This window comes from Enterobacter cloacae complex sp. 6730903, from assembly GCF_048283985.1.
GTDB classification, from domain to species: domain Bacteria; phylum Pseudomonadota; class Gammaproteobacteria; order Enterobacterales; family Enterobacteriaceae; genus Enterobacter; species Enterobacter hormaechei_C.
The window spans coordinates 1-55840 of sequence record NZ_JBLVXX010000036.1 but is presented as its reverse complement, the minus strand read 5'-3'; the positions used below and the strand labels follow the sequence as shown (position 1 = coordinate 55840).

The following is a 55840-nucleotide window of genomic DNA, read 5'->3' as shown; positions in this document are numbered from 1 at the left end:
AAAAAGATTTTAGTTGCCACCGCCGTTGCTATGGCGCTTTCCGCAACCGCTGCTAACGCTGCGTCCACCGCCGTGCTGAAAGTTACCGGCATGCTCTCTGTTGCCGCCTGTACTCCGCAGTTAAGCGGCGGCGGCGAAGTAGATTATGGCCGTATTCACCTGGCCGATCTCTCCGCAACCAGCATAAACCAGCTGGGGCAGAAGGATATCTCCCTGACCATCACCTGCCCGGAAGCCACCAAAGCTGGCTGGACCATCAGCGATGACCGCGCAGACACCCACCCGGGCGCCTCTGTGATCACCATTAATGCCGCAGACGCGGCGGGCGGCACCGTTTCCGACACCACCCAGTCCTACGGCGTGGGCAAAACCGCAGGCGGCGTGAAAATTGGCGCTTACTCCATCTTCGCTGATGTGGCGAACGTCACCGCTGATGGCGTGAAATCAGACGTTATCTCCGGCACCGTGGACAGCCCGACCTGGCAGAAATCCGCTACCGGTATCATCAAAAACGCCAACATGGAAATGATGACCGTGGCCGCCTCCGGCACCTCTGAGCCGCTGCCTTTCACCACCGCAGTATTTCCGCTGAAAACCTCTCTGGCTATTCAGAACACCGCGACCCTTGCGATTACGGATGATACCAACCTGGACGGCCAGGCCACCATTACCGTGAAATATCTCTGATTATCAGCCCGATATAGTGTGAAACGTACCTCCTCTTAACAGAGGAGGTGTTTGTCAGGTTAAAGGATTAATCTCGATGTCAGTCAAAACCACGATCGCGCAGTGCGCCATTGCCGCACCGTTATTATTCTCTGCTCTCTTTTCTCAGGCGTATGCCGCCGGCATGGTGCCGGAAACTACGCTGCTGGTTATTGAAGAGTCGACCCACAGTGGCGTAATGAACGTTAAAAATACCGATAATTTTCCGGCCTTACTCTATACCACAATTGTCGATCTGCCTGACGACACGGGCGTGACGCTGAACGTCACCCAGCCGGTGGTTCGCGTGGAGCCGGATCAGCAGCAACAGCTTCGTTTTATTATGGAAAGCGCGCAGCCCCTCACCGTTGAACACCTTAAACGCGTGACCTTCGAGGGTATTCCGCCGAAATCCAATGATAAAAAGATCAAAATCGGCTTTAACCTGCGCCAGGATCTGCCGGTTTTAATTCGCCCAAAAAATCTGCCCGTCGTTACCGATGCCTGGAAGCTGCTTGAATGGTCCGGCAGCGGGGAACACTTTACCGTGAAAAACCCGTCCGCTTACGTGGTCCGCATGGCGCAGAACGTCACCTTTCTGCCCTCAAACGCCGAAGGCAAACTGAAGAAAACCTACATTCTGCCCGGCGAAACCCTGGAGGTTCAGGTGCCAAAAAGCCTGGCGGGTGAAAAGTCGGTACGCTTTTATCCGGCAAGCCGCTACGGCATTGAGGTTCCCAGCTTTACCGCCTCTTTAGCGCCATGATCTTTCTTCAGATAAGAGAATTAATCGGTGAACCGTCTTAATCTTTCCTCTTGTGTTCGGGCCGCACTCTATTGCTCGCTGACAGCCTGTATTCTCCCCGGCGCATTTGTCCATGCCAGGGAAGTGACGTTTGATACCGATATTCTGCAATCAAGGGGGATCAGTAAGAACCTGGCTGACTATTTTGCCGACTCTCCCCGTTTTCTGCCAGGAAGACATACGGTCTCCGTCACCATTAACGGCGTTGAGAAAGGCTCGATTGCCGTGCTTTTTGGCCCGCAGGGCGAACTCTGCGTTGACGACGATTTTCTCAGTGCCACGGGTTTAATGCCGGTGCGGATCGCCAGCAATGAAACGTGTCATGATTTACACAGTGACTACCCGTCAGCGGTGATCAACCCTGTACCGGGTAATGAGTCGCTTGCGCTTTTCGTTCCGGCAGAGGCGCTGGACAGCGTTTTTTTGACTCCGCAAAACTTTGCTAAAGGGGGGACCGCCGGGCTGTTTAACTACAACCTGTTCACCAGTCGCAACGACAGTTCAGGCTCCGACAGCACCAATTATTCGCAGGCCAACCTTGAGGCGGGTTTGAATATTGCACAGTGGACGGTACGCAGCCGCTATATGCTGACCGATGACGATGGTGATTTTAATTCGGACAGTCTCTACACCTATGCGGAACACGTTTTTCAGAATCAGAAGGTTCGCGCTCAGGTAGGTCAGATTAATGTGCATTCGTCACTGTTTAGTGGCGCGCCCATTGACGGCATCCAGTTTATCCCGGAACAGGGACTGGCGCAGGATACTCCCGGCGTCACCGTTAATGGCATTGCCCGCACCCACCAGGCGCGCGTCGAAGTTCGCCAGTCAGGACAGCTCATCTACTCCTCGCTGGTTAATGCCGGGCCATTTACGCTGGAAAGTGTACCGGTGATACGCGGTAACGCCGACCTTAACGTCAGCGTCGTTGAAACCGATGGTTCCACCACGCGATTTACCGTGCCCGCCTCCTCTTTTAATTTTCATGTGCTAAAACCTATCGGCCTCTCCATGTCGGTCGGGCGGGTGCGTGATATCGATACCGATTACGATCGCCCCTGGGTGTATAACATCTCTGATGGCTGGCTGCTCCACCCCGACTGGACGGCGACCGCCTCCGGCGTGCTGGCGCAGGATTACCAGGCAACGGGAGGCATGTTGCAGTGGCTGCCAGCGGAAAGAGTGTCAATTTCCGGCTCGCTGCTGGGAAGCCGGGAGTCTTTTGGCGAGTCACAGCAGGGCGCAAAGGGTGAAATCATCACCAGCATGGCGCTACCCGGCGATCTGAGTCTCGACTTAAGCGCTGCCAAATACAGCGGAGGCTATCGCGAACTGACAGAAGCGATGGACGATGATTTTCACGGTTATCAAAGCAGCTATAGCGCCAATATCAGCTGGGGCAACAACCTGTTCGGTACTTTCTCGCTGGGCTATTACGGCTATCAGGCGACAAATGATTATGATGATACGCGCAATGTGATGGTGTCATGGGGCAAAACGTTCAAATATGCCTCCATCTCCGTCAACTGGCAGCATGCGGTCAATCAGCATGAAGACGAGGATACAGACAGTAGCAGTAATGATGACGACATGTTTTATGTCAACGTCAGTATTCCGTTCGGCGCGCAGCGTGTCGGCGCCTATATGCGCAGCCAGGGCGATAAAACCTCCTACGGTCTGCAAAATAATGGCTCTTTGGGTGAAGATACCAGTTACTACATTTCGGCGGATCGTGATAACGAAAACAACGAAAATAGCTTTAATGGCAATATCAACACCAACCTGCATTACACGCAGCTCAGCGTGGGTGGCGGCTCCAGCGGCGACAATCAGCGCAACTATAACGCCACCCTCAGCGGCGGCGTGGCGCTGCATGAGCATGGTGTCACGTTCTCGCCTTACAGCGTTAAGGATACCTTTGCCATCGCCCGCCTGAGCGAGCCTGAAAGCGGTATTGAAATCGCTACGCCGCAGGGCCGCGTCTGGACCGATCGCTGGGGGCAAGCCGTTGTCCCGGGGCTGACGGAATGGCGCAAATCAAGAGTTGAAGTGAACGCTAACACGCTACCGAAAAGCATGGATCTGGCCAACGGCATTAAGAACATTTCCGTCGCCCATGCAGCTTTCAGGGAGCTGGATTTCAAAGTGCTGAATACCCGTCGCGTGATGCTCGAAGTGAAACGTGCAGACGGCTCGTGGCTGCCAAAAGGGACCAGCATCGTGGATGAGAAAAACAACTACCTGGTCAGCGCGGTGGACAGCGGGCGCGTTTTTGTCACCGATATGTCCAACAGCCCGGCGCTCTATGCCGTTGACGATAACATGCAGCGCGTCTGCCGCATCGATTACACCCTGAGCGAGACTCAGGACAAAGAATCGTTTTATGAAACCGCTAAAGGAGTCTGTAAATGAAACACCAGGGTAAACATTTACTGATGACTTTTTCGATAATGGCTGCGCTTTTTGCGCCCGCCGCCTGGTCCGCCGACGAGTGCCAGCTAACCCTCTCCTCGCCTGACGTCCGCTTCGGGCGGTTTAAACAGGACGAGGAGGTCAGCACTCAGCAGGGCTGGCATCAGATGCCTTCCCAGGAGGTTAACGTCAGCATTAGCTGCCCGGAAAACCAGACTATCGCGCTTTTTGTTCAGGCGACAGCGGGCGAAAAAGGACGCTTTTACTTTGGCGACAGCAGCGGCCTGGCGTTGCGCGCCAGCCATATGGTGATAGATGGTAAACCCTATGCGATTGGCAGAACCGTTGACAGAACGCAGTTTACTGCCGACGGCGATGCGCAGGAGAGCCAGTTGCTGAAGAATAATAACGGCATTATTGCAATGGAAAATCATCAGCCGGTAGAAGGTAAACAGATGAATGTTGTCCTGACTCTCACGCCAGTGCTGAGCGACCGTCAGTTTAATCACGTGGGTGATACGGTGACGCTGGAAAGTAATCTGATGTGGGAAGTGTTGACGAAGTAAAACAGGGGGCAAGTCCGCCCCCTCGAAAACGGGATTACTCTTTATCGCCCAACAGAACGGATTCCAGCGCGATTTTGATCATGTCGTTGAAGGTGGTCTGACGCTCGGCAGCGGTAGTCTGCTCGTGGGTACGGATGTGGTCAGACACGGTGCAGATGGTCAGCGCTTTCGCACCGAATTCAGCCGCCACGCCATAGATACCGGCCGCTTCCATTTCCACGCCCAGAATGCCGTATTTTTCCATCACGTCGAACATGTCGCCTTCTGGCGAGTAGAACAGATCGGCAGAGAACAGGTTGCCCACGCGCGCGTCAACGCCCAGCGCTTTTGCCGCGTCAACCGCGTTACGCACCATGTCAAAGTCAGCGATGGCCGCAAAGTCATGATCTTTAAAGCGGATGCGGTTGACTTTAGAGTCGGTGCACGCGCCCATGCCGATCACCACGTCACGCAGCTTAACGTCCATGCGCACTGCGCCGCAGGAGCCGACACGGATGATTTTCTTCACGCCGAAATCGGTGATCAGCTCTTTGGTGTAGATGGAACAGGATGGGATACCCATGCCGTGACCCATCACGGAGATTTTGCGGCCTTTATAGGTGCCGGTGAAGCCCAGCATGCCGCGCACGTTGTTCACTTCACGCACGTCTTCGAGGAAGGTTTCTGCAATGTGCTTCGCGCGCAGCGGGTCGCCCGGCATCAATACGACGTCAGCGAAATCACCCATTTCTGCATTAATGTGAGGAGTTGCCATCTTCAGTTCCTTTTACATTGTTGTTTTTGCCGGGTGGCGGCTACGCCTTACCCGGCCTACATTCTGTTCTCCCTCTCCCACAGGGAGAGGGCCGGGGTGAGGGCATCAGGCCGCACCCAATCCGTTTAGAACATAGCCTTGCCATATTCCATGTCAGACGTACCAAAGTATTTCGCAATCGTCTGGCCGATGTCCGCGAAGGTTTCACGGTGACCCAGCGAGCCCGGTTTGACTTTCGGGCCGTACACCAGCACCGGAATGTGCTCACGGGTGTGGTCGGTACCGGTCCAGGTCGGGTCACAGCCATGGTCTGCGGTCAGGATCAGGATGTCATCTTCCCCCACCAGCTCCATCAACTCTGGCAGACGGCGGTCAAACAGCTCCAGACCCGCAGCATATCCGGCGACGTCGCGACGGTGGCCCCAGGAGGAGTCGAAGTCCACGAAGTTGGTGAAGACAATGGTCTTATCGCCCGCTTCTTTCATCTCTTTGATGGTGGCGTCGAACAGCGCATCCAGACCGGTCGCTTTAACCTTTTTGGTAATGCCGCAGTTGGCGTAAATGTCCGCGATTTTACCCACGGAAACTACGTGACCGTCTTTCTCGTCGACGAGTTTTTGCAGCACGGTCGGCGCCGGTGGCTCCACGGCCAGATCGTGACGGTTGCCGGTACGCTGGAAGTTACCCGCTTTGTCGCCGATAAACGGACGCGCGATAACGCGGCCAATGTTGTAGCCGCCTTCGGTCAGCTCTTCACGGGCGATTTCGCACAGCTCGTACAGTTTATCCAGGCCAAACGTCTCTTCATGGCAGGCAATCTGGAACACGGAGTCAGCAGAGGTGTAGAAAATCGGCTTGCCGGTTTTCATGTGCTCTTCGCCGAGCTGATCCAGAATCACGGTACCGGAAGAGTGGCAGTTGCCGAGGTAGCCCGGCAGGTTGGCGCGCTTCACCAGCTTATCAAGCAGCTCCTGCGGGAAGCTGTTCTCGTGATCGGAGAAGTAACCCCAGTCAAACAGCACCGGCACGCCGGCAATTTCCCAGTGACCGGACGGAGTATCTTTCCCGGAAGAGAGCTCGTGCGCCCACGCGTAGGCGCCCACGACTTCCGCGTTACCGTCCATACCGGCTGCGATCTTACCGGTAGAGCCTTCATGCGCTTTTACCAGCCCCAGACGGGTCAGGTTTGGCAGGTTCAGAGGGCCTTTACGACCGTTGTCCGCTTCGCCTTTTGCACAGGCTTCCGCGATGTGACCCAGGGTATCGGAACCCACGTCACCAAATCGTTCTGCATCTTCGGTTGCGCCGATGCCGAATGAGTCCAGCACCATAATAAATGCACGTTTCATAATTGTTCTCCGTACTTAGTGCTTCATAAAAATGCGATCAGATCAGTATACCGCTATTCAGTGATACGACGATAGACCGTCGGTGTGGTTTCCGGTGCTTTATCGTCAAGAGATATTGCCGCCTTCACCGCTTTCGCCGCGTCCTGCCAGCTGGCTTCGTCTTTCGCGTGGATCACCGCCAGCGGACGTTGGCCGTCAACGCTGTCGCCCAGACGGGCCATATCGGTAAAGCCGACGCTGTAATCAATGGTGTCCGATGCCTGACGACGACCGCCGCCCATAGACACGACAGCCATGCCGAGCGCGCGGGTATCCATAGCCGAGACAAAGCCTTCGCTGTCCGCATAGACCGCTTTGCTGAGCATCGCGGTGGGCAGGTATTTCGCGTAGTTTTCCACGAAGTCGGTCGGGCCTTTCTGCGCCGCCACCATCCGACCAAAGATCTCCGCCGCTTTGCCGTTGTCCAGCACCGCCTGAAGCTTCGCGCGGGCTTCCGCATCGTCTTTGGCAAGCTTGCCGGAGATAAGCATCTCAACGCACAGCGCCATGGTGACGTCGAACAGACGCGGGTTACGGTATTCGCCTGTTAAGAACTGCACGGCCTCGCGGACTTCAACCGCGTTACCGGCGCTGGAGGCCAGCACCTGGTTCATATCCGTCAGCAGTGCGGTGGTGCGCACGCCCGCGCCGTTGGAAACGCCAACAATCGCTTCAGCCAGCGCCTCAGAGAGTTCATAGGTCGGCATAAACGCGCCGCTGCCCACTTTCACATCCATCACCAGCGCATCCAGACCTTCCGCCAGTTTTTTGGCAAGGATAGAGGCGGTGATCAGCGGGATGGAGTCTACGGTCGCGGTAATGTCACGCGTCGCGTAGAAACGCTTGTCTGCCGGAGCAAGAGAGCTGGTCTGGCCGATAATCGCCACGCCAACGTCTTTAATAATGTCGCGGAAGCGGTTGTCATCCGGGAAGATATCGAAGCCCGGAATGGCTTCCAGTTTGTCGAGCGTACCGCCGGTATGACCCAGGCCGCGCCCGGAAATCATCGGGATGTAACCGCCGCAGGCCGCCACCATCGGGCCAAGCATCAGGGAAGTCACGTCGCCCACGCCGCCGGTGGAGTGTTTGTCCACAATCGGGCCGTTGAGGTTGAGGCTTTTCCAGTCCAGAACGGTTCCTGAATCTCGCATCGCCATGGTCAGCGACACGCGCTCAGGCATCGACATATCGTGGAAGAAAATGGTCATCGCCAGAGCCGCAATCTGCCCTTCAGAGATGGTGTTATCACGAATGCCGTTGATAAAGAAGCGGATTTCTTCGTCGCTTAATGCATGACCATCACGTTTTTTACGAATAATTTCTTGTGCGAGAAACACGGTAACCTCCATGCGGAATCGGGTGAATGGCGGCGGGTATGTTGACCCGCCCCACGATCCTGTAGGCCGGGTTAGCGTAGCGCCACCCGGCAATTCAACTTAGTAGCTGCTTGCGCTCTTACCGTCACCGTGACCCAGCGCTTTCAACAGGCTGGCCAGCAGGCTGGACGCGCCGAAGCGGTAGTGGCGGGAGTCCGCCCAGTCGGCGCCGAACAGCTCGTCGGCAATCGCCAGGAACTGCTGCGCGTCTTCCGCGGTACGCACGCCGCCCGCCGGTTTGAAGCCAACGGTTTTGGACACGCCCATATCACGGATGACTTCCATCATGATGCGTGCACTTTCCGGGGTAGCGTTGACCGGCACTTTACCGGTAGAGGTTTTAATGAAGTCTGCGCCCGCTTTGATAGAGATTTCAGACGCTTTACGAATCAGCGCCTCTTCTTTCAGCTCGCCGGTTTCGATGATCACTTTAAGCAGCACATTTGCCGCCGCACACGCGTCTTTACAGGCTTTCACCAGGTCAAAACCGACCTGCTCGTTGCCGGCGATCAGCGCGCGGTACGGGAATACCACGTCAACTTCGTCTGCGCCGTACGCAATCGCCGCGCGGGTTTCTGCCAGCGCGATGTCGATATCGTCATTGCCGTGCGGGAAGTTGGTTACGGTGGCAATGCGCACGTCCGGCGTGCCCTGCTCTTTCAGCGTTTTGCGGGCAATCGGGATAAAGCGCGGGTAGATACAGACGGCGGCGGTGTTACCCACTGGCGTTTTCGCCTGATGGCACAGGGCGATGACTTTTTCATTGGTGTCGTCATCGTTCAGGGTGGTCAGGTCCATCAGTTTCAACGCGCGCAGGCTGCTTGCAGTTAAATCGGTCATAACAATCTCCAACGGCAGTGCCGTATAAATTTTACCTTGCGGGTCTGTGAGTATTCTAACATTCACCCGCATCCACACTTCGACATTCATCACAGTTAATGAAAACTGTGTGCAAATTTGCATTACTGTAATGAGATCTTCTTCAAACTTTAGCGCGTTAATTGCTGACTAAATCGGCGATATCCCCTGTCTGATCAAAAGCGCCACCAGGCTGGCTTCCTACAATTCGTTCACCATCCGCAGAACAACCAAGGAAGTGAACATGCCCGACGCCCTGCAACAACGTTGCCAGCACATTGTGACCAGCCCGGTGTTAACCCCGGAACAAAAACGTCATTTTCTGGCGCTGGAAGCGGAGAACAATCTGCCCTATCCCGCTCTGCCAGAGGCGGCCCGCGCCGCGCTGGACGAGGGATTCATCTGCGACATGTTCGAAGGCCATGCGCCTTACAAACCGCGCTACGTGCTGCCGGACTACGCTAAATTTCTGGCTAACGGCTCAGAATGGCTGGAGCTGGAAGGGGCGAAAGATCTGGATGATGCCCTCTCGCTGCTCACTATCCTTTATCATCATGTTCCGTCCGTCACATCGATGCCGGTCTATCTGGGCCAGCTCGATGAGATACTCTGTCCTTATGTTAAAATTCTAACACAGGATGAAATCGATAGCCGAATAAAACGTTTCTGGCGTTACCTGGACAGAACCCTGCCTGATGCGTTTATGCATGCCAATATCGGCCCGGCGGATACGCCTGTCACCCGAGCCATCCTTCGTGCAGATGCCGAACTGAAGCAGGTTGCGCCGAACCTGACCTTTATCTACGACCCGGATGTTACCCCCGGCGATCTGCTGCTGAGCGTGGCGAAAAACATTTGTGAATGTAGTAAGCCGCATATTTCCAATGGCCCGGTGAATGATAAAATTTTCACAAAAGGTCGCTATGGCGTGGTAAGCTGTTACAACTCCCTGCCGCTGGCGGGCGGCGGCAGCACGCTGGTGCGCCTTAACCTGAAAGCGATTGCGGAACACAGCCGCTCACCGGAAGACTTTTTCACCCGTACCCTTCCCCACTACTGCCAGCAACAAATCGCGATCATCAATGCGCGCTGCGATTTTTTATATGAACAATCCGGCTTCTTTGAGAATAGCTTCCTGGTGAAAGAGGGGCTGATTGATGCCGATCGTTTTGTGCCGATGTTTGGCATGTACGGTCTGGCTGAAGCGGTGAACGTACTGTGCGAGAAAGCAGGCATTACGGGTCGTTACGGTAAGAACGAACAGGCCAATGCGCTGGGCTACCGCATCAGTGAACAGCTTGCGGCGTTTGTTGAAAACACGCCGGTGAAACACGGCTGGCAGCACCGCGCGATGCTGCATGCCCAGTCTGGGATCAGTTCCGATTCTGGCACCACGCCGGGCGCGCGTCTGCCGTACGGCGACGAACCGGACCCTGTCAGCCACCTGTTGGCCGTGGCGCCGCATCATAAACACTATCATTCGGGGATCAGCGATATTCTCACCCTGGAGGAAACGGTTAAACGCAATCCTCAGGCTGTGGTGCAGCTGTGCCTGGGGGCGTTCAACGCCGGTATGCGTGAGTTCACCGCGAATGTAGCCGGAAACGACCTGGTACGCGTCACCGGGTATATGGTGCGGCTCTCCGATCTGGAGAAATACCGGGAGGCCGGCTCGCGCACCAACACCACCTGGCTCGGCGAGGAGGCCGCGCGCAATACCCGTATTCTGGAACGTCAGCCGCGCGTGATAAGCCATGAACAGCAGATGCGCTTTAGTTAGTCAGGTCATCCCCTTCTCCTGCGTGGACGGGCCGGGCAGCCGCCTGGCGCTGTTCCTCCAGGGCTGTAACCTGCGCTGCAAAACCTGCCATAACCCGTGGACGATAGGGCGCTGCAACGACTGCGGCGACTGCGTGCCCCACTGTCCGCATGATGCGCTGACGATTCAGGCCGGGCGCGTCTGGTGGCAGGAGAGTCACTGTCAGCAGTGCGACACCTGTCTGCACCTGTGTCAGCAGCAGGCGACGCCGATGGCGCAGCGCTATAGCGTCGAGGAGATCCTTTCCCGGGTTCGCACGTCCGCGCCGTTTATTGAGGGCGTGACCGTCAGCGGGGGTGAGGCCACCACGCAGCTGCCGTTTGTGGTTGCGCTGTTCACCGCGATCAAAGCCGATCCGTCCCTGCGCCATCTGACGTGTCTGGTGGACAGTAACGGCCTGTTAAGCGAAACCGGCTGGCAAAAGCTGTTGCCGGTGTTTGACGGCGCGATGGTGGATCTGAAAGCCTGGGACAATGAACATCACCGTTTTCTGACCGGGCGCGAAAACACGCTGATCAAGCAGAGCATCCGCTGGCTGGCCGATCGTCATCGCCTGACGGAGCTACGCCTGCTGGTGATCCCCGATCGGTGTGATTATCTGCACCATCTGCCATCGCTGACCGCTTTGATCCACGCGTTGGGGAACGTTCCGGTGCGGATCAATGCGTTTCATGCCCATGGGGTTTACGGGGAGGCGGCGCGATGGCGGAGCGCCACGCCGGAGGACATCGAGCCGCTGGCGCAGGCCCTGGAACGGCAGCAGATCACGGTGATCCGCCCGGCCCTTTATCTATAGCGTGATGCCGAAGACCGCGCGGGTGTTTTCCAGCAGCGCGCTGGCAATCACATCTTCAGGCTCCTGACGCAGCTCACACAGCACATCAAAAACGCGCGCCGCCTGCTCCGGGCGGTTGGGCTGGCCCTGAAAACCATTCAGCGGCATGTCAGGCGCATCCGTTTCCAGCAGGAGCGAGGTCAGCGGAAGCTGCGCCATCACATCACGGGTTTTGCTGGCACGCGGATAGGTGATGGTGCCGCCGACGCCAATTTTATAGCCCAGCTCGATAAAACGCTGCGCCTGCTGAAGGCTTCCAGCGAAACCGTGGACCACGCCCCTGCGCGGCACGTCGATGCGCTTCAGGTGCATCGCCAGTTTGTCATGGGTACGTCTGGAGTGGAGGATCACCGGCAGATCGTGGCGCTTCGCCAGCCGGAGCTGCGCGTCCAGGATCGTCTGCTGGCGTTCAAACTGCGGATCTTCACGATAGAGATCGAGGCCGATCTCACCGATGGCGACCAGCTTCGTATCCGTGTTTTGCAACGTGGCATCCAGCCTGTCGAGATGCTCATCAAGATGGTGCTCAATAACGATCGGATGCAGACCCAGCGCGGCATACAGCGCATCGTGCTCCCGGGCAAGCGCCAGAACTTTGTCGAATCTCGCCGCTTCAATAGCGGGCACAATAATGGCCCTCACACCGGCCTCAGCCGCGCGCGCAATACTGGATGTTTCCTCCCCGCTAAACGGCGGGAAATCAAAGTGGCAATGGGTATCGATAAAGCAGTGCGTCACGCCAGATCCTCGTTATCGAGTAAGCCATCGTTGGCCTGCGGCGCGTCCACCAGCGGCATCGCCACCGCGTCATTGGCCACAACGGCAGGCGGCAAAATGATGCTTTTATGCCGATGAAGAGGCGGTTGCTCCGCCAGCATTTTCCCGACGGTCGCCAGGAAGTACCGCCCGCACAGCCGCCCCGTTTTGTAATCCATACGCAACGCAGGCAGCCGACTGCCCAGCGCCATGCTCAGTAGCGGCTTAGGCGGATAAATTTCAAAAATGCGCAGCTTGCCCGGTGGTTTTTCAATAAAACGCTGCATCGCGCCGTAGGTGGTTTCATGCTGCTTCGCGATATTCACCAGCGGTTGCAGGCTGCTGTCGCCCAGCCAGCGTTCCATCCGCTTAAACCACTGTGGGGTGTAATACATCTGCGAAGGCACCGTGCGGATCACCACAATGGTTTTTGCCCCGCGCCGCGCCGCCTCCTGTACCGGCACCGCGTCGCTGATACCGCCGTCAAGATAGCTTATCCCCTCCAGCAGCGCGCCGGTGCGGTAGAATCCCGGGATCGCGCTGGACGCGCGGATGATATCCAGCCAGTTCTCTTTCTGCGGCGAAAAGTAACCCGGCGAATAGTCATCGCCACGGCTGGCGCACATCCAGAACTCTTTGCCGGTATCGAACAGTCGTGACGCGGTATCCATGGCCAGCGGCATCTGGCTGGAGGTGGCATCCAGTAACCAGTCGAGATCGATCAAGTTCCCGCCGCGCACGAAGCGTACCGGATTGAAGAATTCTTTCGAGGTGGTGTAGCGCATAATCACTTTGCGCGCATAGCCGGGCTGGTTGCAGACATAGGCGGAGAGGTTCTGCGCCCCGGCAGAGGTGCCGAAATAGAGATCGAACGGGTTGAATTGCGCGCGCATAAATTCGTCGAGCACGCCAGCGGTAAAAATACCGCGCTGCCCGCCCCCTTCACAGACCAGCGCCAGCTGGCCTGCATGAAACGGTTTTAACGTCAGCGGCGCAATATTGCCGAGCGTAACGGGAATTCGTTGCCCCACCTCTGCCTTCCTGTTTTCATTATTTTGATGAGACACAGTAACGCACTTTCCCGGTGGTTCTCAAACGAGAAAAAGCCAGTCACGAGGACTGGCTTGAGTTTGTTTAGTAAATATTGCGTTTGCTACGGGCGACGTCGACCCGTAAACAGGCTGACCAGGAACAGAATAATACCGACGACGAAGACAATTTTCGCTGCCCATGCCGCGGTACCCGCCAGTCCACCAAAGCCCAATGCGGCGGCAATTAACGCGATAACCAGAAATATAATGCCCCAACGAAACATAAGCCTCTCCTTTACCATAGTTAATGTCGGCCGCTAAACGTGAGCGCTCAGGTCACTCACCGGCTTTTCCAGAATCGTTTTTATTTCGCCCGCGGTTTTCAGCCAGACGGGCGAGTGGTACTGCTTTACTTCGTTTTCAGATCGTTTTTGACGCTTTTCACACCATCAATAGCTTTCGCAATTGACTCGGCACGATCGCTTTGTGCCTGATTCTCAACCGTACCGGACAGCTGGACCACACCATCGGTGGTTTCAACTTTCACCATACGGGATGGCACGATGTCGTCAGCTAACAGTTTAGCTTTGATTTCGCTGGTAGTTGCTGCATCTCCGGCATAGCCCTTCACCGACGATTCTTTGCTGTCACGTACGTGCAGTTTGTCGCTGACGGAGCTTACGCCCTCAACGCCTTTCGCCACTTTAACGGCTTCTTCAGCCTGGGTCTGGCTTTCAACGAAACCGCTCAGGGTGACAACCTTGTTGTCGGTTTTAACAGAAATATCGGTGCTCTTAATGGATTCGTGATCCACCAGTGCGGCTTTCACTTTTGCTGTGATTGAGCTGTCATCCATGAAATTACCGACTTTATTCATAGAGCTATCGATTTTTTCCCCTGCGGTATTGGCGGAACTTTGCGCTTTATCCATGGTGCTGGATTCCGCCAGAGCAGAACCGCTTACCAGGACACTACCCAACGTTACAGCCAGCAGAGTTTTAGAAATCTTCAGTCTTGTCATATTCATCGATTTATTCCTGTGTTTTGCCCGTTATTTGGGCGACATACTTCCCTAAATCTTGGTTTTATATATTGCGAATTAACACCGGGGCAAAATGGAGAACCAGTGGACATGCATTGAACAGTTAATTCATCCACGCCCGGTGCTAAACACTGAGTTAAATATAGATCACAATCAGAGGGGTGCATTCAGAATTGGGGAAAAAACGAACGAATAGCGAAAAATTGCGGTGAATTAAGAACATTCCGCAAGGGTTTAATAACACAGGAATTAAAGAAGAGCACGGCGGCAGCCGTGCTCTGAGAGGGAATTAATGCTCGCGCGTTTTGCGGAACTGAACATCAGGATAACGTTCCTGCGTCAGGTTCAGGTTAACCATAGTCGGGGCGATATAGGTCAGGTTATCGCCACCGTCCAGCGCCAGCTGAACTTCGTTCTTACGTTTAAATTCTTCGAATTTCTTCACGTCTGAACATTCAACCCAGCGGGCGGTCGCCACGTTTACCGATTCGTAAATCGCTTCCACGTTGTACTCGCTCTTAAGACGGGCAACCACCACGTCGAACTGGAGCACACCCACCGCGCCTACGATCAGATCGTTGTTGGCGATGGGGCGGAACACCTGTACCGCGCCCTCTTCGGAAAGCTGGACCAGGCCTTTCAGCAGCTGCTTCTGCTTCAGCGGATCGCGCAGGCGAATGCGGCGGAACAGTTCCGGCGCGAAGTTCGGGATACCGGTGAACTTCATCATCTCGCCCTGCGTGAAGGTATCGCCAATCTGAATGGTGCCGTGGTTGTGTAAACCAATGATGTCACCCGGATAGGCCTCTTCTACATGCGAACGGTCGCCCGCCATGAAGGTCAGCGCGTCGGAGATCACCACGTCTTTACCGATACGGACCTGACGCAGCTTCATGCCCTTCTCGTACTTACCGGAGACCACGCGCATAAAGGCGACGCGGTCGCGGTGTTTCGGATCCATGTTGGCCTGAATTTTAAAGACGAAGCCGGAGAACTTCTCTTCCTTCGCTTCTACTTCGCGGGTGTCGGTTTTACGCGGCATCGGCTGCGGGGCCCACTCCACCAGACCGTCGAGCATATGGTCAACGCCGAAGTTGCCGAGTGCGGTACCGAAGAAGACCGGGGTAATTTCACCGCTCAGGAACAGCTCTCTGTCGAACTCGTGCGACGCGCCTTTAACCAGCTCCAGCTCATCGCGCAGCTGGGCGGCCAGCTCTTCACCGACAGCGGCGTCCAGCTCCGGGTTGTCCAGACCTTTCACAATGCGGACTTCCTGAATGGTGTGGCCCTTGCCGGTCTGGTACAGGTAGGTTTCGTCTTTATAGAGGTGGTAAACCCCTTTGAACAGCTTGCCGCAGCCAATCGGCCAGGTGATTGGCGCGCAGGCAATCTTCAGCTCGTTTTCCACTTCATCCATCAGCTCCATCGGGTCACGGATGTCACGGTCGAGTTTGTTCATAAAGGTGAGGATTGGCGTATCGCGCAGACGGGTGACTTCCATCAGCTTGCGGGTACGATCTTCAACACCTTTCGCGGCGTCGATCACCATCAGGCAGCAGTCCACCGCCGTCAGCGTACGGTAGGTATCTTCGGAGAAGTCTTCGTGCCCCGGGGTGTCCAGCAGGTTCACCAGGCAGTCGTGATACGGGAACTGCATCACGGAGGTGGTAATCGAAATACCACGCTGCTTTTCCATCTCCATCCAGTCGGATTTCGCATGCTGGCTGGAGCCACGGCCTTTAACGGTACCCGCGGTCTGGATCGCCTGTCCGAACAGCAACACCTTCTCAGTGATGGTCGTTTTACCGGCATCCGGGTGCGAGATAATGGCAAAAGTGCGGCGTTTGGCCACCTCTTGCAGATAAGGAGACAACGTCATAATCAATTCTTCTTAGGTAAGCGCGGCAGCAGGCCGCGCATCATGGAATACGAAAAATGCGGCTATTTTACCCATCAACAGGGGGCAGGCAATCATTGTTTACACAGGAGCTGCTCCAGTTCGTTCAATGACGTTACGGTCCAGGTCGGCTCGATGCCTTCCGGCAGCGTGCGGCCATGCGCATTAAGCCAGACGGTCGACAGGCCCGATCTCATACCTCCCAGAATATCAGATTCTGCCGTATCCCCCACCATCAGCACGCGATCGCGGTCAGGATTGCCCGCTTGCGCCAGCGCATAATCGAAAATACGCGGATCCGGCTTCGGCACGCCCACCTCTTCGGAGATCACCAGCGCGTCGAAATGATCGCGCAGGCCGGTGCGTTCAAGGCGGATCTGCTGAAGCGCGGTAAAGCCGTTGGTGATGATCCCAAGCTTCACCTTCCCTTTCAGCGAATCCAGCAGAGAAACGGCGCCAGGCAGCGGCGCGCAGATATCTGCCATGGCATTCAGGAAGGCCTCATTCAGCACCCCAGGACTGACGTTTAACCGTTCAGCCCACACGTCAAACCGCTGATGCTGAAGCTGTAACGCGGTGATGGCTCCGTTCTGGTAATCCACCCACAGCGGTTTGTTCACCGCCTGATAGTCCTGAAAATCTTCCGCGGTGAACGTCACGCTATAGTCGAGAAACATCCGCTGTAGGCCGCCGAACGAGTCAAACGTAAACAGCGTTTCGTCGGCATCAAAGAAAATCCAGTCCCATTTCATCGTTACAACCTTATTTTCGTTATCCAATCGGCAGAGCCATGATAATGGCGTCTTCACGTCCCTCTGCGGTGGGGTAGTAGTTACGGCGGATAGTCGCCTCGTTGAAGCCTAAGCTTTCATAGAGCGCGATGGCGGCGACATTGGACGCGCGCACCTCCAGCCACAGGGTGAAAACGTCACGGGTTTCCAGTTCACGAATGAGGTGCTCAAGCAGTTCCCTGCCCAGCCCGCGGCGCTGGTAAGCGGGATCGACCGCAATATTAAACAGCGTCGCCTCGTCCAGAACGACCTGCGTGATGGCGAACGCAGCCATCGCGCCGTCAACGTCCAGGCGGAGATTTAAATAGCGTTCGCCCTGATTGCTGGCAAACGTCTTTTCGCTCCACGGAAAAGCATGGGCGCGGGTTTCAATCGCGAACGCGGTGGTCAGGTCAGCCGTCGTGAGGGAAGAAATCGTGTTCATATTCGCAAATTTGTTGCCATAGCACGCTGCGCGCTTTTGGGTTGGCTTTCAGTTCGTCCAGCGCTGGCGAACTGATCTGGCTTCCTTCAAGAGGTAGCTCATCCACTGCCCCGATTCGCCAGCTGTTACAGCGGCTGTCAGGGGGAAGCATCGCGACGCTTTCGGGCGCCAGCTGTAATACCTGATCGTGGGTCACCTTCAGGCTGCGAAGGACATCCTCAATCAGGGGCTCGTTCAGGGCAGGCGGCGCTTCTGCCACCATCACCAGGCGGACATGCGCAGGGATGGAGATGGCTATTTCGCCCCGCAACGCCGTCGGGCGACGCAAAGCCCACTGGGTGATGCCCAGCTGCTGCAACTGCCAGTCTCGTCGGGATGTCATAGCGAAAACTCCTGTCTCTCAGGCGCGCAAATATAGCAAATGTGTCGAAACTGCGCCATCTACCTACTATAATCCCCGCCTGAGTTTATTGAGGAACAATTCATGTCTGCATTTACCCCGGCAAGTGAAGTCTTGCTGCGTCACAGTGATGATTTCGAAGAAAGCCGTATTCTGTTTGCCGGAGATATGCAGGATGACCTGCCCGCGCGTTTCGACTGTGCTGAAAGCCGTGCCCACACCCAGTACTATCACCACTGGCAGGTGCTGAGCCGCCAGATGGGCGAGCGCGCGCGCTTTAGCCTGGCGGCGGAGCAGAGCGATATTGCTGACTGCGATACGCTCATTTACTACTGGCCGAAAAACAAACCGGAAGCCCAGTTCCAGCTGATGAACCTGCTTTCTCTGCTGCCGGTCGGCTGCGATATTTTTGTTGTCGGTGAGAACCGCAGCGGGGTGCGTAGCGCAGAGCAGATGCTCGAAGCCTGGGCGCCGCTGACGAAAATCGACAGCGCCCGTCGCTGCGGCCTGTACCATGGTCGTCTGGAAAAACAGACCACCTTCGATGCCGACGCCTTCTGGGACGAGTACCAGCTTGATGGCCTGACCATTAAAACCCTGCCGGGTGTGTTCAGCCGTGACGCGCTCGATACGGGCAGTAAGCTGCTGCTGTCCACCCTGACGCCTCACACCAAGGGCAAGGTGCTGGACGTCGGCTGTGGCGCGGGCGTGCTGTCCACGGTTCTCGCCAGCCACTCACCAAAAGTGCGTTTAACCCTGTGTGACGTGAGCGCCCCGGCGGTAGAAGCCAGCCGCGCCACGCTTGCGGCGAATGGCATTGAAGGCGACGTGTTTGCCAGCAACGTCTTCTCCGACGTGACCGGTCGCTTTGACATGATCATCTCTAACCCGCCGTTCCACGACGGAATGGAGACCAGCCTTGAAGCGGCGCAAACGCTGATCCGTGGCGCAACCCGTCACCTCAACAGCGGCGGTGAGCTGCGTATCGTGGCGAACGCCTTCCTCGCGTACCCGAAAGTGCTGGATGAAACCTTTGGTTTCCACGAAGTGATCGCCCAGACGGGCCGCTTTAAGGTCTATCGCACCGTGATGACGCGCCAGGCGAAAAAGTAATCCCCCCTGTCCGGCGATGGCTGACGCTGCCATCGCCCATTTTTGCAGCAATCAAAACAACGTGCGCAATTTTCTGTTGACGTAAAGCTGAAAACATCTAGAATGCGCCTCCGTGGTTACGATACTTTTACAGTGTCGATGGTATGCGAAGGTGGCGGAATTGGTAGACGCGCTAGCTTCAGGTGTTAGTGTCCTTACGGACGTGGGGGTTCAAGTCCCCCCCCTCGCACCATAAATCACGTTGATATTGCTCGCACTGGGCGAAGGTGGCGGAATTGGTAGACGCGCTAGCTTCAGGTGTTAGTGTCCTTAGGATGTGGGGGTTCGAGTCCCCCCCCTCGCACCAACGAGGCGATATCAAACCAGTAAGATGACTGTGCGAAGGTGGCGGAATTGGTAGACGCGCTAGCTTCAGGTGTTAGTGTCCTTACGGACGTGGGGGTTCAAGTCCCCCCCCTCGCACCAATTATCTTACATCCCCTCAGCAGTGCCTCTTCTTTTTCCCTTTTATTTCAAACTCATCATAATCACCAGCAGTCCACTGATTAGCGCAACGCATGATGGCAGCAGCACGTAATGCCGTAACTGTTTGTGCCAGATCATCGCGGATGTCACCAGCAAGCCTGAAACAATCATTGCTTTCCAGACGTCAATGGGGAGATCGGCAAACATCAGCCCACCGATAATGGAACCAGGCAGCAATATTCCCCACCCACTTCCCAGCGCTTTGCTCAACATGGTTTCACCTCTCGCACTGATAATGATAACCAGTATCATATGATAGTAATTATCACTTGTCAGCATACGAGGTAAGAAATTGCGCCAGCAATTGCTTTCCCATAATGACAGAGAATGTGTAAGGTGATAAATTGCCCACCTGTTAACTTCCGATAAAGTTTTTCTGATAATAAAAATTCAATTTTGTAGCGACCAATATTACATAACAACACCTTGCTCATTGTTTTAATTGAGTTTTAATAAAAACGCACGCATATGACATCACAATCCTGGCTGTCTTTAGTCAACAAGAAATATCAGCTATCTTTACGTTTGTTTTTATTTCTGAACGCCGCATCAGCATTGTTCTCGGTAACAAACCCTCTCTATTCCGTGCGTGTGTTATCAGTCCCGCTGTTTGCCGTACTGACTATCAGCACAGGCTTACTTATCTGGCACTGGAAAAACAGCACGCGAAAAATAAATATCCCTGTTGTTTCAGCTATTTTTGGTCTTTTATGGGCCTGGCAGATCGTCTCTAAATTTCTGTTAATCACGCACGATCACGCGACCTATTTAATGATGGCGCTATTAACAGTGCTTTTTATAGGGTCTCTGGCGTTCGCGAGTAATATTAAAGCCTTTACGTTACATTCATTTCCCGCTTTTATATCCTGCCTGTGGCTTAGCCCGTCCGAAAACTGGCTGAGAATGGCCTATTTTTTCGCGCTGCCGGTGGTCGCCATTGGTATCCATCATGTTCTTCAGCGGCGCAATGACCGATTCGCCCAGGAGCTGCTTTCCGAACTGCTGGAGGAGCGGGAAACCCTGACCGATCTCAGCATGATGGACCCGCTCACCGGCCTGTATAACCGTCGCGGGCTGCAAAGCCGGCTGGAGAATCTTCCCAGGCCTGACGCTGGCGAGCACTTCGTGCTGCTGATGGATATCGACCACTTCAAAGCCTACAACGACCATTATGGCCATATGATGGGCGATCAGGCCTTGATCAGGGTCTCGGCTGCGATCCGCGACGCCGTGCGCTCACGCGATGTTGTCGCCCGGTTTGGCGGGGAAGAATTTATGGTGCTGTTGAGTAATATCCGGCTGGAGCAAGCGCGCCAGACGGCAGAACGCATACGTCAGAAGGTATACGATCTTAAAATCCCCCATATGTTTAACGAAAGCGTCGCCACTAACGTGACCATCAGCATCGGCATCGCCATGTTCGAGGGTGAAGACGTTGAAGGCGCGCTGGCGAAAGCCGATAAAGCCCTCTATGAAGCCAAGCATATGGGACGCAACAGCATTCTGCTGAGCGACGAGCTTCATACCGCCTGAAACCGCCCTCACAGCGCCAGGATAAAACGCTTGCGCTCGGTTTTATCTATAGTTAGGATTGGCAATCATTATCATTTAGATTTGTAATCCACACTATGGCGACTCGTACCGCACACATCGTTGAGCCCCTGCTCTGGCGAGCTCCACTCTCCGCCGGGGAAACGACGCTTGCGGATGCCATTCGGGAAAAAATTGCCGTAACGCGCGCCCATCTGCTGGATTTCATCAAACTGGATGAAGCGCCTCCGCATCATGCTCAGACGCTGACTGAGTGGCAACGCCCTGCCGAGCTGCGGTCACTGCTGGCAACCTATTCCGACCATATTTATCGTAACCAACCGACGCTGACGCGGGAAAACAAACCGCTGTTATCCCTCTGGGCACAGTGGTATATCGGACTGATGGTGCCGCCTGTCATGCTGGCCCTGTTGACCCAGGAAACGATGCTCGATCTCTCGTCGGAACATTTCCACGTTGAATTTCATGAGACCGGCCGCGCTGCCTGTTTCTGGATTGATGTACACGAAGATCCGAGCGCGAGGCACCTGTCAGCGCAGGCGCGTATGGAACGGCTGATTACAAGAGCGCTGGTTCCGGTCATTGATGCGCTGGAAGCGACGGGAGAGATTAACGGCAAACTGATCTGGAGTAATACCGGGTATCTTATCCACTGGTATTTAACGGAGATGAAGCCGCTGCTCGGCGACGAGAAAGTGGATGCGCTGCGTCAGAGCTGTTTCTTTGCCAGACAGCTGTCGGATGGACGGGATAACCCTCTTTACCGCACCGTGGTTCCGCGTGAGGGACTTCTGGTGCGTCGTACCTGCTGTCAGCGCTACCGTTTGCCGGATGTCCAGCAGTGCGGCGATTGCACGCTTAAGTAGTCTGGCCCCCTCTCCCACAGGGCTAATGCCTGCACAGGAGGCCCACCTCTTCCTTGAGGGAGAGGGCTGGGGTGAGGGGGAACATACGGCTCTGGTGGTCATTAAACGGCAACTCGCGTTGCCGTTTTGCTTTTACCTAAGCGACCTGCTGATTTTCCTCTTCCTCATTACGCTGTGCTTCTTCCGCTTCCTGCTGAAGCAACTGTTTCTCGTACACCTTAAAGAACGGGAAATAGATAATGGCGGAAACGCAGGCCAAAACCAGCACCAGAATGGCTGCACGGAAATCCCAGCCCAGCGCCCAGGCGGCACCAACCGGAGCCGGTGCCGTCCACGGCACAACGGAAATCACGCGGCCAATCAGATCAAACTTCATCGCTGCCCATGCCAGCACGGCATTAACCATCGGCGCCAGCAGGAAAGGAATAAAGAACACCGGGTTCATCACAATCGGCGTACCGAAAATCACCGGTTCATTGATATTGAAAATGCTTGGCACCACGCTCAGGCGTCCAATGGAGCGCAGGTGCGCGGAGCGGCTACGCAGATAGCAGAACACCAGCCCCATCGTCGCCCCCGATCCGCCGATAACGATAAAGAACGTCCAGAAGGCTTCCATAAAGATGTGTGGCAAAGGCTGGCTCGCCGCTAGCGCGGTCTGGTTCGCCCCCAGGTTTGTCAGCCAGAACATTTGCAGCATCCCGGAGACAATCGCCGCGCCGTGGATCCCGGCAAACCACAGCAGGTGGCCAATCAGCACCGCCAGCAGGATCGCAGGCAGCGAGTCAGCCGCAGAGACCAGCGGTTTGAATATCGACATGATGGCCTGTGGGATCAGCATACCGAACTGCGACTGGATCAGCAGGCTCAGCGGGTAGAGCGTGAGCACCACTACCAGCACCGGGATCAGCAGGTCAAACGAGTTTTTGATCATCGGAGGAACCTGGTCTGGAAGGCGGATCCCGATATTGTGTGCTTTCAGGAAACGCATCATCTCAACGCAATAGATCGCCACCAGAATCGCGGTGAAAATACCGGTCCCTCCCAGGCTATCGACCGGCAAAGCGCCTTTGGTTTTAGGGGCGGCGACCAGCAGGAACGCCATCAGCGATAGCATCGCGCACATGAACGGATCCAGCTGATGGGTTTTAACGTAATGTTTGCCGAGGTTGTAGGCGATAGCCGCACAGATATAAAGGGACATCACCCCCATTGTCATATCAAACGGCGTCAGAATTTGACCTTCAAACTGCTTCGCCATATCCAGCCAGGCGCGAGCAAAACCCCAGGTGGTATCAGGCGAAAAAGGCGGGTAAGCGAATACTAATAAAAACGAGCCCACAATCATAAATGGCATCGCTGAGATAAACCCGTCACGAATAGCCATAACGTGACGCTGGGAAGAGATGCGCCCGGCAATAGGGCTGACATAATTTTCAACGAAGCGGAAAATCAGATTAAATGCAGCGTGGTTGGCAGACATAGCAGATCTCCTGTCAGACGTTCGTTTTGGACGCTCTCACGTCACACGTTGTTCCATACATCAGCGTCACAACCTTGCCGGATCGTGTACCTGCGGTACTGCTCAAACGGAATGGTTTCATAATTAGCTCTTATTATTAGATACAGGGGAAGTTACACACTTAGTATTAATCTCTGCATCACGCTCTGCAACCGGTTACTGTAACCGGTTTCTGTGAATGTGAAGGCGATCCAGAAATCGCCCCTGACGGATATTTGTTACTTAAGGGATATTTACAGCGACTAAATTCTTATGACAGATTACGCAGGATATTTGTCAGGAGGAATCAATGAGTTTGCAGTCTGTACAACAGTTTTTTGCCGAACACGCTCCGGATATAGAGATCATTGAGCTTAACCAAAGCACAGCGACTGTTGCCCTTGCTGCTGCCGCGCACAACGTTGAACCCGGCCAGATTGCCAAAACGCTATCACTGAAAATTAAAAATGACGTGATTCTGGTGGTTGCAAAAGGTGATGCGCGTCTGGATAACAAAAAGCTCAAAGAGACATTCGGCGCAAAAGCCCGCATGCTCAGCAGCGATGAGGTGGTCACCCTGACAGGTCATCCTGTTGGCGGCGTCTGCCCTTTCGGACTGGAAAATCCGCTCTCTGTTTACTGTGACATCACATTAAAACAATACGCGGAAGTGTTACCCGCAGCGGGTGCCATCCACAGTGCGGTGCGTATTTCGCCCGACAGAATGGCAGAACTGACCGCAGCAAAATGGGTGGATGTTTGCATTTGAACGGTGCGCCAGAAGAACGCTGGCGCACCCTTTAACGCTAAGAGAAAGAAGGAACGGTGAGAGCGGAACGACGAACTTCCCGGGCAGGGAGATGCGCCAGGATATCCGCCGCATCCAGTAATCCCACGTCAGAATTGACGCCCAGCTTTACCATGGCGTTAAACTTATGCGCCCGGATAGTTTTAATATTACGTTCAAGCTGCGCCGCAATTTCAGGGATTGAAAAACCCGATGACATATAACGCAGAATCGCCCTTTCGGTTGGGCTTAACATACGATTCTGGCTCACACACCAGTGATTGTACATGTTGTCATTCACCTGATGCGTTTCGCTGAGTAATGTCTCCAGCCCCTCCATGAGCTGCTTCAGCGGAACCGATTTACTGATTATCCCATGCAAGCGAGAAGGCGAAAGATGGCTGACCAGCCTCGCCTCCATTTCGTCTGAGGCCAGCACGATACGCTGGACGTCGCTATGGGTGAAGGTGAGATCCCGTAAACAGGCCAGACAGTTTCTCCGCTCTTCACGCTCATCAGACAATGAATAGATAACCGCATAAAATGAGATATCCGAGAGCGCGGCTTTAAAACTGGCGAATCTGCTAAACAGGTGCACCTGGTAATGGCTCAGGGCGGGCATCGCAAAGAGATGCTTTAGCCCCACAGCGCTCATTGAGCAGCTTTCGATGACGGCGATATGTCTTGTTGCAGTGGTCTTTTCCATTCCTCAAACTCTCCATAAGCCGACATTAAACTGAGTTCTCGCATTCCCTGGGTACTGCTTATCCACGCGTACATATCGGCATTACTGCGAAGTGATAAGCGACGCATTGCACTGTTTTTCTGTGCACTGATCGTTTTATTACTTTTATTCAGCAGCGTGGCAATTTGGTTGATTCCCCAACCTTTACCGAGTAAACGCAACACCTTGCGTTCAGAGTGAGTGAGTGCAATCATTTGCTCACTCTCCTCTTCAATATCGGGCGTTTCCGGTATTAATAACGTCTGGCTTATTCGCTCGGCACGTTCACTGCCCGCGCGAATAGCGTTTATGACGCCTTCAATAGGCTCCATATCTGAAAGCAGCGTGCTTTCCGGGCGCATAAGAAGTTCTACTGCAAGCGGATAAAGGGGACGCGAGACAAGGAATATCCAGTGAATATCCCGATACTGATTCATTAATCCATAATACTGCTCAAGCGTGCCGCGAGGATTGCGATACTCACCCGAAATATCGGCAATAACGACCCCGGCGCGACGCAACTGAAGTAGCGTCAACTCCTGCATCGAACGGCAGTACGTTATCTCAAAATCGGGAAAATGACGCGACATGACGCCACCTAACCCATTTTGCATAACCGGCACTCTACTAATCACCACTCCGTGTTTACCATTCAATGGCAACATAGACCCTCCCTGTCTTGAATTCATTATTTAAGAACGAACTAACCCTACGAGGTTAAACACGTTTGCATCCTTAAGTACAAAACGGCTTAATACTCGCAAACCAGAAGAAATGTCACATGGGTTAAGAAACGCCCAATACAGGCTTAATATCGCATAAAGACCACAAAAATTTAATTCAGGTTGCGTGAAAAGAACGAAAATATGAAATTAGAATTACTTAATATATTGTTTTTATAAATCCCCATCTCATATTCATTTAATAAATAAAAATGCGGTTTTTCGCCATGCTGGTCACGCGAACTGATCGCACAAATGTTGATCTGGCCCAGCGCAAAGGGTCCTGCACTTTGTGTTAAAAGTAAGCAATCTCTCTACTCTTCAGGGCGTTTCATGCAGGCAGATCGGTCTACGCAACGTGCTACCACGCGGCTATGTATTCAGTGCGGGCTTTTTCTCTTACAACACGGGGCAGAAAGCGCCCTCGTCGAAGAACTTTCCACACGCCTTGGGCTGGCGCTGGGGATGGACAGCGTCGAGAGCTCCATCTCGTCAAATGCCATTGTGCTGACCACCATTAAAGACGGACAGTGCCTGACCTCTACCCGTAAAAATCATGACCGCGGCATTAACATGCACGTCGTGACGGAAGTGCAGCACATCGTGATCCTTGCCGAACACAAGCTGCTCGATCTGCGGGAGATAGAGAAACGCTTCAACCAGATCAAACCTCTCCGGTATCCACGCTGGCTGGTTGTGCTGATGGTGGGACTCTCCTGCGCCTGCTTCTGCAAACTCAACGCGGGCGGCTGGGACGGCGCTGTCGTGACCTTCTTTGCCAGCAGCATCGCGATGTATGTCCGCCAGTTGTTGACGCACAGGCAACTGCATCCGCAAATTAACTTCTGCATCACGGCGTTCGTGGCGACAACCGTATCCGGCCTTCTTTTGCGCCAGCCTTACTTCGCCAGCACGCCTACTGTTGCGATGGCCGCCAGCGTATTGCTGCTGGTGCCGGGTTTTCCCTTAATCAATGCCGTTGCTGATATGTTCAAAGGCCACATCAACACCGGTCTGGCGCGCTGGGCGATAGCCAGCCTGCTGACGCTGGCGACCTGTATCGGGGTGGTAATGGCCATGACACTCTGGGGGTTACGCGGATGGGCGTGATGGATTTTCTGCTCGCACTGGCGCAGGACATGCTCCTGGCAGCCCTTCCTGCCGTTGGCTTTGCGATGGTGTTTAACGTCCCACAGCGTGCATTACCCTGGTGTGCGCTGCTGGGTGCCATTGGCCACGGCTCACGTATGATCATGATGACCGCAGGCTTTAATATCGAATGGTCGACGTTTATCGCCTCCATGCTGGTCGGCAGTATCGGTATTCAGTGGTCCCGCTGGTATCTGGCGCACCCGAAGGTGTTCACCGTGGCGGCGGTAATCCCTATGTTCCCGGGCATTTCAGCCTATACGGCAATGATCTCCGCCGTCAAAATCAGCCACTTTGGCTATAGCGAACCGCAGATGATCCTGCTTCTGAGCAACTTCCTTAAAGCCTCGTCAATTGTGGGCGCGCTCTCCATCGGCCTGTCGATCCCCGGATTATGGCTTTACCGCAAACGTCCACGCGTATAATAAAATCGCTTGCAATTGTATCGTGCGCTATCTATATTCATTTCATGGACGCAAAAACGAACGACACCACCAACGCGCTTCTGCTGGATAACCAGCTCTGTTTTGCCCTCTATTCGGCAAATCTGGCGCTTAACAAGCTGTACCGGCAACTGCTGGCGCCGCTTAACCTGACCTACCCGCAATACCTGGTGATGCTGGTGCTGTGGGAGCAGGATGATATTACGGTGTCAGACATTGGCGAGCGGCTGTTCCTGGATTCCGCCACGCTGACTCCCCTGCTGAAACGCCTGGAAAGCGCAGGATTGATCTTCCGCCAGCGCTCCCGTCAGGATGAGCGTCAGGTCGCCGTCACCCTGAGCGACGCGGGTCGGGCGCTGCAACAGCAGGCCGTGACGATACCCCATGCCGTGGGTTGTGCAGCGCAGTGTGATACCGACACCATGCTGGCGCTCAAGCAACAGCTCGAACTTTTGCGCCAACAGCTGCATCGCGCGTAAGGCTATACTTTACGCGTCTGATTTTAACTTAATACATCGTGCGCTATTTAATAGCGCATATAAACGTAAGGTGAGGAACCTGCCATGTCTTTAGAAAAAGTTGTCTACACTGCCAAAGCCAAAGCAACCGGAGGCCGTGATGGCCGCGCAACGTCTTCCGATGGCGTTCTGGATGTCAAACTGGGTGTGCCAAAAGAGATGGGCGGCATGGGGGGTGAAGTAACCAACCCTGAACAGCTGTTCGCTGCGGGCTACTCCGCCTGCTTCCTGGGCGCAATGAAGTTCGTTGCGGGACGCGACAAATTCGCTCTGCCAAAAGACGCCTTTATTGAAGGCGAAGTGGGGATTGGCCCGCTGCCAACCGGTTTTGGTATCGAAGCGAAGCTGAACATCCACGTTGAAGGGATGGACGCAGCGGAAGCCAAAAAACTGGTGGATGCGGCGCATATCGTCTGTCCGTACTCTAACGCGACGCGCGGTAATATCGACGTGACGCTGAACATCATCGCGTAACCAGCCCCTGAGATTTTAGCCCCGGTAAGCGTAACGCCGCCGGGGAAATCCTCTCCTTTCCTCTCCTCTCTCTGTGCTACCATAACCCTCAATCACGCCCGTAGTAATCAGTTGAGAAAGTGTTATGTCCTCCAGAATCCTGACCACCAGCATTGCTGGCATTGATGCCTTTATGCGCGATCCTCGCGGTGTGTTGACGCACGCCGAAGGCGGCACGCTCGCGGTATTTGCCGACAACGCCCCGGCGTTTTATGCGGTCACGCCGGAACGTCTGGCGCAGCTTCTGGACATTGAAGCGAAGCTGTCGCGCCCGGCGAGCGATGTCATGCTGGATAATCAGTTTTTTGACGAACCCACCAGCGCTCCGGTGGCCGTTCCAATGGGGAAATTTCCCATGTACGCCGGTTGGCAGCCGGACGCCGATTTTCAGCGGCAGGCGGCCTTATGGGGAATAGCCCTCTCGCAGCCCGCGACGCCGGAAGAGCTGGCGGCCTTTACCGCTTACTGGCAGGCTGAAGGAAAAATCTTCCACCATGTTCAGTGGCAGCAAAAGTTCGCGCGCAGTCTGCAAATTAACCGCGCCAGCAACAACGGCCAGCCAAAGCGTGATATCAATGCCTTTTCAGAACCGGACAAAAAAATCCCTGATGGATTCCGAGGTGCGAAATGAAAAACGTCGGCGACCTGATGAAACGTTTGCAGAAGATGATGCCCGCCAACGTGAAGCCCGCCTTCACCACCGGTGAAGAGCTGCTGGCATGGCAAAAAGAGCAGGGTAAAATTCGCGCGGCGGCCCTCGCCCGCGAAAACCGCGCGATGAAAATGCAGCGCACCTTTAACCGCTCGGGCATTCGCCCTCTGCACCAGAACTGCTCTTTCGAGAATTATAAGGTCGAGTCACAGGGGCAGATGAACGCCCTTAACCAGGCGCGCCAGTACGTGGATGAATTTGACGGCAACATTGCCAGCTTCATCTTTAGCGGAAAACCCGGCACGGGGAAAAATCACCTTGCGGCCGCTATCTGCAATGAGCTGCTGCTGCGCGGGAAGTCAGTGCTGATTATCACCGTGGCCGATATTATGTCCGCCATGAAGGACACCTTCAGCAACCGCGAAACCAGCGAAGAACAGCTGCTGAATGATTTGAGTAACGTGGATTTGCTGGTCATCGACGAGATCGGCGTCCAGACGGAGTCCCGCTACGAAAAAGTGATCATCAACCAGATTGTCGATCGCCGTTCGTCGTCAAAACGCCCAACCGGTATGCTGACGAACCACAATATCGACGAGATGACCCGACTTCTTGGCGAGCGGGTGATGGATCGCATGAAGCTGGGTAACAGCTTGTACGTCATCTTCGACTGGGACAGCTACCGCAGCCGCGTCACCGGCAAAGAGTATTAAGATATTTCCAGGGAGCGCCGGAAGAGCAGAGGTATATACTGAACCCACTTTTGGCCCAAAACGGACCTTGTTGAGTAAATCATTATGAAAAAACAGTTTCTTATCAGCATCCTTACTGGCGCCCTGCTGGTGACTGGCGCAGCGCAGGCCGCATCATGGCAGGAGTCGCTCTCCAGCGCAGCAAGTGAGTTAACCAAAGAGAGCGGCACTTCCCAGGGCGGGCTGTCAGCCTCGTCCCTCACCGGCCTGCTGAGTAACAGCTCCCAAAGCCTGAGCGCCGGAACGATGAATAACGCGGCGGGCATTCTGGAATACTGCGCGAAGCAGAAACTGGCTTCCGTCACCGATACCGAAAACATCAAAAACCAGGTGCTGGGTAAACTTGGTCTGGACACCCAGGAGCAGAAAGCGGACACCAACTATATGGACGGTATTCAGGGCCTGCTGAACGCGCAAAATGGCCAGCAGCTGAACCTCAGCACCCTTGGAAATTCATCTCTGGCGAAACAGGTGAAAACGAAAGCCTGCGATCTGGTGCTGAAACAAGGCGTTAATTTCCTCTCCTGATCGCCTCCCATTTTCTGCCACAACACGCCGGGTTTATTACGTTAGTCTTACACCGCGGCGTGAAGTGCGTTTTTTTACCCCCAGCCACCACCTCAGCCTCCGTATGCCACGATGCGACGGTATTCAAAAATCCGATTTTATAAACCAAATCCTAACAACAGCACACTTTCGTGACACTAAAATTGCAGCTAAGTGATATCGCAATTACATTGTATTACCCAAAAAATAAGCATTTAGCCGGCTAAGCGTCCGGCATGATGAGGATCTGCTGTTGTCAGAGTTAATGTCCCTTGTCCTTTTCCTGGCTTCCATCGGCGTTTATGCCTGGAAAGCCGGTCGTCACACCTGGTGGTTTGTGGCCACCCTGGTGGTGCTCGGCATTTTTATTGTTTTGAACATTACGTTATATGCCAGCGATTACTTTACCGGCGACGGTATTAACGACGCGGTGCTCTACACGTTGACCAACAGCCTGACCGGCGCTGGTGTGGGTAAGTACATCCTTCCGGGCCTGGGGCTGGTGGTCGCCCTGGTGGGTATCTTCGCCGCGCTGGCCTGGGTTCTGCGCCGTCGCCGTCACCGTCCGCATCATCATGGCTACAGCCTGCTGGCGCTGTGCCTGGCGCTGGCCTCCGTGGATGCCAGCCCGGCATTCCATCAAATTACCGAGCTGGTAAAATCCCAGTCGCGCGATGGCGACCCGGACTTTGCGGCCTATTACAAAGAACCCTCGAAGAAGATCGACAATCCCAGACTCAACCTGGTCTATATCTACGGCGAAAGTCTGGAACGCACCTATTTTGATAACGATGCTTTCCCGAACCTGACGCCAGAGCTTGGCGCGCTGAAAAACCAGGGCCTCGACTTCAGCCACACCATGCAACTGCCCGGCACGGATTACACCATCGCCGGGATGGTGGCCTCCCAGTGCGGCATTCCGCTGTTCGCTCCGTTTGAAGGCAACGCCTCCGCCTCGATGTCGAGCTTCTTCCCGCAGAACATTTGCCTTGGCGATATCCTGAAAAACTCGGGCTATGAAAACTACTTTATGCAGGGTGCAAACCTGCGCTTTGCCGGGAAAGATGTGTTCCTGAAATCCCACGGTTTCGATCACCTGTATGGTTCCGAAGAGCTGAAAACCACGGTGGCCGATCCGGCTTACCGCAACGACTGGGGCTTTTACGACGATACCGTTCTGGATGAAACCTGGAAGAAATTCGAGGAGCTTTCCCGCGCCGGTAAACGCTTCTCGCTGTTTGCGTTGACCGTTGACACGCATCATCCGGATGGTTTCGTCTCACGCACCTGTAAACGTCAGGGCTACGACATTGACGGTAAAAACAACAAGTCGTTCAGCGCCGTGACCTGTAGCCAGGAGCATATCGCGGCGTTAATCGAGAAAATCAAAGCGTCGCCGTATTTCAAAAATACGGTCATTGTCGTCTCATCTGACCATCTGGCGATGAAAAACAGCGCCTGGGATGAGCTGAATAAGCTTGATCGCAGCAACCTGTTCTTTGTGCTGCGCGGCGATAAACCGCAGCAGGAGATCATTGCCGCTAAACGTAACTCGATGGATAACGGCGCTACCGTGCTGGATATTCTGGGTGGCGATAACTTCATTGGCCTGGGCCGCAGTACGCTTTCGGGCCAGTCCCTGTCGGAAATCTTCCTCAACATGAAGGAAAAAATCCTCGCCTGGAAACCGGATATCATTCGTCTGTGGAACTTCCCGAAAGAGATAAAAGATTTCACCATCGATCAGGATAAAAAAATGATCGCGTTCTCCGGTAGCCATTTCCGTCTGCCGCTGCTGCTGCGCGTGTCGGATAACCGCGTCGAGCCACTGCCGGAAAGTGAATACTCCGCGCCACTGCGCTTCCAGCTGGCGGAATTTGCCCCGCGCGATAATTTCGTCTGGGTCGACAAATGCTACAAAATGGGCCAGCTCTGGTCGCAACAGCTGTCGCTATCCACCGACTGGTGCGTCTCTCAGGGGCAACTCGGCGGCGAGCAGACCGTGCAACACGTTGACAAACCGCAGTGGCAGGGAAAAACCGCGTTTAAAGATACGGTTATTGATACCGCACGCTATCAGCGCAACGTAGACCTGCTGAAAATCGTCGACAACGACATTCGTTATAAAGCAGACAGCTTCATCTTTTATGTTGCCGGCGCGCCGGAAGAGGTGAAGCAGTTCAGCGGTATTTCTCGGCCGGAATCCTGGGGGCGCTGGTCTAACGCGCAGTTAGGCGATGAGGTGAAAATTGAGTATACCCATCCACTGCCGGAGAAATTCGATCTGGTGATCACCGCCAGGGCATTTGGTCCCAACGCAAACCGTCCTATACCGGTGCGCGTCGGTGATAAAGAACAGACGCTGACGCTGAGCAATGATGTCACCACCAGCACGCTGCACTTCGATAACCCAACGCGCAGCAATACGCTGGTCATTGTGCCGCCCGATCCGCAGTCCACTAACGAAGGGAATATTCTCGGTCACGCTCCGCGCAAGCTGGGGATCGGCATGGTGGAGATTAAAATTGTGAGCAGCGCTGGCTGATGACGGCGTTCACCCTTCGCCCGACCCGCATCGACGATGTCGCTGCCCTGCCCGCCATCGAACGCGCGGCGGGGCAGCGGTTTCGCGACGTTCCTGAGCTGGCCTGGCTGGCAGACAATGAGGTTACTTCCGTTGAAGATCACCTCGGTTACGCCGGACGCGGATTAAGCTGGCTGGCGCTGGCTGACGACAGGCCCGTGGGCTTTATTCTCGCCGAAGCTCATCCATCGTCGCTGTTTATTGTGGAACTGTCGGTTCACCTGGACTGGCAGGGACGAGGTCTTGGACGCCAGTTAATCGCCCGTGCCGCCGCGCATGCCCGCAGTCTGGGGCTTAACTCGCTGACGTTAACGACGTTTCGTGATGTCCCGTGGAATGCGCCCTTCTACAGGCGATTAGGGTTTGAAATGATGACGACGCTGACGCCGGAACTGCGCCAGAAACGCGAGGAAGAGACGGCGCACGGTTTAGCGTATGGTTCCCGCTGCGCCATGCGCCTGCCTCTGTAAAATCGCCCGGTGGCGCTGCGCTTACCGGGCCTACAAAACCCCATTCCGCAGGCCAGGTCAGACGCAGCCGCCCCCGACAAAACCCACAATCCGTAGGCCGGGTAAGGCGTAGCCGCCACCCGGCGAAACGCACATCCCGTAGGCCTGGTCAGGCGCAGCCGCCATCCGGCAAAACGCACATCCCGTAGGCCGGGTAAGGCGTAGCCGCCACCCGGCAAAACCCACAATCCGTAGGCCGGGTCAGACGCAGCCGCCACCCGGCAAATTGCACATCCCGTAGGCCGGGTAAGGCGTAGCCGCCACCCGGCGAAACGCACAGCGTCAGAACGTTTCCCAGTTATCGCCCGCGTCTGCGGTCGCCGGTTTACGCGCCACTACCGGTGCGGCAACGCTTTTCGCCGAGGCGAACTCGCGCGCCTTCATCTGTTCCTGCTGAATACGGAACACCGCAACGGCCTGCGTCAGACGGCTCGCCTGCTCTTCCAGTGCCGCAGCCGCCGCCGCAGACTCTTCCACCAGCGAGGCGTTCTGCTGGGTCACGCGATCCATCTCAGCCACCGCGAGCCCAACCTGGTCGATACCGCGGCTCTGCTCGTCAGACGCAGACGCGATTTCGCCCATGATGTCCGTCACGCGCGTTACCGCATTCACGATCTCGCCCATGGTTTCACCCGCGCTTTCCACCAGCGTTGAACCAATTTCCACGCGCCCCACGGAATCTTCAATCAGGCTCTTGATCTCGCGAGCCGCCTGGGCGCTGCGCTGCGCCAGGTTTCGGACTTCACCTGCAACCACCGCAAAACCACGGCCCTGCTCGCCCGCACGTGCCGCTTCTACCGCCGCGTTCAGCGCCAGAATATTGGTCTGGAAGGCAATCCCGTCGATCACGCTAATAATGTCGGCGATTTTCTGCGAACTGCCGGCGATGTCGCGCATGGTCTGCACCACGTTATCCACCACCTTACCGCCTTTCTGCGCGGTTTCAGACGCGCTCAGGGCCAGGTTGCTCGCCTGACGGGCGTTCTCGGCGTTCTGCTTCACGGTGGCAGTCAGCTGTTCCATGCTGGCGGCGGTCTCTTCCAGAGAGGCAGCCTGCTGTTCGGTACGGGATGAGAGATCGTTATTGCCCATCGAGATTTCGCTCGCACCGCTGTAAATGGCGTTTGCGCCGTTACGCACGTCACCCACGGTACGCACCAGCTCGCCCTGCATGTGGCGCAGGGAGTCAGCCAGTTCCCCCATCTCGTTGGAGCCTTCCACGTCGATGCGCTTCACCAGGTCGCCGCTGGCGATATGTCGAATGCTGTCAATCAGACGGTTCAGCGGCGAAATCAGCGCCTGACGAATGCCCAGCCAGACGGCAACAATCACCACCAGCACCGCAGCCAGCACACTAATCAGCACCCAGATAGCCTGGCGGTAAGAACTGTTGCTGTCTTCAACCGCGGTCTGATACAGCGCGTCGTTCTGTTGCAGGTAGGTGACGTACTGCTTCTCAAAGCCATCCTGATAGCTCTGGGTCGGCTGGTCGAAGAACTCGTTGATCTTGCCCGCCCCCAGCAGCTGGATCAGCTCGGCCAGCGCGCCATGGTAGATATCGTAATTACGTTTGATTTCCAGTGCCGCAGCGTCGCTCTGACGCGGGTCGCGCGGCAGCGCTTCGTAATCCGCCCAGTTTTTTTCCGCCTGTTTCAGAGACGCAGAGGCAATCTGCATCAGCTCGGCGACGGTTGAGCCGCTGCCGATATTGTTCTGATCCATCATGTAGCGGATACCCGCGCGGTTCAGGGTGTTACGGGTTTGCAGCAGCGCCACCCAGCTACCGTTCAGGGTGGATTGTTGCTGGCGAATGGTTTGTAGAATGGTGAAATTCTCTTTGTCATGCTTCAGGGCATTGAAGAAAAGACCACCGGATGTGAGTTGTAAAAGGCCAAATATCGCTAAAACCAGCAGTAAGCTGGTGACAATCTTGATACGATTTAACATGTTTTCTCTTTCCTCAGACAGATACAGAATTTTCGGCCTGGAAAGGGAAAACTTTACGAAAATCATCCTGGAATTTAGGGTTTTTACTCTTCGTCCCGCGCGGCAATATGTCGGTTTCCGAGTTCAATAAACTCTTCCAGCAGCGCCGTGAGCTGCGTCATCTTCTCCGGAGTATATTCCGCCTCAATCTGCTGATACGCCTCTTCCACCTGAGCCTGCGCACGCTGGTACAGCGCGTTGCCTTCTTTCGTCAGCGACACGTATAGCTTGCGCTGGTCGTTCACCGGCTTTAAGCGCAGCACCAGACCGTCGCGCTCCATCCGCGTCAGAATGCCGGTCAGGCTTGGGCGCAAAATGCAGGTGCGGAACGCCAGATCGTGAAAATCCATGGAGGGATGCTCGGCCAGCACGCGGACGATACGCCACTGCTGCTCGGTCAGATTATGCCGCTTCACTATCGGGCGGAAGTAGCCCATCGCCGCTTCACGCGCCTGCAACAGTGCGATGGTTAATGAGTCATGCATCACCTTCCCCTTACATCATTAACAAGTAAACAATTTAAAACAGATGCTTTTATAGACAACACGTTGTAACCCAAAAAGTCTAACAGAAACAACGTCATTTTTTTAATGACTTGATTTAAATGATAATTCACCTTTTGATGTAAATTTATTGTTATTCATATCACAAATTATTCACTTCTGATTGCGAAACGAACAGCAAAAGCATAAAACCAGATCATTAACATATTAATGAAATCAAAACCGGACAACCGGTTTGAGGAGTATGGGAATGAAAGGTACTGTTTTTGCCGTAGCGCTAAACCACCAGAGCCAGCGTGCAGCCTGGGCTGAAGCGTTTGAAAAAGCCCCCTATAACGCGCCGCCAAAAACGGCGGTGTGGTTTATCAAGCCACATAACACCGTTATTCGCGCAGGCGAGCCGATTCCCTTCCCGCAGGGAGAAACCGTGTTAAGCGGCGCAACGGTGGCGCTGGTGGTGGGCAAAACCGCCAGCAAAGTACGCGTTGAAGAGGCGGCGGCGTACATCGCTGGCTACGCGCTGGCCAACGAAATCAGCCTGCCGGAAGAGAGCTTCTATCGCCCGGCGATTAAAGCCAAATGCCGGGATGGATTTTGCCCGCTCGGCGAACCTGTCGCCGTTGATAACGTGGACAACCTGACCATCATCACCGAGATCAACGGACGCGAAGCGGACCACTGGAACACGGCCGATCTGCACCGCAACGCCGCCGAACTGCTGAGCGCCCTGAGCGAATTTGCCACCCTGAACCCCGGCGATGCGATATTGCTCGGTACTCCGCAAAGCCGCGTCGAAATTCGCCCGGGCGATCGGGTACGCATTCTGGCAGAAGGATTTCCGCCACTGGAAAACCCGGTAGTGGCGGAACGCGATGTTACCATCGCTTCGCGCACGCCGCCGCACGCCACGCTGTTCGCCCTCGGCCTGAACTACGCCGACCACGCCAGCGAGCTGGACTTCAAGCCCCCCACCGAACCGCTGGTGTTTATCAAAGCGCCGAACACCTTTAACGGCGACAACCAGACCTCGGTGCGCCCAGACAACATTGAATACATGCATTACGAAGCCGAGCTGGTGGTGGTCATCGGCAAAACCGCGCGCAAGGTCAGCGAAGCCGAGGCGATGGAGTATGTTGCGGGCTACACGGTGTGCAACGACTACGCCATCCGCGATTATCTCGAAAACTACTATCGCCCGAACCTGCGGGTGAAAAGCCGCGACGGGCTGACCCCCATCAGCCCGAACGTGGTGCCAAAAGAAGCCATTCCTGACCCGCACAACCTTCGTCTTCGCACCTACGTCAACGGTGAACTGCGTCAGGAAGGCACCACGGCAGACCTGATCTTCAGCATCCCCTACTTGATTGCGTATCTGAGCGATTTTATGACCCTGCAACCGGGCGACATGATTGCCACCGGCACGCCGAAGGGGCTGTCCGACGTGGTGCCGGGCGATGAGGTGGTGGTGGAAGTGGAAGGCGTAGGCCGCCTGGTAAACCGAATTGTCAGTGAGGAGACTGCAAAATGAAAAAGATTAACCACTGGATCAACGGGAAAAACGTCGCCGGAAGTGAGTACTTCCACACCACTAACCCGGCCTCCGGCGAAGTGCTGGCAGAAGTGGCCTCCGGCGGCGAAGCCGAAATCCATCAGGCCGTTGCCGCCGCCAAAGAGGCGTTCCCAAAATGGGCCAACCTGCCGATGAAGGAGCGCGCGCGCCTGATGCGTCGCCTGGGGGAGCTGATCGACCAGAACGTGCCGGACATTGCCGCGATGGAAACCGCCGACACCGGCCTGCCGATCCACCAGACCAAAAACGTGCTCATTCCGCGCGCCTCGCACAACTTCGAGTTCTTCGCCGAGGTGTGCCAGCAGATGAACGGCAAAACCTACCCGGTCGACGACAAGATGCTCAACTACACCCTCGTGCAGCCGGTAGGCGTTTGCGCGCTGGTGTCGCCGTGGAACGTGCCGTTTATGACCGCCACCTGGAAAGTCGCGCCCTGCCTGGCGCTCGGAAACACCGCGGTGCTGAAGATGTCTGAACTCTCCCCGCTGACCGCCGACCGTCTGGGCGAGCTGGCCCTCGAAGCGGGCATTCCGGCGGGCGTGCTGAACGTGGTGCAGGGCTATGGCGCCACGGCGGGCGACGCGCTGGTGCGTCATCATGACGTGCGTGCCGTCTCCTTCACCGGCGGCACCGCCACCGGGCGCAACATCATGAAAAACGCCGGGCTGAAGAAGTATTCCATGGAGCTGGGCGGCAAATCGCCGGTATTGATTTTTGAAGACGCGGACATCGAGCGCGCGCTGGACGCCGCTCTGTTTACCATCTTCTCCATCAACGGCGAACGCTGCACCGCCGGCTCGCGCATCTTCATTCAGCAGAGCATCTACCCGGAGTTCGTCAAACGCTTTGCCGAGCGCGCCAATCGCCTGCGCGTGGGCGACCCGACCGATCCGAACACCCAGATTGGCGCGCTCATCAGCAAGCCACACTGGGAAAAAGTCTCCGGCTATATCCGCCTCGGTATTGAAGAGGGGGCAACCCTTCTGGCGGGCGGCCCGGACAAACCGACCGATCTGCCTGCGCACCTGAAAGGCGGCAACTTCCTGCGCCCGACCGTGCTGGCGGATGTCGATAACCGCATGCGCGTGGCGCAGGAAGAGATCTTCGGGCCGGTGGCCTGCCTGCTGCCGTTTAAGGACGAAGCGGAAGGGCTGCGCCTGGCGAACGACGTGGAGTATGGCCTGGCGTCGTACATCTGGACACAGGACGTCAGCAAAGTGCTGCGTCTGGCGCACAACATCGAAGCGGGCATGGTATTCGTTAACACCCAGAACGTGCGCGACCTGCGCCAGCCGTTTGGCGGCGTGAAGGCCTCCGGCACCGGACGTGAGGGCGGCGAGTACAGCTTCGAGGTCTTCGCGGAGATGAAGAACGTCTGCATCTCCATGGGCGACCATCCGATTCCAAAGTGGGGGATCTGATCATGGGAAAATTAGCGTTAGCGGCAAAAATCACCCACGTCCCGTCGATGTACCTCTCTGAGCTGCCGGGCAAAAACCACGGCTGCCGCCAGTCGGCCATCGACGGGCATAAAGAGATCAGCAAGCGCTGCCGCGAGCTGGGCGTGGACACCATTATCGTCTTCGACACCCACTGGCTGGTGAACAGCGCGTATCACATCAACTGCGCGGATCATTTCTCAGGCGTCTACACCAGCAACGAGCTGCCGCATTTTATTCGCGACATGACCTACGACTACGACGGCAACCCGGAACTCGGCCAGTTGATCGCCGACGAAGCGGTGAAGCTTGGCGTGCGCGCCAAGGCGCACAACATCCCGAGCCTGAAGCTGGAGTACGGCACGCTGGTGCCGATGCGCTACATGAACGCGGATAAGCACTTCAAAGTGGTCTCCATCTCGGCGTTCTGCACGGTTCACGACTTCGCCGACAGCCGCAGGCTGGGCGAGGCCATCGTCAGCGCCATCGAAAAATACGACGGCACCGTGGCGGTGCTCGCCAGCGGCTCGCTGTCGCACCGCTTTATCGACGACCAGCGCGCGGAGGAAGGGATGAACAGCTACACCCGCGAGTTTGATCGCCAGATGGACGAGCGGGTGGTCAAGCTGTGGCGCGAGGGTCAGTTCAAGGAATTTTGCAGCATGCTGCCGGAGTACGCCGACTACTGCTACGGCGAGGGCAACATGCACGACACGGTGATGCTGCTGGGAATGCTCGGCTGGGACAAATACGACGGTAAGGTGGAGTTTCTCACCGAGCTGTTCGCCAGCTCCGGCACCGGCCAGGTCAACGCCGTTTTCCCGCTGCCCGCGTAAGGAGCCACCATGCCGCATTTTATTGCTGAATGTACCGACAACATCCGCGAGCAGGCCGACCTGCCGGGGCTGTTCGCCAAAGTGAACGAGGCGCTCGCCGCCACGGGCATCTTCCCCATCGGCGGCATCCGCAGCCGCGCCCACTGGCTGGACACCTGGCAGATGGCCGACGGTAAGCACGATTACGCCTTTGTGCATATGACGCTGAAGATCGGCGCGGGGCGCAGCCTGGAGAGCCGGAAAGAGGTCGGTGAAATGCTGTTTGCGCTGATTAAAGATCATTTCGCAGCGCTGATGAACAGCCGGTATCTGGCGCTGTCGTTCGAGCTCGACGAGCTACACCCGACGCTCAATTACAAGCAGAACAACGTGCACGCGTTGTTTAAGTAGCCGTTTGCTCGCCCGGTGGCGCTGCGCTTACCGGGCCTACAACGACCCCAAACCGTAGGCCGGGTAAGCGCAGCGCCACCCGGCAACAGCAGCACCGAACCGTAGGCCGGGTAAGCGAAGCGCCACCCGGCAACAGCCGCACAAAGGATACGCCATGCTCGACAAAAACACCCATACCCTGATCGCCCACCGCCTGCATCAGGCGGAACAATCCCGGGAGCAGATCCGCGCGATCTCGCTGGAATACCCGGAGATCACCATTGAAGACGCCTACGCCGTTCAGCGCGAATGGGTCAGCCTGAAGATCGCCGAAGGCCGCGTGCTGAAGGGCCACAAGATCGGCCTCACCTCCAAAGCGATGCAGGCCAGCTCGCAGATCAGCGAGCCGGACTACGGCGCGCTGCTGGACGATATGTTCTTCCACGACGGCAGCGACATTCCCGTGGATCGCTTTATCGTCCCGCGCATCGAAGTAGAGCTGGCCTTCGTGCTGGCAAAACCGCTGCGCGGCCCGAACTGCACGATCTTCGACGTCTACAACGCCACGGATTACGTCATCCCCGCTCTGGAGCTGATCGACGCGCGCTGCCATAACATCGACCCGGAAACCCAGCGCCCACGCAAGGTGTTCGACACCATCTCCGATAACGCCGCCAACGCGGGTGTGATCCTCGGCGGCCGCCCGATTAAACCCGACGAGCTGGATCTGCGCTGGATCTCCGCCCTGCTCTACCGCAACGGCGTGATCGAAGAGACCGGGGTCGCCGCAGGCGTACTTAACCACCCGGCGAACGGCGTGGCGTGGCTGGCGAACAAACTCGCGCCGTACGACGTGCAGCTTGAGCCAGGCCAGATCATCCTCGGCGGCTCGTTTACCCGCCCGGTTGCCGCCAGCAGAGGCGACACCTTCCACGTCGACTACGGCAACATGGGCTCGATTAGCTGCCGCTTTGTGTAGGAGTGCACCATGGAAAACGCATTTAAGACCGCGCTGAAAGCCGGAAAGCCGCAAATCGGCCTGTGGCTGGGGCTGACCAGCAGCTACAGCGCTGAGCTACTTGCCGGGGCCGGTTTTGACTGGCTGCTGATCGACGGGGAGCACGCGCCGAACAGCGTGCAGACCGTCCTGACTCAGCTCCAGGCCATCGCCCCTTATCCCAGCCAGCCGGTGGTGCGCCCGTCGTGGAACGATCCGGTGCAGATCAAGCAGCTGCTGGACGTGGGGGCGCAAACCCTGCTGGTGCCGATGGTGCAAAACGCCGACGAAGCCCGTCTGGCGGTGAGCGCCACCCGTTATCCGCCTGCCGGCATTCGCGGCGTCGGCAGCGCGCTGGCGCGGGCGTCGCGCTGGAACCGCATCCCGGATTACCTGCAACAGGCTAACGACGCCATGTGCGTGCTGGTGCAGATCGAAACCCGCGAGGCGCTGAAAAACCTGCCGCAGATCCTGGACGTGGAAGGGGTAGACGGCGTGTTTATCGGCCCGGCGGATCTGAGCGCCGACATGGGCTTCGCCGGTAATCCGCAGCACCCGGAGGTGCAGGCCGCCATTGAACAGGCGATCGCGCAGATCCTCAGCGCGGGCAAAGCGCCCGGCATCCTGATGGCGAATGAACAGCTGGCAAAACGCTATCTCAGCCTCGGCGCGTTGTTTGTCGCGGTCGGCGTGGATACCACCCTGCTCGCCCGCAGCGCCGAAGCGCTGGCGGCCCGCTTTACCGACGTCACCACAGCAGTTGATAACAATAAATCCGTCTACTAAACGTACGATGTGGAGCGCAACATGACGACCTCAACCCTGCATACTAAAGCTGTTGAACATCGCGTTATTAATAAGCTGTTCCGTCGTTTGATCGTGTTTCTTTTTATCCTGTTTGTTTTCTCGTTTCTCGATCGCATCAACATCGGCTTTGCCGGGCTGACGATGGGCAAAGATCTGGGCCTCACGTCGACCATGTTTGGCCTGGCTGCGACCCTGTTTTATGTGACCTACGTGCTGTGCGGGATCCCCAGCAACATCATGCTGGCGAAGGTCGGCGCCCGCCGCTGGATCGCCGGGATCATGGTGGTGTGGGGCATCGCCTCTACCTGCACCATGTTCGCCACCAGCCCCGAAACGCTCTATGTCCTGCGCATGCTGGTGGGCATTGCCGAGGCTGGCTTCCTGCCGGGCATTCTGGTCTATCTCACCTGGTGGTTCCCGGCGTATCACCGCGCCCGCGCCAACTCGCTGTTTATGATCGCCATGCCGGTGACCATGATGCTCGGTTCGATCCTCTCCGGGTACATTCTGGCAATGGACGGGCTGTGGAACCTGAAGGGCTGGCAGTGGCTGTTCCTGCTGGAGGGGCTGCCGTCGGTGGTGCTCGGCGTGGTGACCTGGTTCTACCTTAACGACACGCCGGATCAGGCCACCTGGCTGGATGATGACGAAAAGCAGGCACTCAAAACGATGATCGCCCGCGAGCAGGAGCTGGCCATTGCGCACGTCGCCACGCCGCGCTCGACGCTGCGCGAGGTGCTGACGCCCGCCGTGCTGCTCTACACGCTGGCCTACTTCTGCCTGACGAATACGCTGAGCGCGATCAACATCTGGACGCCGCAGATCCTGCAAAGCTTCAACACCGGCAGCAGCAATATCGTCATCGGCCTGCTGGCGGCGATCCCGCAGTTTTGCACCATCCTCGGGATGATCTGGTGGAGCCGCCGCTCCGACAGGCTGAAAGAGCGAAAAAAGCACACCATCCTGCCGTATCTGTTTGCCGCGGCGGGATGGATGCTGGCCTCGGCGACCGATCACAGCCTGATCCAGCTGCTTGGCATCATCATGGCCTCAACCGGATCGTTTACCGCCATGGCGATATTCTGGACCACGCCGGATCAGGTTATTAGCCTGCAATCCCGCGCGGTGGCGCTGGCGGTGATCAACGCCATCGGCAACGTCGGGTCTGCCGTCAGCCCATTGCTGATTGGTATTCTGCGCGACGCGACCGGCAGCTTCAGCTCGGGACTGTGGTTCGTGGCGGGTCTGCTGGTGGTGGGCGCACTGGTGCTGACGCGCATTCCGATGACGCAGCGGGATCAACAGAGGAACGATCATGTGCCAGAGCCCCATCGCCAACATTGATATCAGCAAAGATTACGACGAAAGTCTGGGCACCGACGACGTGCACTATCAGTCGTTCGCCCGCATGGCGGCCTTTTTTGGCCGCGACATGCAGGCGCACCGCCACGACCAGTATTTTCAGATGCATTTTCTCGACACCGGGCAGATTGAGCTCCAGCTTGACGACCACCGTTACTCGGTGCAGGCGCCGCTGTTCGTGCTAACGCCACCGTCGGTGCCGCACGCGTTTATCACCGAATCCGACAGCGACGGCCACGTGCTGACGGTACGCGAGGATCTCATCTGGCCGCTGTTAGAAGTGCTCTACCCCGGCACGCGGGAAGCGTTCGGCCTGCCGGGGATCTGCCTGTCGCTTGCCGACAAGCCTGACGAGCTGGCGGCGCTGAAGCACTACTGGCAGCTGATTGCCCGGGAATCCACGGAACAGCTGCCGGGCCGTGAGCATACGCTGGTCCTGCTGGCGCAGGCGGTCTTTACCCTGCTGCTGCGCAACGCGAAGCTCGACGACCACGCGTCAGGCGGCATGCGCGGTGAGCTGAAGCTTTTTCAGCGCTTTAACCAGCTGACAGATGCTCATTACCACGAGCACTGGACGGTGCCGGAATACGCCAGCGAACTGCATCTCACCGAATCCCGCCTGACCGATATCTGCCGCCGCTTTGCCAACCGCTCGCCGAAACGGCTGATCTTCGATCGTCAGCTGCGGGAAGCCAGACGTTTACTGCTGTTTTCCGACAGCACCGTGAGCGAAATTGCCTGGCAGCTGGGTTTTAAAGATCCGGCCTATTTCGCCCGTTTTTTTAACCGACTGACGGGGTGCTCACCCAGCGCGTACCGGGCGCAGAAAGTACCGGTATCGCCTGTTCCCCTCACCCCTGCCCTCTCCCAAAGGGAGAGGGAGTAACCGTCCCCTCTCCCTTTGGGAGAGGGTTAGGGTGAGGGAAATCACACTCTGCGATCTCTCGCGAAAAGTACCTGCCGTTGTCCCAATCGTCCCTTCACGTTTCGCCCCTCTCAAGCTTCAATTAAACAACAAAAACAAAACATAAATTTAACAATCATCTTCCGATACGAGGTCCCTATGAAGCCTGAAGATTTCCGCGCTGATGCCAAACGTCCGTTAACCGGTGAAGAGTATTTAAAAAGCCTGCAAGATGGCCGTGAGATTTATATCTACGGCGAGCGCGTTAAGGACGTCACTACCCACCCGGCATTTCGCAATGCGGCGGCGTCCATCGCCCAGATGTACGATGCCCTGCACAAGCCAGACATGCAGGATACCCTCTGCTGGGGCACCGACACCGGCAGCGGCGGCTACACCCATAAATTCTTCCGCGTGGCGAAAAGCGCCGACGATCTGCGCCAGCAGCGCGACGCTATCGCCGAGTGGTCGCGCCTGAGCTACGGCTGGATGGGGCGTACGCCGGACTACAAAGCCGCGTTCGGCTGCGCGCTCGGCGCTAACCCTGCCTTCTACGGTCAGTTCGAGCAGAACGCCCGCAACTGGTACACCCGTATTCAGGAAACCGGCCTGTACTTTAACCACGCCATCGTCAACCCACCGATCGATCGCCATAAACCGGCGGACGAGGTGAAAGACGTTTACATCAAGCTGGAGAAAGAGACCGACGCCGGGATCATCGTCAGCGGCGCGAAAGTGGTGGCCACTAACTCGGCATTAACCCATTACAACATGATCGGTTTTGGCTCGGCACAGGTGATGGGCGAAAACCCGGACTTCGCGCTGATGTTCGTCGCGCCGATGGATGCCGAAGGGGTGAAGCTGATCTCCCGCGCCTCTTACGAGATGGTGGCAGGGGCGACCGGCTCTCCGTACGACTACCCGCTCTCCAGCCGCTTTGACGAGAACGACGCCATTCTGGTGATGGATCATGTGCTGATCCCGTGGGAAAACGTGCTGATCTACCGCGATTTCGACCGCTGCCGTCGCTGGACGATGGAAGGTGGCTTCGCCCGCATGTACCCGCTTCAGGCCTGCGTGCGTCTGGCAGTGAAGCTCGACTTCATCACCGCTCTGCTGAAGAAGTCGCTGGAGTGTACCGGCACCCTCGAGTTCCGCGGCGTGCAGGCGGATCTCGGCGAAGTAGTGGCGTGGCGCAACATGTTCTGGGCGCTGAGCGACTCCATGTGCTCCGAAGCCACGCCGTGGGTAAACGGCGCGTATCTGCCTGACCACGCGGCGTTACAGACCTACCGCGTGATGGCGCCAATGGCCTATGCGAAGATCAAGAACATCATCGAACGTAACGTGACCTCCGGGCTGATCTACCTGCCGTCCAGCGCGCGGGACCTGAATAACCCGCAGATCGACCAGTACCTGGCGAAGTACGTGCGCGGCTCCAACGGAATGGATCATGTCGAACGCATCAAGATTCTGAAACTGATGTGGGATGCCATCGGCAGCGAGTTTGGCGGACGTCACGAGCTGTACGAAATCAACTACTCCGGTAGCCAGGATGAGATCCGCCTGCAATGCCTGCGTCAGGCGCAAAGCTCCGGCAACATGGACAAGATGATGGCGATGGTTGACCGCTGCATGTCCGAGTACGACCAGCACGGCTGGACCGTACCGCACCTGCACAACAACACTGATATCAACATGCTGGATAAGCTGCTGAAATAACGCAGCGGGAGGTTTCAATGCAATCTGAAGAACGCCTGCGTTTTCGCGACGCGATGGCCAGCCTGTCGGCGGCGGTGAATGTGGTCACTACCGAGGGCGATGCGGGTCGCTGCGGCATTACCGCCACCGCCGTCTGCTCGGTCACGGACACCCCACCTTCGGTCATGGTTTGCATCAACGCTAACAGCGCCATGAACCCGGTCTTCCAGGGCAACGGCAAACTGTGCGTCAACGTGCTGAACCACGAGCAGGAGATCATGGCTCGCCACTTTGCCGGGATGACCGGCATGGCAATGGAGGAGCGCTTTGCTCTCTCCTGCTGGCAGAAAGGACCGCTGGCGCAGCCGGTGCTGAAAGGCGCTCTGGCAAGCCTGGAAGGTGAGATAACCCAGGTGCAAACCATCGGCACCCATCTGGTCTACCTTGTGGAGATTAAGAACATCATCCTCAGCAGCGAGGGGCACGGCCTGATCTACTTCAAACGCCGTTTCCACCCGGTGATGATGGAGATGGAAGCCGCAGTTTGAGCCCGTTGCACAAAAAAACGTTAAGGTTTCCGCAAAGGTGCGCCGTTAACTATCCATAAGATAAATTTTCCGGGGCGGCTGGCGACGTCGTCAGCCGCCCCCTTAACGCTGGAAAGTCTTATGGCCCCTTCACCCCGAAGCCGCTCGGCTGAACGTCTGGTTGAAATCATTATTGCCCTTCACCGCAACGGAAGCGTTAATCGCCGCGATCTGATGCATAAATTTGGCATTACCGAACGCACGGTGTACCGCGATTTACAGGCGCTTTCCCCGATTATCGAACACGACGGCAAAGGGCGCTATCAGCTGCTGCCTGCGTATCAGCCCTGCCGCTGCGTGCACTGCCCTGAAGCGAACGACGAAACCCCACAGGGTTAGATTATTCTCAGTGATCTCAATCACATATTTTCTTCCGCCGGGGGTGAGCCTTAACCACTCACCCTCGCTTTTGACCGCTCACGCATCGCTTTCAACCACTCACCTATTTACCGTGCTTTACACGCGCGAGGATCTGGCACGATCGCTCCAGCATTAATCAACACCTCCTCACAACGAACCCTGACCCTTTTTTCTTTACATAAAAAACCAGGTCTTATTATGGATACTAAAAAACTACTTAAGCACGTGCCCTGGGCCATACTCGGGATCATCGGTGCTTTCTGTCTGGCGGTTGTCGCATTACGCCGGGGCGAGCACGTCAGCGCCCTGTGGATCGTGGTCGCGTCGGTTTCCGTCTATCTTGTGGCTTATCGCTACTACAGCTTGTACATCGCGCAGAAGGTCATGAAGCTCGACCCGACGCGCGCCACCCCGGCGGTCATTAACAACGACGGCCTGAACTACGTGCCAACCAACCGTTACGTGCTGTTTGGTCACCACTTCGCCGCCATTGCAGGCGCGGGTCCGCTGGTCGGTCCGGTGCTGGCTGCGCAGATGGGCTACCTGCCGGGTACGCTCTGGCTGCTGGCGGGCGTGGTGCTGGCGGGAGCGGTGCAGGACTTTATGGTGCTGTTTATCTCCTCGCGCCGTAACGGTTCGTCGCTGGGCGAGATGATCAAAGAGGAGATGGGCCGCGTGCCGGGCACCATCGCCCTGTTCGGCTGCTTCCTGATCATGATCATCATCCTGGCGGTGCTGGCCCTGATCGTGGTGAAAGCGCTGGCCGAAAGTCCGTGGGGCGTCTTCACCGTCTGCTCTACCGTACCGATTGCGCTGTTCATGGGCATTTACATGCGCTTCCTGCGCCCTGGCCGCGTTGGCGAGGTGTCGGTCATCGGTATCGTGCTGCTGGTTGCCTCGATCTACTTCGGTGGCGTGATTGCGCACGACCCGTACTGGGGCCCGGCGCTGACCTTTAAAGACACCACCATCACCTTCGCGCTGATCGGTTACGCGTTCATCTCAGCGCTGCTGCCGGTGTGGCTGATTCTGGCCCCGCGTGACTACCTGGCGACCTTCCTGAAAATCGGCGTTATCGTCGGGCTGGCCATTGGTATTGTGATCATCAACCCGGAGCTGAAAATGCCGGCGGTGACCCAGTACATTGACGGTACCGGTCCGCTGTGGAAAGGCGCCCTGTTCCCGTTCCTGTTTATCACCATCGCCTGCGGCGCCGTATCTGGCTTCCACGCGCTGATCTCCTCTGGCACCACGCCGAAGCTGATGGCCAACGAAACCGACGCGCGCTTCATCGGTTATGGCGCGATGCTGATGGAATCCTTCGTGGCGATCATGGCGCTGGTTGCGGCATCGATTATCGAGCCAGGCCTGTACTTTGCGATGAACACCCCACCAGCAGGTCTCGGTATCACCATGCCAAACCTGCATGAGATGGGCGGCGAAAATACCGCGCTGATCATGGCGCAGCTGAAAGACGCCAGCGCACACGCGGCGGCGACCGTCAGCTCCTGGGGCTTCGTGATTTCGCCTGAGCAAATCATGCAGACCGCGAAAGACATCGGCGAACCGTCCGTGCTGAACCGCGCAGGTGGCGCGCCAACGCTGGCGGTGGGTATCGCACACGTATTCCACAAAGTGCTGCCATGGGCGGACATGGGCTTCTGGTATCACTTCGGTATTCTGTTTGAAGCGCTGTTCATCCTCACCGCGCTGGATGCCGGTACGCGTGCAGGCCGCTTCATGTTGCAGGATCTGCTGGGTAACTTCGTGCCATTCCTGAAGAAAACCGACTCTCTGGTGGCCGGTGTTCTGGGCACTGCGGGCTGCGTAGGCCTGTGGGGTTACCTGCTGTATCAGGGCGTTGTTGACCCGCTGGGCGGCGTGAAGAGCCTGTGGCCGCTGTTCGGTATCTCTAACCAGATGCTGGCGGCTGTGGCCCTGGTGCTGGGTACCGTTGTCCTCGTGAAGATGAAACGCACCAAATACATCTGGGTCACCGTGGTGCCTGCGCTGTGGCTGCTGCTCTGCACTACCTGGGCGCTGGGTCTGAAACTGTTCAGCACCAACCCGCAGCTGGAAGGCTTCTTCTTCATGGCTAACCAGTACAAAGAGAAGATTGCCGCAGGCGGCGCGGATCTGACCGCGCAGCAGATTGCCAACATGAACCATATCGTGGTGAACAACTACACCAACGCGGGTCTGAGCATTCTGTTCCTGGTGGTGGTGTACAGCATTATCTTCTACGGCATCAAAACCTGGATGAAAGTGCGTAACGTTGAGGGCCGTACGGACAAAGAGACCCCGTACGTACCGGTGCCAGAAGGCGGCGTGAAGACTTCTTCACACCATTAATAAAATGGCGGGTGGCGCTGCGCTGACCCGCCCTACAACGGTACTGTAGGCCCGGTAAGCGTAGCGCCACCGGGCTTTTTCTTATCAGGACACGTTATGTTTGGTAACTTAGGTGAAGCGAAAAAATACCTTGGTCAGGCGGCGAAAATGCTGATTGGCATTCCGGACTATGACAACTACGTTGAGCATATGAAGACCAATCATCCGGATAAGCCCTACATGACCTACACTGAATTCTTCCGCGAGCGTCAGGAAGCGCGCTACGGCGGAAGTGGAGAAGGCGGCGTCCGCTGCTGCTAAAGGAGAAACCATGACCCCGATTGCCGTTACCCTGCTGACCGGTTTCCTCGGCGCCGGTAAAACCACCCTGCTGCGCCACATCCTGAATGAACAGCACGGCTTCAAAATCGCCGTCATTGAAAACGAATTTGGCGAAGTCTCCGTTGACGATCAGCTGATTGGCGACCGCGCCACGCAGATCAAAACCCTGACCAACGGCTGCATCTGCTGCACCCGCTCTAACGAATTAGAAGACGCCCTGCTGGACCTGCTCGACAGCCGCGATCGCGGTGACATCGACTTCGACCGTCTGGTGATCGAGTGCACCGGCATGGCCGACCCCGGCCCGATTATTCAGACCTTTTTCTCCCATGAGATCCTCTGCCAGCGCTACCTGCTGGACGGCGTCATCGCTCTGGTGGATGCGGTCCATGCCGACGAGCAGATGAACCAGTTCACCATCGCCCAGTCCCAGGTTGGCTACGCCGACCGCATCCTGCTGACCAAAACCGACGTGGCGGGTGAAAGTGAAAAACTGCGCGAGCGCCTGACGCGCATCAACTCGCGTGCGCCAGTTTACACGGTGACGCATGGCGATATCGATCTCGCTCAGCTGTTCAACACCAACGGCTTTATGCTGGAAGAGAACGTCACCGCGAAACCGCGCTTCCACTTTATGTCCGACAATCAAAACGACGTGGCGTCGATTGTGGTGGAGCTGGACTACCCGGTGGACATCAGCGAGGTCTCCCGCGTGATGGAGAACCTGCTGCTGTCATTTGCCGACAAGCTGCTGCGCTATAAAGGGATGCTGTGGATCGACGGCGAGCCGAACCGCCTGCTGTTCCAGGGCGTGCAGCGCCTGTACAGCGCCGACTGGGATCGCCCGTGGGGCGATGAAGCGCCGCACAGCGTGATGGTGTTTATTGGAATACAGCTGCCGGAAGAGGAAATTCGGGCAGCGTTTGCGGCGCTGAAGAAATAACCGCACCGATTATCCCCTCTCCCCCGCGGGGAGAGGGTTAGGGTGAGGGGGAAACTTATTTCAACGCCTCCGGCAGCGTTACAATCCACAGTTCGCTGTCGGACTCCGGTTTCTTCAACGGCTTCACGCTGAGGGTGGTTTCAACCGGTTTGTCATCCAGCGTCAGCGCCCCCTGCGCGTTCACCCGATAATCCTTGAGCTTCTTGCCCTCGACTGGCTTCTGCATCGCCACCTTCACGCCAAAGTCATTATCGTTCGCTACCGCCAGCGTTTTACTGTCAATCAGCGCCAGTCCTTCGGCCTTTTCCTGCTGCCAGCCCAGCGCACGCAGATCGACCACCTGCGTTTTTTCCGCAAGGGTGATGCCGCGCTGCGCCAGCGTTTTCTCATCATCAAACTCCGGGTATTCGCCCGGCTTGTCGAAGGCGGTCAGATCGCTCGCCTTGCTCAGATCCACCCTGTAGATGAGGTTACGCATTGCGTCATTTTTATCCTCACCCTGTTCTATCAGCAGGATGGTGTGGTTATCCAGCGCCACTATGTCACCGATTTTGGCGTCGCTGTTTTTGCTGTAGGCCGCGCTGTCGATGGGGTAGCCGTACATCGCGGTTTTCCCGGTCGCCGGATCGAAGCTGACCAGACGGGTAAACAGCGCCTGTTTTTTGCTCTTCCCGTCGATATCCAGCGTGCTTTGCACGGCGGCGATAATGCGTCCGTCCGGCATGCGGGTCAGCCCTTCGAAGCCCCGGTTTGCCTGACGCCATTTGATAACGTTTGGCAGACCACCCGCGATGGACTTCTCCCCTTCCGCCGCCTGCGGGCCGTGGATCGCGAGGATTTTCCCTTTCCCGTCGATGTTAATCAGGAACGGGCCATACTCATCGCACAGCCAGTAGCCGCCCTTCCCGTCCGGCGTGATGCCTTCCGTATCCAGCCCGCGGTTATCGCCTTTCAGCACTTTTAAGGTGTCGCTTAGCGCGATTTCATTGGTGGAGCCAATCACGCCGCTTTGCAGCGGCAGGCCGTTGATCTCGCCTTTATCGTCATGCAGCGGACGCGCGTCCACGGCCTCCGCTTTACCGTTTTGCACGCGAATCGTCATCAGCAGCGGGGCGAAATCCGGAGTAACAAAGATTTTGGCATCATTTTTCCCCATTTTTGGCGAGTCCGCGTTAGGACCGCGATCGGTCACGGTCGCAAACGTCAGCGCATCGCCCTGCTTGCCCATGAATAACAAACCCGAACCAATACCCACCGGGAGCCCGTTCGGGAATGCGCTGGCAAACGCACCGCTGTATTTAACATGCGCGCCTTCGGGAAAGCTGACGACGTAGCGCTCCGCGGTTGGCTGTGCCGCCAGGCCAGAGAAAGAGAGCGCACAACCGATTAGCACAGGAATAATTTTTCTTTTCATATTGTTAGCATCCAGAAAGTGAAGCCAACAACGTAATGAAGAAACGTGTCAGAAAAATGACATGTAAAGGCCCGGAGGGACGTATATCAATCACCAGAAATGTAAACCTCTGTCTTTATCTGTGTCAGCTGATATACTTTTGGAAATTATTAGAAACCCAATTAATTCATGGCGAAGGACTATTTGCGCCTCGTTCATTTTACGTTTAGCCAGAAATGTAAACTGTCCCTAAACGCGAATGTATTGGGCATTGACGATTTGCCATATAAACAATTCACCAACATTTACCATTCAAAAACCCAACATAAACAGCATAAAAATGCGAGACATATCACATTTGCAGTCATAAACATCGCTTGTTAAGGTGCCCTCAGATTAATTTAATGACGAGGAAACACTCATGAAAAAACTTAACGTCCTGATCCTTTCTGCTCTGACCGCCGTATCGGGCTCCGCACTGGCCATGGGTGGCAGCATTGAGCAGGGTAAAAACTTTACTAACCTCAATCTGGAAATGGGGAAATCCTCATCTGGCCTGTATGCGGAGAGCAACTGGCTGAAAAACACCGATGACGGCACCCAGACCGGCGGCGTTGGGGCAGGCTACAACCTGGAAGTGGGTCCGGTGATGCTGAACGCTGGCGCGAAAGCCATCTACATCGGCCCGAAAAAAGGCGATAACGGCGTGGCATTCCCGATTGGCGGCGGTGTTAACGTTGCGCTGACGGACAGCATTCACGTGTTTGGTGAAGGTTATGTGGCGCCAGACGGCCTGAACAACAGCGTGAAGAACTATGTTGAAGCTAACGGCGGCGTAAGCTGGACGCCAGTCAAACCTGTCACGCTGAAAGTGGGCTATCGCCACGTGAGCGTAGACGGTAAAGACGGTCGTCCAAACCACACGCTGATCGACGGCGCATATGTAGGCGGTGGAGTGTCCTTCTAAGCCTGTTTGCGCGTTTCGCCCGGCGGCGCTACGCTTGCACGGGCCTACAATGAAAGGTGCAATGTATTAAAATTATTGCACATTGCAGGCCGGGTAAGCGCAGCGCCACCCGGCAAGAAAGGCGATGCGACCGTTAATGGCAAACCTGCCGGATGGCAGGTTTTTTATTACCGCATTACTTGCGAACGACCACCAGCTTCTGGTTCACAAACTCTTTGATCCCCAGGTCCGACAGCTCGCGTCCGTAACCCGAACGTTTTACGCCGCCGAACGGCAGCTCTGCCGCAGTGTCGGTGAGCCAGTTGATGTACACCATCCCGGTCTCAATGCGCGACGCCATTTTCTTCGCGCGCTCGATGTTCTGACTGAACACCGCGCCGCCCAGACCGTAGTGGGAGTCGTTCGCCAGGGCAACCGCCTCGTCGTCGTTTTTCACCACATAAATCTGCGCTACCGGACCAAAGAACTCTTCGAAATACGCCGGGTTATCGCGCGAGATATTGGTCAGGATGGTCGGCTCAAAGAAGCTCCCGTCACGCTGCACTGGCTTGCCGCCATAGTGCAGCTTCGCGCCATTTTTCACCGCCTCGTTAACCTGTTTAGTTAGCGTCTTCAGCGCGTCTTTGGATGACAAAGGCCCCAGCGTGGTGCTTTCGTCCAGCGGATCGCCAATTTTCACCTGCTTAAACGCCTCGGTGAATTTGCTCAGGAAGGCGTCTGCAATCTTTTCATGCAGGATAAAGCGTTTCGCAGCGGTACAGACCTGCCCGGCGTTATTAAGCCGCGCGTTAACGCCAATCTTCACGGCTTTCTCCAGATCCGCATCGTCCAGCACCACGAAGACGTCGTTCCCGCCCAGTTCCAGGGTCGATTTTTTGATGTGCTTCGCAGCCTGTGCCGCGACCACGCTGCCCGCTTTTTCTGAACCGGTCAGCGCTGCCCCCTGTACGCGATCGTCGGCGATGATGTTCGCCACCTGTTCGGACGAAATAAACAGGTTGGTCCACGCCCCTTCCGGCGCGCCCGCCTCACGTACCAGCTGTGCAAAGGTCTCTGCACAGTGCGGCACAATGCTGGCATGCTTGGCGATCACCGGGTTACCCGCTGCCAGGTTTGGCGCCAGAACGCGCATCAGCTGATAGTACGGGAAGTTCCATGGCTCGACGGCCATCAGCACGCCGATGGGGTGATGTTCAACCCATGCTTCCCCGAGTTCAGAGTCATACTTCACCGGGGCCAGGAACTGCTTCGCGTTGTCTGCATAGTAGCGGGCGATTTGCGCGCACAGCTTCACTTCGCCGCGGCTTTGTTCGATGAGCTTACCCATCTCCTGACTGGCGATTTTCGCCAGATCCTCCACGCGTTCGTCGATCAGGTCCGCCAGCTTATGCAGCACCGGCAGGCGCTGGCTTATGTCGCCCTTCGCCCAGTCGGAGTGATAGAGCGCATCGGCTGCCTTCAGCGCCGCTTCAACGTCTGCATCAGTGTGGGAGGGATATTCTTTGATGAGCTGGTTCGTGGCAGGATTTACTGTCTGGTAAGCCATATCGAATCTCCTTGTTTTACCGCTTAGGGTATTAAGGGTAGTCAATCTGACTGGCTATGAAGGTAAAATTGGGTATATACGGAGGGTTCTTAACAAGACGCTGCCAGGCGATGCGCAGACATGGTATAAAAAACGCTCACCACTGGAGTTCTTATGACCGATACCCGCCACATCCGCCAGACCTTCAACCGCGCAGCAGGCCTTGAGCTGCGCACTACGTGGCAGAGTACCCGGGCATACAAACGTCATTGCCATCCACAGCTCTCCATCGGCGCGATTGTGGAAGGCCAGACCTGCTGCGTAAGTCATGGCAATGCGTACGTTCTTGATCCCGGTGATCTTATTGTGATCCCGGCTTATGCCCCGCACAGCTGCAACCCCGTTGCCGGGAAACCGCGCAGTTACCATATGCTCTATATCGACACCGATCTTCCCCTGGCGCTACAGGTTATTCGCGATCCCACGCTCTTTAAGCGCTTTCTTGCCGTTGTCGGGACGATGTCCTCCGCATCCGTGGAGACCCTGCTTTCTGCCCTTCCCCGTTGCGCGGGTGAGATGAATGCGCCTCGCTCAACCAGCCAGCAGGTTCAGCAGGCGTTACTCTCCGACCTTGCCGCCCCCCCTTCCCTTGACGAACTCGCTCAACGATTCTCGCTGCGCAAGGAGACGCTGATCCGCACTTTCAGGCAGGATACCGGCCTGACGCCGGGCAGTTTCCTCAATATTTCGCGCGTGGAGTACGCCAAAGCGCGGCTGCGCGCGGGGGATGATATCGCCGACGTGGGCTACCAGAGCGGGTTTGCCGACCAGAGTCATTTTCATAAGACCTTCGTAAACTATACCGCCGCCACGCCGCGCCAGTACGCCACGGGCCGATCAATATCAGACAATAATCAGGATACGTAACGTCGTAAGGTGACCTCAGATTTGTCACTGAGGTCGCTATGGAACTGTTATTTCCCTCCGCTTTTCTTGCCCTGGCGCTGGCGCATTTTGTTGCCCTGTTAAGCCCGGGCCCGGATTTCTTCCTGCTGGTGGGCTACGCCGCCCGCTACCGGCTGCGCGGCAGCGCCGGATTGTGTCTCGGCATCGCCGCAGGTAACGGGTTGTATATCTTACTGGTGATTATCGGCTGGAGTGCGCTGCGCCAGTTTGGGTGGCTGTTTACGCTTATCGAACTGTCCGGCGCGCTGTACCTGCTGTGGATTGGCTCGCACCTTGTGCGCAGCCGCCCGCAGCCGCTGGCGCTGGAAGAAACCCATCAGCGCTGCCCTTCTCTGCGTAAGCAAATTCTGCTGGGGCTGGGTTCGGCGCTGTTAAATCCCAAAAACGCGTTGTTCTACCTGGCGCTGATGACCGCGTTACTCGGGCCGGACGTCACGCTGCTTCAGCAGGCGACCTGCGGTGTCTGGATGGTGATGATGGTGCTGGTATGGGATCTGGCGCTGGTATCGCTGATGGGGTTACCGGCGGTTCAGCGAAAGCTCAGCCGTTCGCTCTGGCTGATAGAGCGCACGGCGGGGGTGGTGTTGATGGGGTTTGGGGGGCTGTCTCTTATACACATCTCCGAGCCCACGAGACAT

At 56.3% G+C, this 55840-nt stretch carries 56 protein-coding genes and 3 tRNA genes (1 of these 59 cut by a window edge); 39 read left to right on the top strand and 20 right to left on the bottom strand.

The genetic code is table 11. The features are described from left to right. The 4 genes from ACNQ0W_RS17765 to ACNQ0W_RS17750 form a co-directional block, all read left to right on the top strand. Positions 1–687 carry the 3' portion of a DUF1120 domain-containing protein gene (locus ACNQ0W_RS17765; RefSeq protein ID WP_062932392.1) on the top strand. Its footprint begins 3 nt before the window's first position, so 687 of the gene's 690 nt are visible here — the last part of the coding sequence; its start codon lies off the left edge, out of view; the stop codon is at positions 685–687. A gap of 76 nt (positions 688–763) precedes the next feature. Next, positions 764–1471 (top strand): fimbria/pilus chaperone family protein, encoded by a 708-nt coding sequence (locus ACNQ0W_RS17760; protein WP_062932393.1) that lies wholly within the window; start codon positions 764–766, stop codon positions 1469–1471. 27 nt (positions 1472–1498) lie between these two features. Further along, positions 1499–3922: a fimbrial biogenesis outer membrane usher protein gene (locus tag ACNQ0W_RS17755; RefSeq protein ID WP_062932394.1), complete on the top strand. Its 2424-nt coding sequence runs from the start codon at positions 1499–1501 to the stop codon at positions 3920–3922. Then, positions 3919–4488, top strand: a complete 570-nt coding sequence (locus ACNQ0W_RS17750; protein ID WP_062932395.1) for a hypothetical protein — start codon at positions 3919–3921, stop codon at positions 4486–4488. The genes ACNQ0W_RS17755 and ACNQ0W_RS17750 overlap by 4 nt, the downstream gene beginning before the upstream one ends. Before the next feature lie 34 nt (positions 4489–4522). Here ACNQ0W_RS17750 and deoD read toward each other — a convergent pair whose 3' ends face one another. From deoD to deoC, 4 genes are all read right to left on the bottom strand, one after another. After that, positions 4523–5242 (bottom strand): purine-nucleoside phosphorylase, encoded by a 720-nt coding sequence (gene deoD, locus ACNQ0W_RS17745; RefSeq protein ID WP_003856538.1) that lies wholly within the window; start codon positions 5240–5242, stop codon positions 4523–4525. A 125-nt stretch (positions 5243–5367) separates the two neighbouring features. After that, positions 5368–6591 carry a phosphopentomutase gene (gene deoB / locus ACNQ0W_RS17740; RefSeq protein WP_003856540.1) on the bottom strand — a complete coding sequence of 408 codons (1224 nt, stop codon included), beginning with the start codon at positions 6589–6591 and terminating at the stop codon, positions 5368–5370. A gap of 53 nt (positions 6592–6644) precedes the next feature. Next, on the bottom strand, positions 6645–7967 hold the full coding sequence (deoA, locus tag ACNQ0W_RS17735) for a thymidine phosphorylase (RefSeq protein ID WP_017383831.1): 1323 nt from the start codon (positions 7965–7967) through the stop codon (positions 6645–6647). Between the two features lie 99 nt (positions 7968–8066). Next, positions 8067–8846, bottom strand: coding sequence for a deoxyribose-phosphate aldolase (deoC, locus tag ACNQ0W_RS17730; protein WP_023303054.1), 780 nt, complete (start codon positions 8844–8846; stop codon positions 8067–8069). A 262-nt stretch (positions 8847–9108) separates the two neighbouring features. On the opposite strand from deoC, the gene ACNQ0W_RS17725 reads away from it, so the two are divergent. Both ACNQ0W_RS17725 and ACNQ0W_RS17720 read left to right on the top strand, forming a co-directional pair. After that, positions 9109–10644: a YjjI family glycine radical enzyme gene (locus tag ACNQ0W_RS17725; protein WP_062932396.1), complete on the top strand. Its 1536-nt coding sequence runs from the start codon at positions 9109–9111 to the stop codon at positions 10642–10644. After that, on the top strand, positions 10619–11479 hold the full coding sequence (locus tag ACNQ0W_RS17720; RefSeq protein WP_062932397.1) for a YjjW family glycine radical enzyme activase: 861 nt from the start codon (positions 10619–10621) through the stop codon (positions 11477–11479). Before ACNQ0W_RS17725 ends, ACNQ0W_RS17720 begins: the two co-directional genes overlap by 26 nt. Here the strand turns inward: ACNQ0W_RS17720 and ACNQ0W_RS17715 are convergent. The 8 genes from ACNQ0W_RS17715 to ACNQ0W_RS17680 all read right to left on the bottom strand — a co-directional run bounded on the left by ACNQ0W_RS17715 (position 11474) and on the right by ACNQ0W_RS17680 (position 17841). Next, positions 11474–12256 carry a TatD family hydrolase gene (locus ACNQ0W_RS17715; protein ID WP_062932398.1) on the bottom strand — a complete coding sequence of 261 codons (783 nt, stop codon included), beginning with the start codon at positions 12254–12256 and terminating at the stop codon, positions 11474–11476. The two genes, ACNQ0W_RS17720 and ACNQ0W_RS17715, sit on opposite strands and share 6 nt — an antisense overlap. Continuing rightward, the gene (locus tag ACNQ0W_RS17710; protein ID WP_003856550.1) at positions 12253–13305 is read right to left on the bottom strand and encodes a patatin-like phospholipase family protein; all 1053 of its coding nucleotides are present in this window, start codon (positions 13303–13305) and stop codon (positions 12253–12255) included. Before ACNQ0W_RS17710 ends, ACNQ0W_RS17715 begins: the two co-directional genes overlap by 4 nt. 122 nt (positions 13306–13427) lie before the next feature. Next, positions 13428–13589, bottom strand: coding sequence for a DUF1328 domain-containing protein (locus ACNQ0W_RS17705; RefSeq protein WP_003856556.1), 162 nt, complete (start codon positions 13587–13589; stop codon positions 13428–13430). A 125-nt stretch (positions 13590–13714) separates the two neighbouring features. Continuing rightward, positions 13715–14332 (bottom strand): molecular chaperone OsmY, encoded by a 618-nt coding sequence (osmY, locus tag ACNQ0W_RS17700; protein ID WP_047052524.1) that lies wholly within the window; start codon positions 14330–14332, stop codon positions 13715–13717. 304 nt (positions 14333–14636) lie between these two features. Further along, positions 14637–16226 (bottom strand): peptide chain release factor 3, encoded by a 1590-nt coding sequence (gene prfC / locus ACNQ0W_RS17695; protein WP_006810210.1) that lies wholly within the window; start codon positions 16224–16226, stop codon positions 14637–14639. A gap of 92 nt (positions 16227–16318) precedes the next feature. Then, complete coding sequence (yjjG, locus tag ACNQ0W_RS17690; RefSeq protein ID WP_023295889.1) at positions 16319–16996, bottom strand: pyrimidine 5'-nucleotidase; 678 nt, start codon at positions 16994–16996, stop codon at positions 16319–16321. Positions 16997–17015: 19 nt separating this feature from the next. Then, positions 17016–17459 carry a ribosomal protein S18-alanine N-acetyltransferase gene (rimI, locus tag ACNQ0W_RS17685; protein WP_003856565.1) on the bottom strand — a complete coding sequence of 148 codons (444 nt, stop codon included), beginning with the start codon at positions 17457–17459 and terminating at the stop codon, positions 17016–17018. Further along, a complete protein-coding gene (locus ACNQ0W_RS17680) occupies positions 17428–17841 on the bottom strand; it encodes a DNA polymerase III subunit psi (RefSeq protein WP_062932399.1) in 414 nt (137 codons plus the stop codon). The genes rimI and ACNQ0W_RS17680 overlap by 32 nt, the downstream gene beginning before the upstream one ends. A gap of 102 nt (positions 17842–17943) precedes the next feature. Here ACNQ0W_RS17680 and rsmC point away from each other — a divergent pair, with 102 nt between their 5' ends. The 4 genes from rsmC to ACNQ0W_RS17660 all read left to right on the top strand — a co-directional run bounded on the left by rsmC (position 17944) and on the right by ACNQ0W_RS17660 (position 19437). Then, positions 17944–18972, top strand: a complete 1029-nt coding sequence (gene rsmC, locus ACNQ0W_RS17675; RefSeq protein ID WP_015572609.1) for a 16S rRNA (guanine(1207)-N(2))-methyltransferase RsmC — start codon at positions 17944–17946, stop codon at positions 18970–18972. Positions 18973–19117: 145 nt separating this feature from the next. Next, positions 19118–19204 (top strand) — tRNA-Leu (locus tag ACNQ0W_RS17670). Positions 19205–19232: 28 nt separating this feature from the next. Next, positions 19233–19318, top strand: a tRNA-Leu gene (locus ACNQ0W_RS17665). A 32-nt stretch (positions 19319–19350) separates the two neighbouring features. Next, positions 19351–19437: transfer RNA gene (locus ACNQ0W_RS17660), tRNA-Leu, on the top strand. A gap of 42 nt (positions 19438–19479) precedes the next feature. Here ACNQ0W_RS17660 and ACNQ0W_RS17655 read toward each other — a convergent pair. Further along, positions 19480–19749, bottom strand: a complete 270-nt coding sequence (locus tag ACNQ0W_RS17655) for a DUF1435 domain-containing protein (RefSeq protein WP_047735121.1) — start codon at positions 19747–19749, stop codon at positions 19480–19482. Between the two features lie 216 nt (positions 19750–19965). Between ACNQ0W_RS17655 and ACNQ0W_RS17650 the strand changes: the two genes are divergently transcribed. Further along, a complete protein-coding gene (locus ACNQ0W_RS17650) occupies positions 19966–21030 on the top strand; it encodes a GGDEF domain-containing protein (protein ID WP_062932400.1) in 1065 nt (354 codons plus the stop codon). 95 nt (positions 21031–21125) lie between these two features. Next, positions 21126–21914, top strand: a complete 789-nt coding sequence (gene fhuF / locus ACNQ0W_RS17645; RefSeq protein WP_047052527.1) for a siderophore-iron reductase FhuF — start codon at positions 21126–21128, stop codon at positions 21912–21914. A 136-nt stretch (positions 21915–22050) separates the two neighbouring features. Here the strand turns inward: fhuF and ACNQ0W_RS17640 are convergent, their stop codons facing one another. After that, positions 22051–23397: a PTS sugar transporter subunit IIC gene (locus ACNQ0W_RS17640; protein WP_047052528.1), complete on the bottom strand. Its 1347-nt coding sequence runs from the start codon at positions 23395–23397 to the stop codon at positions 22051–22053. Between the two features lie 328 nt (positions 23398–23725). On the opposite strand from ACNQ0W_RS17640, the gene ACNQ0W_RS17635 reads away from it, so the two are divergent. Beyond that, positions 23726–24184 (top strand): YbaK/EbsC family protein, encoded by a 459-nt coding sequence (locus ACNQ0W_RS17635; protein WP_003856572.1) that lies wholly within the window; start codon positions 23726–23728, stop codon positions 24182–24184. 37 nt (positions 24185–24221) lie between these two features. Here ACNQ0W_RS17635 and bglJ read toward each other — a convergent pair whose 3' ends face one another. Beyond that, the gene (gene bglJ, locus ACNQ0W_RS17630; protein ID WP_047052530.1) at positions 24222–24857 is read right to left on the bottom strand and encodes a DNA-binding transcriptional activator BglJ; all 636 of its coding nucleotides are present in this window, start codon (positions 24855–24857) and stop codon (positions 24222–24224) included. After that, on the bottom strand, positions 24854–25591 hold the full coding sequence (locus tag ACNQ0W_RS17625) for a helix-turn-helix transcriptional regulator (RefSeq protein WP_003856574.1): 738 nt from the start codon (positions 25589–25591) through the stop codon (positions 24854–24856). Before ACNQ0W_RS17625 ends, bglJ begins: the two co-directional genes overlap by 4 nt. Positions 25592–25981: 390 nt before the next feature. Here ACNQ0W_RS17625 and ACNQ0W_RS17620 point away from each other — a divergent pair, with 390 nt between their 5' ends. The 9 genes from ACNQ0W_RS17620 to ACNQ0W_RS17580 all read left to right on the top strand — a co-directional run bounded on the left by ACNQ0W_RS17620 (position 25982) and on the right by ACNQ0W_RS17580 (position 33275). Beyond that, complete coding sequence (locus ACNQ0W_RS17620) at positions 25982–26758, top strand: threonine/serine ThrE exporter family protein (protein WP_017383842.1); 777 nt, start codon at positions 25982–25984, stop codon at positions 26756–26758. Continuing rightward, positions 26749–27222 (top strand): threonine/serine exporter, encoded by a 474-nt coding sequence (locus ACNQ0W_RS17615; protein ID WP_032103059.1) that lies wholly within the window; start codon positions 26749–26751, stop codon positions 27220–27222. Before ACNQ0W_RS17620 ends, ACNQ0W_RS17615 begins: the two co-directional genes overlap by 10 nt. A gap of 44 nt (positions 27223–27266) precedes the next feature. Then, a complete protein-coding gene (locus ACNQ0W_RS17610; RefSeq protein WP_015572604.1) occupies positions 27267–27719 on the top strand; it encodes a MarR family winged helix-turn-helix transcriptional regulator in 453 nt (150 codons plus the stop codon). 84 nt (positions 27720–27803) lie between these two features. Then, positions 27804–28232 (top strand): organic hydroperoxide resistance protein, encoded by a 429-nt coding sequence (locus tag ACNQ0W_RS17605; RefSeq protein WP_062932401.1) that lies wholly within the window; start codon positions 27804–27806, stop codon positions 28230–28232. Between the two features lie 124 nt (positions 28233–28356). Continuing rightward, positions 28357–28902: a primosomal protein DnaT gene (dnaT, locus tag ACNQ0W_RS17600; RefSeq protein WP_062932402.1), complete on the top strand. Its 546-nt coding sequence runs from the start codon at positions 28357–28359 to the stop codon at positions 28900–28902. After that, positions 28899–29636, top strand: a complete 738-nt coding sequence (dnaC, locus tag ACNQ0W_RS17595; RefSeq protein ID WP_003856580.1) for a DNA replication protein DnaC — start codon at positions 28899–28901, stop codon at positions 29634–29636. Before dnaT ends, dnaC begins: the two co-directional genes overlap by 4 nt. An 84-nt stretch (positions 29637–29720) precedes the next feature. After that, positions 29721–30203, top strand: a complete 483-nt coding sequence (locus ACNQ0W_RS17590; protein WP_015572603.1) for a DUF2501 domain-containing protein — start codon at positions 29721–29723, stop codon at positions 30201–30203. Between the two features lie 271 nt (positions 30204–30474). Further along, positions 30475–32766: a phosphatidylglycerol--membrane-oligosaccharide glycerophosphotransferase gene (gene opgB / locus ACNQ0W_RS17585; RefSeq protein ID WP_062932403.1), complete on the top strand. Its 2292-nt coding sequence runs from the start codon at positions 30475–30477 to the stop codon at positions 32764–32766. Beyond that, complete coding sequence (locus ACNQ0W_RS17580; protein WP_062932404.1) at positions 32766–33275, top strand: GNAT family N-acetyltransferase; 510 nt, start codon at positions 32766–32768, stop codon at positions 33273–33275. Before opgB ends, ACNQ0W_RS17580 begins: the two co-directional genes overlap by 1 nt. Before the next feature lie 321 nt (positions 33276–33596). Here ACNQ0W_RS17580 and tsr read toward each other — a convergent pair whose 3' ends face one another. Both tsr and hpaR read right to left on the bottom strand, forming a co-directional pair. After that, entirely contained in the window at positions 33597–35261 is a 1665-nt protein-coding gene (gene tsr, locus ACNQ0W_RS17575) for a methyl-accepting chemotaxis protein (RefSeq protein ID WP_003856589.1), read from the bottom strand. Positions 35262–35344: 83 nt separating this feature from the next. After that, positions 35345–35785, bottom strand: a complete 441-nt coding sequence (gene hpaR / locus ACNQ0W_RS17570; protein WP_003856591.1) for a homoprotocatechuate degradation operon regulator HpaR — start codon at positions 35783–35785, stop codon at positions 35345–35347. 268 nt (positions 35786–36053) lie between these two features. Here hpaR and hpaG point away from each other — a divergent pair, with 268 nt between their 5' ends. From hpaG to yjiA, 14 genes are all read left to right on the top strand, one after another. After that, on the top strand, positions 36054–37331 hold the full coding sequence (hpaG, locus tag ACNQ0W_RS17565; RefSeq protein WP_062932405.1) for a 4-hydroxyphenylacetate degradation bifunctional isomerase/decarboxylase: 1278 nt from the start codon (positions 36054–36056) through the stop codon (positions 37329–37331). Next, the gene (hpaE, locus tag ACNQ0W_RS17560) at positions 37328–38794 is read left to right on the top strand and encodes a 5-carboxymethyl-2-hydroxymuconate semialdehyde dehydrogenase (protein WP_062932406.1); all 1467 of its coding nucleotides are present in this window, start codon (positions 37328–37330) and stop codon (positions 38792–38794) included. The genes hpaG and hpaE overlap by 4 nt, the downstream gene beginning before the upstream one ends. Positions 38795–38796: 2 nt before the next feature. Further along, entirely contained in the window at positions 38797–39648 is an 852-nt protein-coding gene (gene hpaD / locus ACNQ0W_RS17555) for a 3,4-dihydroxyphenylacetate 2,3-dioxygenase (RefSeq protein WP_024908288.1), read from the top strand. 9 nt (positions 39649–39657) lie between these two features. Next, entirely contained in the window at positions 39658–40038 is a 381-nt protein-coding gene (locus ACNQ0W_RS17550; RefSeq protein WP_045339629.1) for a 5-carboxymethyl-2-hydroxymuconate Delta-isomerase, read from the top strand. Between the two features lie 154 nt (positions 40039–40192). Beyond that, positions 40193–40996, top strand: a complete 804-nt coding sequence (hpaH, locus tag ACNQ0W_RS17545; protein ID WP_062932407.1) for a 2-oxo-hept-4-ene-1,7-dioate hydratase — start codon at positions 40193–40195, stop codon at positions 40994–40996. Between the two features lie 9 nt (positions 40997–41005). Continuing rightward, positions 41006–41800, top strand: a complete 795-nt coding sequence (hpaI, locus tag ACNQ0W_RS17540) for a 4-hydroxy-2-oxoheptanedioate aldolase (RefSeq protein ID WP_062932408.1) — start codon at positions 41006–41008, stop codon at positions 41798–41800. 21 nt (positions 41801–41821) lie between these two features. After that, entirely contained in the window at positions 41822–43165 is a 1344-nt protein-coding gene (hpaX, locus tag ACNQ0W_RS17535; protein WP_062932409.1) for a 4-hydroxyphenylacetate permease, read from the top strand. Then, a complete protein-coding gene (gene hpaA, locus ACNQ0W_RS17530; protein ID WP_062932410.1) occupies positions 43137–44069 on the top strand; it encodes a 4-hydroxyphenylacetate catabolism regulatory protein HpaA in 933 nt (310 codons plus the stop codon). Before hpaX ends, hpaA begins: the two co-directional genes overlap by 29 nt. Positions 44070–44246: 177 nt before the next feature. Beyond that, positions 44247–45809: a 4-hydroxyphenylacetate 3-monooxygenase, oxygenase component gene (hpaB, locus tag ACNQ0W_RS17525; protein WP_010427196.1), complete on the top strand. Its 1563-nt coding sequence runs from the start codon at positions 44247–44249 to the stop codon at positions 45807–45809. 17 nt (positions 45810–45826) lie between these two features. Then, positions 45827–46336, top strand: a complete 510-nt coding sequence (locus tag ACNQ0W_RS17520; protein ID WP_003856606.1) for a 4-hydroxyphenylacetate 3-monooxygenase reductase subunit — start codon at positions 45827–45829, stop codon at positions 46334–46336. Between the two features lie 120 nt (positions 46337–46456). Beyond that, positions 46457–46714: a DeoR family transcriptional regulator gene (locus tag ACNQ0W_RS17515; RefSeq protein ID WP_062932411.1), complete on the top strand. Its 258-nt coding sequence runs from the start codon at positions 46457–46459 to the stop codon at positions 46712–46714. A 219-nt stretch (positions 46715–46933) separates the two neighbouring features. Continuing rightward, positions 46934–49087: a carbon starvation CstA family protein gene (locus ACNQ0W_RS17510; protein ID WP_047052543.1), complete on the top strand. Its 2154-nt coding sequence runs from the start codon at positions 46934–46936 to the stop codon at positions 49085–49087. Between the two features lie 96 nt (positions 49088–49183). After that, complete coding sequence (locus tag ACNQ0W_RS17505) at positions 49184–49387, top strand: YbdD/YjiX family protein (RefSeq protein ID WP_003856610.1); 204 nt, start codon at positions 49184–49186, stop codon at positions 49385–49387. Positions 49388–49397: 10 nt separating this feature from the next. Then, entirely contained in the window at positions 49398–50351 is a 954-nt protein-coding gene (gene yjiA / locus ACNQ0W_RS17500) for a GTPase (RefSeq protein WP_062932412.1), read from the top strand. 55 nt (positions 50352–50406) lie between these two features. On the opposite strand, the gene ACNQ0W_RS17495 is transcribed toward yjiA, so the two are convergent. Further along, a complete protein-coding gene (locus ACNQ0W_RS17495; protein ID WP_062932413.1) occupies positions 50407–51765 on the bottom strand; it encodes an esterase-like activity of phytase family protein in 1359 nt (452 codons plus the stop codon). 400 nt (positions 51766–52165) lie between these two features. Between ACNQ0W_RS17495 and ACNQ0W_RS17490 the strand changes: the two genes are divergently transcribed. Further along, a complete protein-coding gene (locus ACNQ0W_RS17490) occupies positions 52166–52711 on the top strand; it encodes a YfaZ family outer membrane protein (protein WP_033486712.1) in 546 nt (181 codons plus the stop codon). A 175-nt stretch (positions 52712–52886) separates the two neighbouring features. Here the strand turns inward: ACNQ0W_RS17490 and ACNQ0W_RS17485 are convergent, their stop codons facing one another. Continuing rightward, entirely contained in the window at positions 52887–54257 is a 1371-nt protein-coding gene (locus ACNQ0W_RS17485) for an NAD-dependent succinate-semialdehyde dehydrogenase (RefSeq protein WP_062932414.1), read from the bottom strand. Positions 54258–54410: 153 nt separating this feature from the next. Between ACNQ0W_RS17485 and ACNQ0W_RS17480 the strand changes: the two genes are divergently transcribed. Next, positions 54411–55163, top strand: coding sequence for a helix-turn-helix domain-containing protein (locus tag ACNQ0W_RS17480; RefSeq protein ID WP_062932415.1), 753 nt, complete (start codon positions 54411–54413; stop codon positions 55161–55163). A gap of 38 nt (positions 55164–55201) precedes the next feature. Continuing rightward, on the top strand, positions 55202–55840 hold a 639-nt coding region (locus ACNQ0W_RS17475), incomplete at its 3' end, for a LysE family translocator (RefSeq protein ID WP_417933221.1).

What these genes read in the sequence shown, in the direction of transcription:
- ACNQ0W_RS17625 (WP_003856574.1), bottom strand. Translation starts at nt 25,591, where the DNA reads ATGTTGCCATTGAATGGTAAACACGGAGTGGTGATTAGTAGAGTGCCG.
- ACNQ0W_RS17655 (WP_047735121.1), bottom strand. Translation starts at nt 19,749, where the DNA reads ATGATACTGGTTATCATTATCAGTGCGAGAGGTGAAACCATGTTGAGC.
- yjiA (WP_062932412.1), top strand. Translation starts at nt 49,398, where the DNA reads ATGACCCCGATTGCCGTTACCCTGCTGACCGGTTTCCTCGGCGCCGGT.
- rimI (WP_003856565.1), bottom strand. Translation starts at nt 17,459, where the DNA reads ATGAACACGATTTCTTCCCTCACGACGGCTGACCTGACCACCGCGTTC.
- dnaC (WP_003856580.1), top strand. Translation starts at nt 28,899, where the DNA reads ATGAAAAACGTCGGCGACCTGATGAAACGTTTGCAGAAGATGATGCCC.
- ACNQ0W_RS17605 (WP_062932401.1), top strand. Translation starts at nt 27,804, where the DNA reads ATGTCTTTAGAAAAAGTTGTCTACACTGCCAAAGCCAAAGCAACCGGA.
- ACNQ0W_RS17615 (WP_032103059.1), top strand. Translation starts at nt 26,749, where the DNA reads ATGGGCGTGATGGATTTTCTGCTCGCACTGGCGCAGGACATGCTCCTG.
- ACNQ0W_RS17760 (WP_062932393.1), top strand. Translation starts at nt 764, where the DNA reads ATGTCAGTCAAAACCACGATCGCGCAGTGCGCCATTGCCGCACCGTTA.
- ACNQ0W_RS17580 (WP_062932404.1), top strand. Translation starts at nt 32,766, where the DNA reads ATGACGGCGTTCACCCTTCGCCCGACCCGCATCGACGATGTCGCTGCC.
- ACNQ0W_RS17680 (WP_062932399.1), bottom strand. Translation starts at nt 17,841, where the DNA reads ATGACATCCCGACGAGACTGGCAGTTGCAGCAGCTGGGCATCACCCAG.
- deoB (WP_003856540.1), bottom strand. Translation starts at nt 6,591, where the DNA reads ATGAAACGTGCATTTATTATGGTGCTGGACTCATTCGGCATCGGCGCA.
- ACNQ0W_RS17620 (WP_017383842.1), top strand. Translation starts at nt 25,982, where the DNA reads ATGCAGGCAGATCGGTCTACGCAACGTGCTACCACGCGGCTATGTATT.
- hpaD (WP_024908288.1), top strand. Translation starts at nt 38,797, where the DNA reads ATGGGAAAATTAGCGTTAGCGGCAAAAATCACCCACGTCCCGTCGATG.
- ACNQ0W_RS17720 (WP_062932397.1), top strand. Translation starts at nt 10,619, where the DNA reads ATGAACAGCAGATGCGCTTTAGTTAGTCAGGTCATCCCCTTCTCCTGC.
- hpaE (WP_062932406.1), top strand. Translation starts at nt 37,328, where the DNA reads ATGAAAAAGATTAACCACTGGATCAACGGGAAAAACGTCGCCGGAAGT.
- ACNQ0W_RS17635 (WP_003856572.1), top strand. Translation starts at nt 23,726, where the DNA reads ATGAGTTTGCAGTCTGTACAACAGTTTTTTGCCGAACACGCTCCGGAT.
- bglJ (WP_047052530.1), bottom strand. Translation starts at nt 24,857, where the DNA reads ATGAGCGCTGTGGGGCTAAAGCATCTCTTTGCGATGCCCGCCCTGAGC.
- ACNQ0W_RS17610 (WP_015572604.1), top strand. Translation starts at nt 27,267, where the DNA reads ATGGACGCAAAAACGAACGACACCACCAACGCGCTTCTGCTGGATAAC.
- deoC (WP_023303054.1), bottom strand. Translation starts at nt 8,846, where the DNA reads ATGACCGATTTAACTGCAAGCAGCCTGCGCGCGTTGAAACTGATGGAC.
- ACNQ0W_RS17590 (WP_015572603.1), top strand. Translation starts at nt 29,721, where the DNA reads ATGAAAAAACAGTTTCTTATCAGCATCCTTACTGGCGCCCTGCTGGTG.
- ACNQ0W_RS17705 (WP_003856556.1), bottom strand. Translation starts at nt 13,589, where the DNA reads ATGTTTCGTTGGGGCATTATATTTCTGGTTATCGCGTTAATTGCCGCC.
- ACNQ0W_RS17490 (WP_033486712.1), top strand. Translation starts at nt 52,166, where the DNA reads ATGAAAAAACTTAACGTCCTGATCCTTTCTGCTCTGACCGCCGTATCG.
- ACNQ0W_RS17550 (WP_045339629.1), top strand. Translation starts at nt 39,658, where the DNA reads ATGCCGCATTTTATTGCTGAATGTACCGACAACATCCGCGAGCAGGCC.
- fhuF (WP_047052527.1), top strand. Translation starts at nt 21,126, where the DNA reads ATGGCGACTCGTACCGCACACATCGTTGAGCCCCTGCTCTGGCGAGCT.
- prfC (WP_006810210.1), bottom strand. Translation starts at nt 16,226, where the DNA reads ATGACGTTGTCTCCTTATCTGCAAGAGGTGGCCAAACGCCGCACTTTT.
- ACNQ0W_RS17505 (WP_003856610.1), top strand. Translation starts at nt 49,184, where the DNA reads ATGTTTGGTAACTTAGGTGAAGCGAAAAAATACCTTGGTCAGGCGGCG.
- ACNQ0W_RS17520 (WP_003856606.1), top strand. Translation starts at nt 45,827, where the DNA reads ATGCAATCTGAAGAACGCCTGCGTTTTCGCGACGCGATGGCCAGCCTG.
- dnaT (WP_062932402.1), top strand. Translation starts at nt 28,357, where the DNA reads ATGTCCTCCAGAATCCTGACCACCAGCATTGCTGGCATTGATGCCTTT.
- ACNQ0W_RS17510 (WP_047052543.1), top strand. Translation starts at nt 46,934, where the DNA reads ATGGATACTAAAAAACTACTTAAGCACGTGCCCTGGGCCATACTCGGG.
- yjjG (WP_023295889.1), bottom strand. Translation starts at nt 16,996, where the DNA reads ATGAAATGGGACTGGATTTTCTTTGATGCCGACGAAACGCTGTTTACG.
- ACNQ0W_RS17480 (WP_062932415.1), top strand. Translation starts at nt 54,411, where the DNA reads ATGACCGATACCCGCCACATCCGCCAGACCTTCAACCGCGCAGCAGGC.
- hpaB (WP_010427196.1), top strand. Translation starts at nt 44,247, where the DNA reads ATGAAGCCTGAAGATTTCCGCGCTGATGCCAAACGTCCGTTAACCGGT.
- hpaR (WP_003856591.1), bottom strand. Translation starts at nt 35,785, where the DNA reads ATGCATGACTCATTAACCATCGCACTGTTGCAGGCGCGTGAAGCGGCG.
- ACNQ0W_RS17725 (WP_062932396.1), top strand. Translation starts at nt 9,109, where the DNA reads ATGCCCGACGCCCTGCAACAACGTTGCCAGCACATTGTGACCAGCCCG.
- osmY (WP_047052524.1), bottom strand. Translation starts at nt 14,332, where the DNA reads ATGAATATGACAAGACTGAAGATTTCTAAAACTCTGCTGGCTGTAACG.
- ACNQ0W_RS17485 (WP_062932414.1), bottom strand. Translation starts at nt 54,257, where the DNA reads ATGGCTTACCAGACAGTAAATCCTGCCACGAACCAGCTCATCAAAGAA.
- rsmC (WP_015572609.1), top strand. Translation starts at nt 17,944, where the DNA reads ATGTCTGCATTTACCCCGGCAAGTGAAGTCTTGCTGCGTCACAGTGAT.
- hpaA (WP_062932410.1), top strand. Translation starts at nt 43,137, where the DNA reads ATGTGCCAGAGCCCCATCGCCAACATTGATATCAGCAAAGATTACGAC.
- ACNQ0W_RS17515 (WP_062932411.1), top strand. Translation starts at nt 46,457, where the DNA reads ATGGCCCCTTCACCCCGAAGCCGCTCGGCTGAACGTCTGGTTGAAATC.
- hpaG (WP_062932405.1), top strand. Translation starts at nt 36,054, where the DNA reads ATGAAAGGTACTGTTTTTGCCGTAGCGCTAAACCACCAGAGCCAGCGT.
- hpaI (WP_062932408.1), top strand. Translation starts at nt 41,006, where the DNA reads ATGGAAAACGCATTTAAGACCGCGCTGAAAGCCGGAAAGCCGCAAATC.
- ACNQ0W_RS17495 (WP_062932413.1), bottom strand. Translation starts at nt 51,765, where the DNA reads ATGAAAAGAAAAATTATTCCTGTGCTAATCGGTTGTGCGCTCTCTTTC.
- ACNQ0W_RS17750 (WP_062932395.1), top strand. Translation starts at nt 3,919, where the DNA reads ATGAAACACCAGGGTAAACATTTACTGATGACTTTTTCGATAATGGCT.
- ACNQ0W_RS17650 (WP_062932400.1), top strand. Translation starts at nt 19,966, where the DNA reads ATGACATCACAATCCTGGCTGTCTTTAGTCAACAAGAAATATCAGCTA.
- tsr (WP_003856589.1), bottom strand. Translation starts at nt 35,261, where the DNA reads ATGTTAAATCGTATCAAGATTGTCACCAGCTTACTGCTGGTTTTAGCG.
- hpaX (WP_062932409.1), top strand. Translation starts at nt 41,822, where the DNA reads ATGACGACCTCAACCCTGCATACTAAAGCTGTTGAACATCGCGTTATT.
- ACNQ0W_RS17640 (WP_047052528.1), bottom strand. Translation starts at nt 23,397, where the DNA reads ATGTCTGCCAACCACGCTGCATTTAATCTGATTTTCCGCTTCGTTGAA.
- deoD (WP_003856538.1), bottom strand. Translation starts at nt 5,242, where the DNA reads ATGGCAACTCCTCACATTAATGCAGAAATGGGTGATTTCGCTGACGTC.
- hpaH (WP_062932407.1), top strand. Translation starts at nt 40,193, where the DNA reads ATGCTCGACAAAAACACCCATACCCTGATCGCCCACCGCCTGCATCAG.